The organism is Pseudomonas sp. Pseusp11, from assembly GCF_047304405.1.
GTDB lineage: Bacteria > Pseudomonadota > Gammaproteobacteria > Pseudomonadales > Pseudomonadaceae > Aquipseudomonas.
Map to the genome: position 1 here is coordinate 1 of NZ_JBGLZF010000019.1, position 55,783 is coordinate 55,783.

At 59.5% G+C, this 55,783-nt stretch carries 56 protein-coding genes (1 of these 56 cut by a window edge); 23 read left to right on the plus strand and 33 right to left on the minus strand.

All coding sequences use genetic code 11. The annotated features are described in order from the left end of the window. Positions 1-146 precede the first annotated feature (146 nt). The gene (locus tag ACCC96_RS16835; RefSeq protein WP_258670701.1) at positions 147-452 is read left to right on the plus strand and encodes a hypothetical protein; all 306 of its coding nucleotides are present in this window, start codon (positions 147-149) and stop codon (positions 450-452) included. Between the two features lie 68 nt (positions 453-520). Here the strand turns inward: ACCC96_RS16835 and ACCC96_RS16840 are convergent, their stop codons facing one another. Further along, positions 521-1,867 (minus strand): DEAD/DEAH box helicase, encoded by a 1,347-nt coding sequence (locus ACCC96_RS16840; protein ID WP_258670705.1) that lies wholly within the window; start codon positions 1,865-1,867, stop codon positions 521-523. A 193-nt stretch (positions 1,868-2,060) separates the two neighbouring features. On the opposite strand from ACCC96_RS16840, the gene ACCC96_RS16845 reads away from it, so the two are divergent. Next, positions 2,061-3,359: a mechanosensitive ion channel family protein gene (locus ACCC96_RS16845; protein ID WP_258670708.1), complete on the plus strand. Its 1,299-nt coding sequence runs from the start codon at positions 2,061-2,063 to the stop codon at positions 3,357-3,359. A gap of 125 nt (positions 3,360-3,484) precedes the next feature. Here ACCC96_RS16845 and ACCC96_RS16850 read toward each other — a convergent pair whose 3' ends face one another. Continuing rightward, positions 3,485-4,129: a hydrolase gene (locus tag ACCC96_RS16850; RefSeq protein ID WP_007934054.1), complete on the minus strand. Its 645-nt coding sequence runs from the start codon at positions 4,127-4,129 to the stop codon at positions 3,485-3,487. A 157-nt stretch (positions 4,130-4,286) separates the two neighbouring features. Between ACCC96_RS16850 and ACCC96_RS16855 the strand changes: the two genes are divergently transcribed. After that, on the plus strand, positions 4,287-5,174 hold the full coding sequence (locus tag ACCC96_RS16855; RefSeq protein WP_026331831.1) for a LysR family transcriptional regulator: 888 nt from the start codon (positions 4,287-4,289) through the stop codon (positions 5,172-5,174). A gap of 6 nt (positions 5,175-5,180) precedes the next feature. On the opposite strand, the gene ACCC96_RS16860 is transcribed toward ACCC96_RS16855, so the two are convergent. The 3 genes from ACCC96_RS16860 to ACCC96_RS16870 form a co-directional block, all read right to left on the minus strand. Then, entirely contained in the window at positions 5,181-6,047 is an 867-nt protein-coding gene (locus ACCC96_RS16860; RefSeq protein ID WP_258670711.1) for a carboxylate/amino acid/amine transporter, read from the minus strand. Between the two features lie 261 nt (positions 6,048-6,308). Then, a complete protein-coding gene (locus ACCC96_RS16865; protein WP_019580787.1) occupies positions 6,309-6,908 on the minus strand; it encodes an FMN-dependent NADH-azoreductase in 600 nt (199 codons plus the stop codon). Positions 6,909-7,058: 150 nt separating this feature from the next. Further along, complete coding sequence (locus tag ACCC96_RS16870; protein WP_258670715.1) at positions 7,059-7,388, minus strand: 3-phosphoglycerate kinase; 330 nt, start codon at positions 7,386-7,388, stop codon at positions 7,059-7,061. Between the two features lie 49 nt (positions 7,389-7,437). On the opposite strand from ACCC96_RS16870, the gene ACCC96_RS16875 reads away from it, so the two are divergent. The 5 genes from ACCC96_RS16875 to aqpZ all read left to right on the plus strand — a co-directional run bounded on the left by ACCC96_RS16875 (position 7,438) and on the right by aqpZ (position 12,638). Continuing rightward, complete coding sequence (locus ACCC96_RS16875) at positions 7,438-8,361, plus strand: LysR family transcriptional regulator (protein ID WP_007934048.1); 924 nt, start codon at positions 7,438-7,440, stop codon at positions 8,359-8,361. 14 nt (positions 8,362-8,375) lie between these two features. Beyond that, entirely contained in the window at positions 8,376-9,179 is an 804-nt protein-coding gene (locus ACCC96_RS16880; protein ID WP_258670717.1) for an alpha/beta fold hydrolase, read from the plus strand. 3 nt (positions 9,180-9,182) lie between these two features. Continuing rightward, positions 9,183-9,746: a peptidylprolyl isomerase gene (locus tag ACCC96_RS16885; RefSeq protein WP_258670719.1), complete on the plus strand. Its 564-nt coding sequence runs from the start codon at positions 9,183-9,185 to the stop codon at positions 9,744-9,746. Between the two features lie 88 nt (positions 9,747-9,834). Beyond that, complete coding sequence (locus ACCC96_RS16890) at positions 9,835-11,667, plus strand: ABC transporter ATP-binding protein (RefSeq protein ID WP_258670722.1); 1,833 nt, start codon at positions 9,835-9,837, stop codon at positions 11,665-11,667. A gap of 272 nt (positions 11,668-11,939) precedes the next feature. Then, on the plus strand, positions 11,940-12,638 hold the full coding sequence (gene aqpZ, locus ACCC96_RS16895; protein ID WP_018926734.1) for an aquaporin Z: 699 nt from the start codon (positions 11,940-11,942) through the stop codon (positions 12,636-12,638). Positions 12,639-12,672: 34 nt separating this feature from the next. Here aqpZ and ACCC96_RS16900 read toward each other — a convergent pair whose 3' ends face one another. Beyond that, positions 12,673-13,797 (minus strand): GNAT family N-acetyltransferase, encoded by a 1,125-nt coding sequence (locus tag ACCC96_RS16900; protein ID WP_258670725.1) that lies wholly within the window; start codon positions 13,795-13,797, stop codon positions 12,673-12,675. Between the two features lie 278 nt (positions 13,798-14,075). Here ACCC96_RS16900 and ACCC96_RS16905 point away from each other — a divergent pair, with 278 nt between their 5' ends. Beyond that, on the plus strand, positions 14,076-15,398 hold the full coding sequence (locus ACCC96_RS16905; protein ID WP_018926736.1) for a putative porin: 1,323 nt from the start codon (positions 14,076-14,078) through the stop codon (positions 15,396-15,398). 131 nt (positions 15,399-15,529) lie between these two features. On the opposite strand, the gene ACCC96_RS16910 is transcribed toward ACCC96_RS16905, so the two are convergent. The 5 genes from ACCC96_RS16910 to aceK form a co-directional block, all read right to left on the minus strand. Then, positions 15,530-15,766 (minus strand): anti-sigma factor family protein, encoded by a 237-nt coding sequence (locus ACCC96_RS16910; RefSeq protein ID WP_007934080.1) that lies wholly within the window; start codon positions 15,764-15,766, stop codon positions 15,530-15,532. Further along, positions 15,760-16,374, minus strand: coding sequence for an RNA polymerase sigma factor (locus ACCC96_RS16915; RefSeq protein ID WP_258670728.1), 615 nt, complete (start codon positions 16,372-16,374; stop codon positions 15,760-15,762). The genes ACCC96_RS16910 and ACCC96_RS16915 overlap by 7 nt, the downstream gene beginning before the upstream one ends. A gap of 146 nt (positions 16,375-16,520) precedes the next feature. Continuing rightward, on the minus strand, positions 16,521-17,642 hold the full coding sequence (locus ACCC96_RS16920) for a beta-ketoacyl-ACP synthase III (RefSeq protein WP_019648021.1): 1,122 nt from the start codon (positions 17,640-17,642) through the stop codon (positions 16,521-16,523). 251 nt (positions 17,643-17,893) lie between these two features. Continuing rightward, a complete protein-coding gene (gene hrpA / locus ACCC96_RS16925; protein ID WP_258670731.1) occupies positions 17,894-21,805 on the minus strand; it encodes an ATP-dependent RNA helicase HrpA in 3,912 nt (1,303 codons plus the stop codon). Positions 21,806-22,028: 223 nt separating this feature from the next. Next, on the minus strand, positions 22,029-23,750 hold the full coding sequence (gene aceK, locus ACCC96_RS16930; RefSeq protein WP_258670734.1) for a bifunctional isocitrate dehydrogenase kinase/phosphatase: 1,722 nt from the start codon (positions 23,748-23,750) through the stop codon (positions 22,029-22,031). Positions 23,751-23,928: 178 nt separating this feature from the next. Between aceK and ACCC96_RS16935 the strand changes: the two genes are divergently transcribed. After that, the gene (locus tag ACCC96_RS16935) at positions 23,929-24,837 is read left to right on the plus strand and encodes a DMT family transporter (RefSeq protein ID WP_413696380.1); all 909 of its coding nucleotides are present in this window, start codon (positions 23,929-23,931) and stop codon (positions 24,835-24,837) included. 67 nt (positions 24,838-24,904) lie between these two features. Here ACCC96_RS16935 and ACCC96_RS16940 read toward each other — a convergent pair whose 3' ends face one another. After that, the gene (locus ACCC96_RS16940) at positions 24,905-25,768 is read right to left on the minus strand and encodes a DMT family transporter (RefSeq protein WP_258670740.1); all 864 of its coding nucleotides are present in this window, start codon (positions 25,766-25,768) and stop codon (positions 24,905-24,907) included. 94 nt (positions 25,769-25,862) lie between these two features. Next, the gene (locus ACCC96_RS16945) at positions 25,863-26,027 is read right to left on the minus strand and encodes a hypothetical protein (protein ID WP_413696381.1); all 165 of its coding nucleotides are present in this window, start codon (positions 26,025-26,027) and stop codon (positions 25,863-25,865) included. 185 nt (positions 26,028-26,212) lie between these two features. On the opposite strand from ACCC96_RS16945, the gene ACCC96_RS16950 reads away from it, so the two are divergent. Further along, positions 26,213-26,752, plus strand: coding sequence for a hypothetical protein (locus ACCC96_RS16950; protein WP_258670743.1), 540 nt, complete (start codon positions 26,213-26,215; stop codon positions 26,750-26,752). A gap of 266 nt (positions 26,753-27,018) precedes the next feature. Here ACCC96_RS16950 and ACCC96_RS16955 read toward each other — a convergent pair whose 3' ends face one another. After that, positions 27,019-27,957 (minus strand): aspartyl/asparaginyl beta-hydroxylase domain-containing protein, encoded by a 939-nt coding sequence (locus tag ACCC96_RS16955; RefSeq protein ID WP_258670745.1) that lies wholly within the window; start codon positions 27,955-27,957, stop codon positions 27,019-27,021. A 211-nt stretch (positions 27,958-28,168) separates the two neighbouring features. After that, the gene (gene cysK / locus ACCC96_RS16960; RefSeq protein WP_007934098.1) at positions 28,169-29,143 is read right to left on the minus strand and encodes a cysteine synthase A; all 975 of its coding nucleotides are present in this window, start codon (positions 29,141-29,143) and stop codon (positions 28,169-28,171) included. 126 nt (positions 29,144-29,269) lie between these two features. Here cysK and ACCC96_RS16965 point away from each other — a divergent pair, with 126 nt between their 5' ends. Then, positions 29,270-30,346 (plus strand): DUF748 domain-containing protein, encoded by a 1,077-nt coding sequence (locus tag ACCC96_RS16965; RefSeq protein WP_258670748.1) that lies wholly within the window; start codon positions 29,270-29,272, stop codon positions 30,344-30,346. On the opposite strand, the gene ACCC96_RS16970 is transcribed toward ACCC96_RS16965, so the two are convergent. After that, complete coding sequence (locus ACCC96_RS16970; protein ID WP_258670750.1) at positions 30,343-30,846, minus strand: DUF2442 domain-containing protein; 504 nt, start codon at positions 30,844-30,846, stop codon at positions 30,343-30,345. The genes ACCC96_RS16965 and ACCC96_RS16970 overlap by 4 nt on opposite strands. Further along, positions 30,834-31,064, minus strand: a complete 231-nt coding sequence (locus ACCC96_RS16975) for a DUF4160 domain-containing protein (RefSeq protein WP_258670752.1) — start codon at positions 31,062-31,064, stop codon at positions 30,834-30,836. The genes ACCC96_RS16970 and ACCC96_RS16975 overlap by 13 nt, the downstream gene beginning before the upstream one ends. A 203-nt stretch (positions 31,065-31,267) precedes the next feature. On the opposite strand from ACCC96_RS16975, the gene ACCC96_RS16980 reads away from it, so the two are divergent. Continuing rightward, entirely contained in the window at positions 31,268-32,113 is an 846-nt protein-coding gene (locus ACCC96_RS16980; protein ID WP_019580803.1) for an AAA family ATPase, read from the plus strand. 21 nt (positions 32,114-32,134) lie between these two features. Continuing rightward, positions 32,135-33,313, plus strand: coding sequence for a vWA domain-containing protein (locus tag ACCC96_RS16985; RefSeq protein WP_030132618.1), 1,179 nt, complete (start codon positions 32,135-32,137; stop codon positions 33,311-33,313). A gap of 115 nt (positions 33,314-33,428) precedes the next feature. Here the strand turns inward: ACCC96_RS16985 and ACCC96_RS16990 are convergent, their stop codons facing one another. From ACCC96_RS16990 to ACCC96_RS17005, 4 genes are all read right to left on the minus strand, one after another. Further along, the gene (locus tag ACCC96_RS16990; RefSeq protein ID WP_258670756.1) at positions 33,429-34,349 is read right to left on the minus strand and encodes a biotin-dependent carboxyltransferase family protein; all 921 of its coding nucleotides are present in this window, start codon (positions 34,347-34,349) and stop codon (positions 33,429-33,431) included. Next, complete coding sequence (gene pxpB, locus ACCC96_RS16995) at positions 34,346-35,050, minus strand: 5-oxoprolinase subunit PxpB (protein WP_258670759.1); 705 nt, start codon at positions 35,048-35,050, stop codon at positions 34,346-34,348. Before pxpB ends, ACCC96_RS16990 begins: the two co-directional genes overlap by 4 nt. After that, positions 35,047-35,799 (minus strand): 5-oxoprolinase subunit PxpA, encoded by a 753-nt coding sequence (locus ACCC96_RS17000; protein WP_258670761.1) that lies wholly within the window; start codon positions 35,797-35,799, stop codon positions 35,047-35,049. The genes pxpB and ACCC96_RS17000 overlap by 4 nt, the downstream gene beginning before the upstream one ends. A 78-nt stretch (positions 35,800-35,877) precedes the next feature. After that, the gene (locus ACCC96_RS17005; RefSeq protein WP_258670764.1) at positions 35,878-37,164 is read right to left on the minus strand and encodes an MFS transporter; all 1,287 of its coding nucleotides are present in this window, start codon (positions 37,162-37,164) and stop codon (positions 35,878-35,880) included. Positions 37,165-37,324: 160 nt separating this feature from the next. Between ACCC96_RS17005 and ACCC96_RS17010 the strand changes: the two genes are divergently transcribed. Beyond that, complete coding sequence (locus ACCC96_RS17010) at positions 37,325-38,239, plus strand: LysR family transcriptional regulator (RefSeq protein ID WP_413696382.1); 915 nt, start codon at positions 37,325-37,327, stop codon at positions 38,237-38,239. Positions 38,240-38,330: 91 nt separating this feature from the next. On the opposite strand, the gene ACCC96_RS17015 is transcribed toward ACCC96_RS17010, so the two are convergent. From ACCC96_RS17015 to ACCC96_RS17025, 3 genes are read right to left on the minus strand one after another with little or no spacing between them, the layout of a single operon-like run. After that, positions 38,331-38,873, minus strand: coding sequence for a DUF2937 family protein (locus ACCC96_RS17015; RefSeq protein ID WP_018926754.1), 543 nt, complete (start codon positions 38,871-38,873; stop codon positions 38,331-38,333). A 13-nt stretch (positions 38,874-38,886) separates the two neighbouring features. Then, complete coding sequence (locus ACCC96_RS17020; protein ID WP_007934123.1) at positions 38,887-39,663, minus strand: class II glutamine amidotransferase; 777 nt, start codon at positions 39,661-39,663, stop codon at positions 38,887-38,889. A gap of 32 nt (positions 39,664-39,695) precedes the next feature. Then, positions 39,696-40,193 (minus strand): hypothetical protein, encoded by a 498-nt coding sequence (locus ACCC96_RS17025; protein ID WP_019580815.1) that lies wholly within the window; start codon positions 40,191-40,193, stop codon positions 39,696-39,698. A gap of 244 nt (positions 40,194-40,437) precedes the next feature. Between ACCC96_RS17025 and ACCC96_RS17030 the strand changes: the two genes are divergently transcribed. Together ACCC96_RS17030 and ACCC96_RS17035 are read left to right on the plus strand one after the other, a co-directional pair. Next, positions 40,438-42,492: a S9 family peptidase gene (locus tag ACCC96_RS17030; RefSeq protein WP_413696383.1), complete on the plus strand. Its 2,055-nt coding sequence runs from the start codon at positions 40,438-40,440 to the stop codon at positions 42,490-42,492. An 86-nt stretch (positions 42,493-42,578) separates the two neighbouring features. Continuing rightward, entirely contained in the window at positions 42,579-43,052 is a 474-nt protein-coding gene (locus ACCC96_RS17035; protein WP_019648005.1) for a cyclic nucleotide-binding domain-containing protein, read from the plus strand. Between the two features lie 3 nt (positions 43,053-43,055). Here the strand turns inward: ACCC96_RS17035 and ACCC96_RS17040 are convergent, their stop codons facing one another. After that, positions 43,056-43,340, minus strand: coding sequence for a hypothetical protein (locus tag ACCC96_RS17040; RefSeq protein WP_019580818.1), 285 nt, complete (start codon positions 43,338-43,340; stop codon positions 43,056-43,058). A gap of 95 nt (positions 43,341-43,435) precedes the next feature. Between ACCC96_RS17040 and ACCC96_RS17045 the strand changes: the two genes are divergently transcribed. The 4 genes from ACCC96_RS17045 (at position 43,436) to ACCC96_RS17060 (ending at position 45,662) form a co-directional block, all read left to right on the plus strand. Next, a complete protein-coding gene (locus tag ACCC96_RS17045) occupies positions 43,436-44,122 on the plus strand; it encodes a spermidine synthase (protein ID WP_019648003.1) in 687 nt (228 codons plus the stop codon). 49 nt (positions 44,123-44,171) lie between these two features. Then, entirely contained in the window at positions 44,172-44,543 is a 372-nt protein-coding gene (locus tag ACCC96_RS17050; protein WP_007898702.1) for a YajD family HNH nuclease, read from the plus strand. Between the two features lie 190 nt (positions 44,544-44,733). Then, positions 44,734-45,204, plus strand: coding sequence for an RNA methyltransferase (locus tag ACCC96_RS17055; protein WP_007942196.1), 471 nt, complete (start codon positions 44,734-44,736; stop codon positions 45,202-45,204). An 80-nt stretch (positions 45,205-45,284) separates the two neighbouring features. Continuing rightward, positions 45,285-45,662, plus strand: coding sequence for a DUF2892 domain-containing protein (locus ACCC96_RS17060; protein ID WP_019648002.1), 378 nt, complete (start codon positions 45,285-45,287; stop codon positions 45,660-45,662). Positions 45,663-45,758: 96 nt separating this feature from the next. Here the strand turns inward: ACCC96_RS17060 and ACCC96_RS17065 are convergent, their stop codons facing one another. Beyond that, positions 45,759-46,988: a hypothetical protein gene (locus ACCC96_RS17065; RefSeq protein WP_258670771.1), complete on the minus strand. Its 1,230-nt coding sequence runs from the start codon at positions 46,986-46,988 to the stop codon at positions 45,759-45,761. A gap of 95 nt (positions 46,989-47,083) precedes the next feature. Beyond that, positions 47,084-47,533 carry a YcgN family cysteine cluster protein gene (locus ACCC96_RS17070; protein ID WP_007942199.1) on the minus strand — a complete coding sequence of 150 codons (450 nt, stop codon included), beginning with the start codon at positions 47,531-47,533 and terminating at the stop codon, positions 47,084-47,086. Positions 47,534-47,809: 276 nt separating this feature from the next. Here ACCC96_RS17070 and ACCC96_RS17075 point away from each other — a divergent pair, with 276 nt between their 5' ends. Further along, complete coding sequence (locus tag ACCC96_RS17075; RefSeq protein ID WP_019648000.1) at positions 47,810-48,403, plus strand: nitroreductase family protein; 594 nt, start codon at positions 47,810-47,812, stop codon at positions 48,401-48,403. A gap of 90 nt (positions 48,404-48,493) precedes the next feature. On the opposite strand, the gene ACCC96_RS17080 is transcribed toward ACCC96_RS17075, so the two are convergent. From ACCC96_RS17080 to ACCC96_RS17105, 6 genes are all read right to left on the minus strand, one after another. Continuing rightward, positions 48,494-49,426 (minus strand): D-2-hydroxyacid dehydrogenase, encoded by a 933-nt coding sequence (locus tag ACCC96_RS17080; protein ID WP_018926763.1) that lies wholly within the window; start codon positions 49,424-49,426, stop codon positions 48,494-48,496. 119 nt (positions 49,427-49,545) lie between these two features. Further along, entirely contained in the window at positions 49,546-49,839 is a 294-nt protein-coding gene (locus ACCC96_RS17085) for a YcgL domain-containing protein (RefSeq protein WP_258670774.1), read from the minus strand. Then, the gene (gene rnd, locus ACCC96_RS17090; RefSeq protein WP_019647999.1) at positions 49,836-50,969 is read right to left on the minus strand and encodes a ribonuclease D; all 1,134 of its coding nucleotides are present in this window, start codon (positions 50,967-50,969) and stop codon (positions 49,836-49,838) included. Before rnd ends, ACCC96_RS17085 begins: the two co-directional genes overlap by 4 nt. A 123-nt stretch (positions 50,970-51,092) precedes the next feature. Next, positions 51,093-51,755 (minus strand): class I SAM-dependent methyltransferase, encoded by a 663-nt coding sequence (locus ACCC96_RS17095; RefSeq protein ID WP_019647998.1) that lies wholly within the window; start codon positions 51,753-51,755, stop codon positions 51,093-51,095. 73 nt (positions 51,756-51,828) lie between these two features. Further along, positions 51,829-53,478 carry a phosphoethanolamine transferase gene (locus ACCC96_RS17100; RefSeq protein ID WP_413696384.1) on the minus strand — a complete coding sequence of 550 codons (1,650 nt, stop codon included), beginning with the start codon at positions 53,476-53,478 and terminating at the stop codon, positions 51,829-51,831. Between the two features lie 166 nt (positions 53,479-53,644). Next, positions 53,645-55,027 (minus strand): glutamine synthetase family protein, encoded by a 1,383-nt coding sequence (locus ACCC96_RS17105; RefSeq protein WP_413696385.1) that lies wholly within the window; start codon positions 55,025-55,027, stop codon positions 53,645-53,647. A 415-nt stretch (positions 55,028-55,442) separates the two neighbouring features. On the opposite strand from ACCC96_RS17105, the gene ACCC96_RS17110 reads away from it, so the two are divergent. Continuing rightward, positions 55,443-55,783 carry the 5' portion of a cyanate transporter gene (locus ACCC96_RS17110; protein WP_413696386.1) on the plus strand. The gene runs 844 nt beyond the window's last position, so only the first 341 of its 1,185 coding nucleotides appear in the window; the start codon lies at positions 55,443-55,445; its stop codon lies off the right edge, out of view.

Here is a 55,783-nt window from a genome sequence, read left to right on the forward strand (position 1 = left end):
TACATGTTCGATCCCTCGAATGGAGACTGATAGCACAATAGTGGCGCGATATTAGATGGCCACTATTTTGACGTCAACAAATGGATCCATTCTGGTGGGGAGGTCGACGAACGGTAGGGTTGGCGATAAGCATTAGTAAATCTCCTATGCCAACCCCGCAAACATGCCTGTGGCTCTCGGAAGCTGAACTTTTCGCCACCCTCGCCGCCACCCTCACCTGCACCCTCCCCATCTGGGCGTGCCCTCCCGAGGAAGCCACCGCCAAGCGTGAACAACTGGCCAAGGAAGTCGCCAAGATCACTGAGCAGAACCCGGCCAAGGCCAAGGAGATCAATGACGAGTTGCAGAAGATGGACCTGGAGACGGCCAGCAAGGATTTGCCGGACAAGTGCCAGGTGATCGATCAGCGTTTGAAGGAGTTGGAATCGGCGAAGAACAAAGCCGGGGGTTAGATGGCAAGATCTTTTGACGTAAAAAAACCCGGACACTGTCCGGGTTTTTATTGAATCGCTACGGTGCTTTATTCAGCCGCCGGCGCTTCCGGCTTACGGCGTTTCAAAGGCGCCATGCCGTCCTTGCTGACCAGCGACAGGGCGTCGGTCTTCGGGCGGTTGGCGATCTTGCGCTTGGTCGGAGCCTTGGCGCCGGTTTTCTTCTTGTCACCCTTGGCGTCGACCTTTTTCTTCTTCACGCCAACGGCTTTGCCCGAGGCCTTGACCTTTTTCGGTCCGCCGTAGGTGCCTTTGACTTCCTTGATGGTACGGCGCTCGAAGCTCTGCTTGAGGTAGCGCTCGATGCTCGACATCAGGTTCCAGTCGCCGTGGCAGATCAGCGAGATGGCCAGGCCATCGTTGCCGGCGCGGCCGGTACGGCCGATGCGGTGAACATATTCGTCGCCGCTGCGCGGCATGTCGAAGTTGATCACCAGGTCCAGGCCTTCCACGTCCAGACCGCGGGCGGCGACGTCGGTGGCGACGAGGATTTTCACCCCGCCCTGCTTCAGGCGGTCGATGGCCAGTTTGCGGTCTTTCTGGTCTTTCTCGCCGTGCAGGACGAACGCTTTGTATTCCTGTGCCACCAGCCGGCCGTAGATACGGTCGGCCATGGCCCGGGTGTTGGTGAAGACGATGGCCTTCTGGTAGGTCTCGTTGGCCAGCAGCCAGTTGACGATCTGTTCTTTGTGCTGGTTGTGGTCAGCGGTAATGATTTGCTGACGAGTGGTGTCGTTCAGCTGGCTGACCGCGTTGAGCTGCAAGTGCTCAGGGTTGTTCAGGACCTTGGCGATCATCTCGCGCAGGCCCGAACCGCCGGTGGTGGCGGAGAACAGCATGGTCTGCTGACGGCTGGTGCACTCGTCCACCAGACGCTGCACGTCTTCGGCAAAACCCATGTCGAGCATGCGGTCGGCTTCGTCGAGCACCAGCACTTCGACTTCCTTGAGGTCGAGGTTGCCGGCGTTCAGTTGCTCGATCATCCGGCCTGGTGTACCGATCAGGATGTCCGGCACCTTGCGCAGCATGGCGGCCTGGACCTTGAAGTCTTCACCGCCGGTGATCAGGCCGGACTTGATGAAAGTGAACTGCGCGAAGCGCTCGACTTCCTTGATGGTTTGCTGGGCCAACTCGCGGGTCGGCAGCAGGATCAGGGTCTTGATGCTGACGCGGACTTTGGCCGGGCCGATCAAGCGGTTGAGGATCGGCAAAACGAAGGCTGCGGTTTTGCCGCTGCCGGTTTGCGCTGTCACCCGCAGGTCACGCCCTTGGAGCGCCAGCGGAATAGCCGCTGCTTGCACAGGCGTTGGCTCGACAAATTTAAGCTCGGCCACGGCTTTGAGCAGGCGTTCGTGCAGGGCGAATTGGGAAAACACGGGTGCTACCTCGAAGAAATACAAAAAAACAGCTGCATAGGGTAACGGTTTCGAGCGCGAAGGCCGAGTTTCTTTATACAAACGGCTGCAAACAGTGGCTTTTTTGTTGCCTGATTTGTCTCAAAACGTCATCCGCAACCTCTTAAATGCTCTAATCGCCCCGTCGCGCCCTACAGAAGAAGCGTTTTCACCCATGGATATCAAACAGCTCTGGCTCAACGCCCAAGACCTCTGGGGTGCCCTCGATCAGCACCCGCTCCTGCATTCCACACTCGCGCTGATGTTGCTGCTGGTGGTGGCGCTGGTGCTCGGACGAGTGGCGCGTTACCTCATTCTTCATGCGACCAAAATGCTCGGTCGCCAGCCGGCGTTGCACTGGGTCAACGACTTTCGCCACAACAAAGTGTTTCATCGCCTGGCGCAAATGACGCCATCGCTGGTGATCCAGTTCGGCCTGCACCTGGTGCCGGAGTTGGGCAAGACCAGCATGAACTTCCTCGGCAACGTGGCGCTGGCGTTCACCATCCTGTTCCTGGTGCTGTCCATCAGCGCGTTGCTCAATGCCCTGCTGGACATCTATGCCCGCACCGAACACGCCCGCACCCGCTCGATCAAAGGCTATGTGCAACTGGCGAAAATGGTGTTGTTCGTGTTTGGCGCGATCATCATCGTCGCCACGTTGATCGACCGTTCGCCGCTGTTGCTGCTGTCGGGTCTGGGCGCCATGTCGGCGGTGATTCTGTTGGTCTACAAGGACACCCTGTTGTCATTCGTCGCCAGCGTGCAACTGACCAGCAACGACATGCTGCGGGTCGGCGACTGGATCGAGATGCCGCAAGTCGGTGCCGACGGTGACGTGGTGGACATCACTTTGCACACGGTCAAGGTGCAGAATTTCGACAAGACAATTGTGTCGATCCCGACCTGGCGCCTGATGTCCGAGTCGTTCAAGAACTGGCGCGGCATGCAGCAGTCCGGCGGACGGCGGATCAAGCGCAGCCTGTTCATCGACGCCAGCGGCGTGCGGTTCATTCGCGATGATGAAGAGCAGAAACTGTCCCAGGTACATTTGCTGACCGACTACATGAGCCGCAAGACAGCCGAGCTCAAGGCCTGGAACGAAGCCCAGGGCAACGTCGCGGCGATGGCGGCCAACCGTCGGCGGATGACCAACATCGGCACCTTCCGCGCCTATGCGCTGGCGTATCTGAAAAGTCACCCGGAGGTTCAGCAGAACATGACCTGCATGGTTCGCCAGATGCAGACCACTGCACAGGGTATTCCGCTGGAAATCTACTGCTTCACCCGCACCACGGTGTGGGCCGATTACGAGCGGATTCAGGGGGATATTTTCGATTATCTGCTGGCGGTACTGCCGGAGTTCGGATTGAGTCTTTATCAGCAGCCGAGTGGCGGGGATTTAAGGGCCGGATTGCTTCCGGCCATGTTAGGCGCGAGCCACATTCCGGAGCCGGAAAAACACATCATGTAAACACCGCCCCTGTGCGAGCGGTGCGGCGATCCGACTTGCCCGCGAAGGCGGAGTATCAGTCAACATAGTTATCGACTGATACTCCGCCTTCGCGGGCAAGCCATGCTTCTACAAGGGTAACGGTGTTATTTGACCTGACGCTGCGGCGCCTTGTGCACCATGGTGTAGGCGTAATCCACGCCCATGCCATACGCGCCGCTGTGCTCCAGCACCAGTTCCATCACCGCCTCGTAAGTGTCTTTGTGTGCCCAGTCACGCTGGTATTCCAGCAGCACTTGTTGCCAGGTGACCGGCACCGCGCCGGCCTGAATCATCCGCTGCACCGACATGTCGTGAGCTTCTTTGGTGGTGCCGCCAGACGCGTCGGTCACGATGTACACCTCGTAGCCTTCAGCCAGGGCTTCCAGCGCCGGGAAGGTCAGGCAGACTTCAGTCCAGAGCGCGGCAATGATCAGCTTCTTGCGGCCGGTGGCTTTCACCGCGTCAACCAGCGCCTTGTCTTCCCAGGAGTTCATCGAGGTGCGCTCGATCGGCTTCTGCTCTGGGTGAACAGCCAGCAACTCCGGCCAGATGAAGCCGCTGAAGCTTTCGGTTTCAACTGAGGTGTAGATCGTCGGCACGTTGAAAATCTTCGCGGCCTTCGCCAGACCCACGGTGTTGTTCTTCAGGGTCTGACGGTCGATCGACTGCACGCCGAACGCCATTTGCGGCTGGTGGTCGATCAGGATCAGGGCGGAGTTGGTTGGGTTGAGCAATTCACGGTTAGACATGGCGCGTTCCTTTTGATGTCGATTTGTTTAATGAGTATTGGGTGAGTCACTTGCCTCAAGCTGTTTGCTTGCTGGCTTGGAAGTAACTTTACGGGCTAGATAAAAAAGGGACAATTCCCTAAAATCGAGAATAATTGATTCTAAAAAAGGGACAATCGTGGATCGGATCGAATGCATGCGCGCCTTTGTCGTGACGGTTGGCGAGAACGGCTTCGCAGCTGCCGCTCGCGCGATGGACGTGCCGCGATCAAAGGTGAGTAAACAGATTCAGGCGTTGGAGGAAGCAATCGGCGTGCAATTGCTGCAGCGCACCACGCGCAGCCTGCACTTGACCGAGGCTGGCGCCGAGTATTTCGAGGCGGCGCGGGAGGTGTTGTCCGCGCTGGACGAGGCCGAGCAGCGCGCTCGAGACGGCATCGGCGAGCTACGCGGGGTGTTGCGGGTGAATGCGCCGATGTCGTTCGGCCTGCATCGCCTTGGACGGTTGATTCCGCTGTTCCATGAGCAGCATCCGAACATCGAGCTTCAACTGGTGCTCAGCGATCAACAGGTCGATCCAGTGCGTGGCGGCTTCGATGTGACGATTCGCATCGCCAGCATGCCAGACTCGACCATGATCGCCCGGCAACTGGCACCGGCACCGCGGATCATGGTGGCCTCCCCCGCCTATCTGGCGCGTGCAGGCATACCGCGGACCCCGCAAGACTTGCGCGCGCATCAATGCCTGAATTACGGGTATCTGCAAAGCGGCGTGAGCCTGCAGTTGTGCAATGGCAAGGAGACGCAACGGGTCAACGTTTCCGGCCCGTTGCACGCCAACAACGGCGACTTGCTCGCTCAGGCCGCCGAAGCCGGGATGGGCATCGCCCTGCTGCCTGATTTCATTGTGGAAGACGCGTTGGCGGCAGGCCGGCTGGTGCCGGTGCTGTGCGAGTGGCAGGCACCAGCGATTACCATCAACGCGGTTTACCCTTCCTCGCGTCGCGTACCGCAAAAGACCCGGGCGTTTATTGAGTTTCTGGTGGCGCAGTTGGCGCCGAATTAACCCGGTTTAGTGTGCAATGACGGGTTGGCGTACACCCAACCGGCTGATCCACACCGCCGCCAGAATGACCGATCCACCCAACAACAACCGCCCCAACTCTTCATGCTGATTCCAGATCAGCAAATTGATCAGCAACCCCACCGGCACATGCAGGTTGTTCATCACCGCCAGCATCCCGCCATTCACCAGGCACGCGCCCTTGTTCCACCAGTACAAACCCAGCGCGGTCGAGACCAGGCCGAGGAACAGCAGCACGCCCCATTGCAGCGGCGCTTCGGGCAGGAAGTTCTGTTTGCCGAACAGCAGAAATGCCGGCAACGCCACCGCCAATGCGCCCAGATAGAAGTAGCCGAATCGCCGATAATGCGGCAGATCGCTCGGATGGCGGGCCACCAGATGTTTATAGAGCACCTGCCCGGCGGCGTAGGTGAAGTTGGCCAGTTGCAGCAACAAAAAGCCCATGAAGAAGTCCGGATTGATCCGGTCGTAGCGAATCACTGCCGCACCCGCCACGGCCACCAATGCCGCAATCAAGGCCCACGGATTGAAGCGCCGGTTCAGCGCGTCTTCGATCAGGGTCACGTGCAGCGGCGTGAGGATGGTGAACAGCAGCACTTCCGGCACCGTCAGCACGCGGAAGCTCAAATACAAACAGACATAGGTCACACCGAACTGCAGCGCGCCGATCAACAACATCCCGCGCATGAATGCCGGCTCGACCGAACGCCAGCGTGTCAGCGGAATGAACACCAGCCCCGCCAGCAGCACTCGCACAAGCACTGCGAAGTAGCTGTCGACATGACCGGCCAGGTATTCGCCGATCAAACTGAAGGAAAACGCCTGGATCAGCGTGACAAAAAGTAGATAGCCCATGCTCGCCTCGTTTTGAATGGCGGCGACGATAGCGTTTTTTGCCCGTTATCGCGAACGGTCAGCCAACACACAAGCCCGCGCCCACAGGTCCATCAGTGCCCATTAAATCCCAGGCAAAAAAAAGCCCGATCTCGCTAAAGCGTTCAATCGGGCTAGAGCACTCAGGAGCAATAAGTGCAAAGGGAGGTTCGATGCGCGTGCAGGCTTGAAGGGTTGCGCCAGGTCACTAGACCATCCAGTGATTATCTGGCGATTAACGGCTTAGGCGACCTGGGCCAGTTTGGCGTTGGCCTGGTTCAGGCCTTTCTCCTGGAAGTCACCGCCCAGGTTCATGCCTTCGGCGTGAATGAACGTGACGTCGTGGATGCCGATAAAGCCCATGACCTGACGCAGGTAAGGTTCCTGATGATCCGCGGTGCTGCCGGCGTAGATCCCGCCGCGAGCGGTCAGCACGTAGGCGCGCTTGCCGCTGAGCAAACCTTGCGGACCGGTCTCGGTGTATTTGAAAGTCACGCCGGCACGCAGCACATGGTCGAGCCAGGCTTTCAAGGTGCTCGGAATCGCGAAGTTGTACATGGGCGCTGCCATCACCAGCACGTCGGCGGCCAGCAGTTCGTCGGTCAATTGGTTGGAGCGTTCCAGCGAGGCCTGTTCGATCTCGTTGCGTTGTTCGACAGGTTTCATCCAGCCGCCCAGCAGGTTGATGTCCAGGTGCGGCACCGGGTTGACGGCCAGGTCACGGACGGTGATCTGGTCGGCTGGGTGTGCGGCTTTCCACTGGCTGATGAAGGTCTGGGTCAGCTGGCGGGAAACCGAGTCTTGCTGACGGGCGCTGCTTTCGATGATCAGAACGCGGGACATGGGATGTAGCCTCCATCTGAGAATGCTGTAGGTCGATGGAGTGAAGGTTAAACAGAGTCATATCGATGAAAAAGCGCAAATAACTGCTATAAAGCATCGATAAATTCGTTTATAAGCGAAGCATGCCCAGGCGACATGCTCCGCTTGAGGTCATTTCGGGGTGCAAGTCAGGTCGATACGCAGCTTGATGATGGTGCGGGTGAACTTGGCCGTGGCGTTTTTGTGTTTGCCGGCGGGTACGTCGATCTTGCGGGTGCGTGGCGCTTCCGGACCGTTATTGAAAACCACTTTGCAAGTGACGTCGGTGTCGCCGTAGTTGTTGACCTGAATGGAGCCGATGTCGGCGTCCGTGTCGTAGGCGTTGTAGTCGACCTTCAAACCGTTGAGCTGTTTATTGACATCGATCGGATAGGCAAACGCAGTCAGAGGCAACATCGCCAACAACGCACACCCTGCCATCACACAACAGATTTTTTTCATTCCGCAGTCTCCAATAAGAACTGCCAGCTTAGGACAAGAGGAGCTCAACATGAAAGCGCCCCGCGTGACCCTTGATCAATGGCGAACATTGCAGGCCGTGGTCGATCACGGCGGTTTCGCCCAGGCCGCCGAAGTGCTGCACCGTTCGCAATCGTCGGTCAGCTACACCGTCGCGCGCATGCAGGACCAGCTCGGCGTGCCGCTGTTGCGCATCGATGGCCGTAAAGCGGTGCTCACCGAGGCCGGCGGCGTGCTGCTGCGCCGCTCCCGGCAACTGGTGAAACAGGCCAGCCAACTGGAAGACCTGGCCCACCACATGGAACAAGGCTGGGAAGCGGAGGTGCGGTTGGTGGTCGACGCCGCGTACCCGAGCGCCCGCCTCGTCCGCGCCTTGACCGCGTTCATGCCGCAAAGTCGTGGCTGCCGGGTGCGGCTGCGCGAAGAAGTGTTATCGGGTGTCGAAGAGGTCCTGCTTGAAGGCGTGGCCGATCTGGCCATCACCGGTCTCAGTATTCCCGGTTACCTTGGCGCGGAATTGAGCGACGTCGAATTCGTCGCGGTCGCCCACCCCGAACACCCGCTGCATCGTCTGAACCGCGAACTGAACTTCCAGGACCTGGAGACTCAGATGCAAGTGGTGATCCGCGACTCAGGCCGTCAGCAACCGCGAGATGTCGGCTGGCTCGGTGCCGAACAGCGCTGGACCGTCGGCAGCCTGGCCACTGCTGCGACCTTCGTCAGCAGCGGTCTGGGCTTCGCCTGGCTACCCCGGCACATGATCGAGCGCGAACTTAAAGAAGGCACGCTCAAAGTGCTACCGTTGGATCAGGGCGGAAGCCGCAACCCGAGTTTCTATCTGTATTCGAACAAGGACAAACCCTTGGGCCCGGCCACGCAGATTCTCATCGAACTGCTGCGCACCTTTGACACCGCGCCGCTGGATGCGCCCTTCGCCGCGCCCGAACAAGCCTGACACGGAGTGTACCCATGGCCTATTTCGAACATGAAGGTTGCAACCTGCACTATGAGGAATATGGTCACGGCACGCCGTTGCTGCTGGTTCACGGGTTGGGCTCCAGCACCCTGGACTGGGAAATGCAGATCCCGGCGCTCGCCGCCCACCATCGGGTGATCGTGCCGGATGTGCGCGGCCACGGGCGCTCCGACAAGCCCCGCGAGCGTTACAGCATCGCCGGGTTCAGCGCCGACCTGATCGCGCTGATCGAACACTTGAACCTTGGCCCTGCTCATCTTGTGGGGCTTTCGATGGGCGGCATGATCGCTTTTCAACTGGCAGTGGACCAGCCGCAACTGCTCAAGAGTCTGTGCATCGTCAACAGCGCGCCCGAGGTCAAACGGCGCAGCCGCAACGACTATTGGCAGTGGTTCAAACGCTGGAGCCTGATGCGCGTGCTGAGCATGGGCACCATCGGCAAGGCCCTGGGCGCCAAACTGTTTCCCAAGCCGGAACAAGCTTCGTTACGACAAAAAATAGCGGCGCGCTGGGCAAGAAACGACAAACATGCTTATCTCGCCAGCTTCGATGCCATCGTTGGCTGGGGGGTTCAGGAACGACTTTCCAGGGTTTCGTGTCCAACCCTCGTCGTCAGCGCCGACCGTGACTACACCCCGGTCGCGCTGAAAGAAACCTATGTAAAACTGCTGCCCGATGCGCGGCTGGTGGTGATCGCCGATTCGCGCCACGCCACCCCGCTGGATCAACCCGAACGTTTCAACCAAACCCTGCTCGAGTTTCTCACCGCAGTCGACATCACCACTCAGGATCACTGACCCATGCTGAAAAAAATCGCCCTCGTCGCCGGCTCCGTTCTGTTTGCCGCCAACCTGATGGCCGCCACGCCGGCCAAGGCACCGCACGTGCTGCTGGAGACCACCAACGGCCAGATCGAAATCGAACTGGACCCGGTCAAGGCGCCGATCAGTACCAAGAATTTCCTTGAGTACGTCGACAGTGGCTTCTACAACAACACGATTTTTCACCGTGTGATTCCAGGTTTCATGGCTCAGGGCGGTGGTTTCACTGCACAGATGCAACAGAAGGAAACCAAGGCATCGATCAAAAACGAAGCCAGCAACGGCCTGCATAACGTGCGTGGCACACTGTCGATGGCGCGTACTTCGAACCCGGATTCGGCCACCAGCCAGTTCTTCATCAACGTGGCCGACAACGCCTTCCTCGATCCGGGTCGCGACGCCGGTTACGCCGTCTTCGCCAAAGTGGTCAAGGGCATGGACGTGGTGGACATCATCGTCAACTCTCAGACCACCACCAAACAAGGCATGCAGAACGTGCCTGTCGACCCGGTGCTGATCAAGTCGGCCAAGCGCATCGACTGAGTACACCGGCAGTCTTGAGCGGTGGCCGGTCGATATCCGGCGCCGCTCATATCGTTTAAAGGAGAGCCCGTACGCGGGCGGAGAACCGATGCTTTATCGCCGTTTCGAAAGACTGATCGACATTTTCCGCGATGCCCCGACGGCGGCTCCACCGAGCCGGGTTCTCTCCTTCTATACCTACTACCTGAAGCAGGTCTGGCCAATCTTCGCCGTTTTGTTGGTCGTCGGCCTGTTCGGCGCGCTGATCGAAGTGGCGCTGTTCAGCTACCTGAGTCGCATCATCGACCTGACCCAGAGCACATCCAACGTCGACTTCTTCAAGGTCCACGGCGTGGAATTGGCCTGGATGGCGGCGGTTGCGCTGATTCTGCGGCCGCTGTTCCTCGCCCTGCATGACATGCTGGTGCACCAGACTTTGAGCCCCGGCATGACCAGCCTGATCCGCTGGCAGAACCACAGTTACGTGCTCAAACAGAGCCTGAATTTCTTCCAGAACGACTTCGCCGGGCGCATCGCCCAACGCATCATGCAAACCGGCAACTCCCTGCGCGACTCTGCCGTGCAAGCGGTGGATGCGCTGTGGCACGTGCTGATCTACGCGATCAGCTCGCTGGTGCTGTTCGCCGAAGCCGACTGGCGCTTGATGATCCCGCTGCTGATCTGGATCGCTGCCTACATCGGCGCGCTCTACTACTTCGTGCCGCGGGTGAAAGAGCGTTCGGTGGTGTCCTCCGATGCACGCTCCAAACTCATGGGGCGGATCGTCGACGGCTACACCAACATCACTACCCTCAAGCTGTTCGCCCACACCAACTTCGAACAGCAGTACGCCCGCGAAGCCATCGCGGAACAGACCGAAAAAGCCCAACTGGCCGGCCGTGTGGTCACCAGCATGGACGTGGTCATCACCAGCATGAACGGCCTCTTGATCGTCGGCACCACCGGGCTGGCCCTGTGGCTGTGGACGCAGTCGCTGATCAGCGTGGGCGCGATTGCCTTGGCCACCGGGCTGGTGATCCGCATCGTCAACATGTCCGGCTGGATCATGTGGGTGGTCAACGGCATTTTCGAAAACATCGGCATGGTCCAGGACGGTTTGCAGACCATCGCCCAACCAGTCAGCGTCACCGACCGCGAACAGGCAAAACCCTTGGCGGTGGCCCGTGGCGAGGTGCGTTTCGAACACGTCGATTTCCACTACGGCAAGAAGAGCGGGATCATCGGCGGCCTCAACCTGACCATTAAGCCCGGCGAAAAAATCGGCCTGATCGGCCCCTCCGGCGCCGGCAAATCGACGTTGGTCAACCTGCTGCTGCGCCTGTATGACGTGCAGGGCGGGCGGATCCTCATCGACGGCCAGAACATCGCCGAAGTCGGGCAGGAAAGCCTGCGCGAACGCATCGGCATGATCACCCAGGACACCTCGCTGCTGCACCGTTCGATCCGCGACAATTTGCTGTACGGCAAACCCGACGCCACCGACGCCGAACTCTGGGAAGCGGTGCACAAGGCCCGTGCCGACGAGTTCATCCCGCTGCTGTCGGACTCCGAAGGCCGCACCGGTTTCGATGCTCATGTGGGTGAGCGCGGGGTGAAACTCTCCGGCGGCCAGCGTCAGCGGATTGCCATCGCCCGGGTGCTGCTCAAGGACGCGCCGATCCTGATCATGGACGAAGCCACCTCGGCGCTGGACTCGGAAGTCGAAGCAGCGATCCAGGAAAGCCTCGAAACCCTGATGCAGGGCAAAACCGTGATCGCCATCGCTCACCGTCTCTCGACCATTGCCCGGATGGACCGGTTGGTGGTGCTGGAAAACGGCAAGATCGCCGAAACCGGCAGCCACGCCGAACTGCTGGCCCATGGCGGTTTGTATGCGCGGTTGTGGCAGCACCAGACCGGCGGGTTTGTCGGGATCGATTGAGCCCGCGAAGATCAAAAGATCAAAAGATCAAAAGATCAAAAGATCAAAAGATCAAAAGATCAAAAGATCAAAAGATCAAAAGATCTTGGCGCCATCAACCACACAGCAGAACACCAGAAACCGCCAGAACCCGCCAACCACGGGCTCTGGCGGTTTTTTATGGTCACTGGAGTTCCGTAAAAATCCTGCTGTACTCAGCCAAGGTACTGGAGGTTCCGAAGTCCATCTGCTGGATGCACAACGACAGTGTTATCTCGATAGGGAAACTCGCTATGTCTTTGTTCAAACGTTCGGCTACAGAATTGGTAGGTACGTTCTGGCTGGTATTGGGGGGTTGCGGCAGTGCGGTTCTGGCGGCAGCGTTTCCAAACGTGGGGATCGGTTTACTGGGGGTGTCCCTGGCATTCGGTTTGACGGTACTGACGATGGCCTTCGCCATCGGCCACATCTCGGGTTGTCATCTAAACCCTGCGGTTTCGGTCGGACTGGTCGTCGGCGGACGCTTCCCTGCCAAAGAACTGCCCGCCTACATCATCGCCCAGGTGATTGGCGGGATCATCGCAGCGGCCTTGCTGTACTTCATTGCCAGTGGCAAACCCGGCTTCGAACTGGCCAGCGGCCTGGCGTCCAATGGCTACGGCGAACACTCGCCAGGTGGCTACTCGATGGCGGCGGGGTTTGTCAGTGAACTGGTGATGACCGCCATGTTCATCCTGATCATTCTCGGCGCCACCGATAAACGCGCCCCGGCCGGGCTGGCACCCATCGCCATCGGCCTGGCGCTGACCCTGATCCATCTGATCTCGATTCCGGTCACCAACACCTCGGTCAACCCGGCCCGCAGTACGGGTCCGGCGCTGATTGTCGGCGGATGGGCGATTCAACAACTGTGGCTGTTCTGGCTGGCGCCGATTCTGGGGGCGGTCATCGGTGGTGTGATGTATCGCTGGCTGGGCAAAGAAGACAGTTAATCTGCGCGACTGAGCCTGCAATCAACGGCGAAGCTCAGCCTTGTCGATAAGGCAAGGCGGTCTTCGCCTCTTCTGCATACCCCAGCACCCCGACGCGTTCGCGCTCGAGGAAGTCTTTCACCGCCGACTTCAAGCCCGGATGGCGTAGGTAATGCCAGGAATGGGTGATCACCGGTTCAAAGCCACGAATCAGTTTGTGTTCGCCCTGAGCGCCGGCGTCGAAACGCTGAAAGCCGTTGGCAATGGCGTAATCCATACCCTGATAGAAACAGGTCTCGAAGTGCAGGCGATCGAACTCCGCCAGGCAACCCCAGTAACGACCATAAAAGCTGTCGCCGCCGACCAGGCTGAAGGCCATGGCCACCGGCCGTGAACCTTGTTTGGCCAGCACCACGCGAATCGACTCCGGCATGCGCTCGGCCAACAGACTGAAAAATTCCCGCGTCAGGTAAGGCGTCTGCCGACGCACCGCGTAGGTATTGGCGTAGCAGGCGTACACGAAGTCCCACTGCGCCTGGGTCAGCTGCCGGCCTTCCAGCCATTCGAAGTCGATGCCCTGCCCTGCCACTTGCTCACGCTCCTTGCGCATTTGCTTGCGCTTACGCGAACTGAGGGCGTCGAGAAAGTCCTGAAAATCCCGGTAATCACGATTCTGCCAGTGGTACTGACAGCCAATGCGCTGCAACCAGCCTGGCTGTTCGGCCAATGCAGCGTCGGTGAACGGATCGGTGAAATTGATGTGGGCGCTGGAAAGTTTTTCTATCTCCAGATAACCCGGCAGGCTCTGCAAGAGTTCGAAACCGTCCTCGATCGTCGCCGCCAGCAATCGCGGCCCGCTGACCGGACTGAACGGCACCGCCGTCAACAGTTTGGGGTAGTAGTCGATGCCCGCACGCTCACAGGCATCGGCCCAGGCATGGTCGAACACGTATTCGCCGTAGGAATGCCATTTGCGGTAACTGGGCAGCGCGGCGATCAGGCGCTCGCCTTCGACATGCAGCAGATGCTCGGGCTGCCAGCCGGAATGCGGGCCCAGACTGCCGCTGTCTTCCAGTGAACCGAGGAACGCATGGCGCAGAAACGGCTGATTCTCCGGCACCAGGGCATCCCAGGTACAGGGTGCGATTTGCGACAGTGTATGCAGACATTGCAGCGGCATTTTCCTCTCCACATCTTGGCGTGACAGCTCCACGAGTATCGCCGATCGCAGGGCGATCCACACGCGTCAATCCGATACAAGGCTCTGAATCGGGCATTTCAGAAACGTTTGTATCGTCATCGACCTGCCATCACTTCGCCACTGACCTGTCATAAACCATCGCGATACTGGCGCCTGTTTTTAGAGCGTCGGGTTCTACCCGGCCACTGTTTTCCGACCTTCAACTGTCGGTTGTGTCCAGGATGGTTCAGCCATCCCTCTCATCTTCGGAGATTGCTATGCGTCTTGCTTCCACGAAAACTGCGGCGGCCTTGTGTGGCGGCCTGTTGCTGGCCATGAGTGTTCCGGCCAGTGCCGCAGTCGACGCCAAACTGCTCGACATGCTCAAGGCTAACGGTTCTATTTCCCAGGCGCAGTACGTTGAACTGCAAGCCGAACTTGCCAAGGATCAGAAGGCTCAGCAAATCGCGCAGCAGGCGCAGCAAGAGACCAACGAACAAATAGCGGTCGCCGCGAAGAAAGCCAACGAGTTGAGCGCCTTCGACCAGAAACTGGCCTGGGCCGCCAAGACCCAGTTCAAGGGCGACGTTCGCGTACGCCAGGAAACGGTCAAGATCGACGGCGAACCCAACAACGGTGGCCGTGACAAGGATCGTCAACGCATCCGCGCCCGTCTGGGTGCCTACAGCGAAATCAACCCGCAAGTGGACACCGGCATCCGCATTGCCACCGGCGGCGGTGACGATGCTCGCTCGACCAACCAGGACATGGACAACTACTTCGACAAGAAGCAGATCTGGCTGGATCTGGGCTACATCGACTACCACCCGGACGCCATCAAAAACCTGCATGTGATCGGCGGCAAGATGCTGCAACCATGGGTCAGCATGGGTGATGTGATCTGGGACAGCGACATCAACCCGGAAGGTCTGGCAGTGACCTACAAATACCCACTGGGCAGCAGTGCCGAACTGTTCGGTAGCCTGGGCAACTACAACCTCAAGGACAACGTCGACGGCGAAGGCGTGCAATTTCGTCACGACCTGCGTCTGACCGCCGGCCAGTTGGGCAGCCGTTTCGCCATCACCGACAACCTGAAACTGACCGTCGGCGGCAGCGTCTATGCCTACCAGAACGACGAAGACAGCCGTTGCACCGGCACGTCCACGCCGTGCGCCCTGGCCGTCAACGGCAACTCCGCCAACAACGAGTTCCGTCTGTACGAAGGTTTCAGCCAGATCGATATCGGCGGCCTGCCGATGCCACTGTCGTTCTACGGCCAGTATGTGAAGAACAACGATGCCGTGACCGATCAGGACACTGCCTGGCTGGTCGGTGCCAAGTCGAAAGTCTTCGGTTTCAACCTCGACTACAACTACCGCGACGTGCAGCGTAACGCCGTGGTCGGTGCCTTCACCGACTCGGACTTCGCCAACGGCACCACCGGTTCTCGCGGTCACAAGTTCAAAGTCGGTTACGACATCGACAAGAACTTCGCCCTCGGTGCCACTTACTTCCTGACCAAAGCCGACTTCTCCAGCCGTACCCAGCGTGATGCCAACACCAACACGCTGCAACTGGACGCAGAAGCGAAGTTCTAAGCTGCGAAGCAATACACTTCAAACGATGCGGTTTACATACGGTCGTGTCGTTTGAAGAGGTTCAACAGTCTGGCGCGGGGCAACGATCCCCATCATCCGTTCGTTTCACCCGCGCCGGCCTGTGCTTTCCTTCAGGAACGATCTTTACGCCGCTGCGCCGCCAGCCGCTCGGCCAGTGCCTCCACATCCTCGACCGGTTTCTGCGGCATCACCCGCAAGGTCGCCTGCATCAACCGCATCTGCCGAATGAATCGCCGACAATTGGGGCAAAACATCAAGTGATGCCGCATCATCAGACGCTCGCGAAAACTCAACTGGCCATCGAGATAATCACTGGAGCGCGCCACTTGTTCCTTACAGGTCAGCATTCGCCGGTTTCCTCAAAATGTTCTACGGTCGCAAAGACCTTCAACCGTGCCCGATGCAGCAGCACACGAACATTGGAGAGTGAGATTTCCAGAAGATTACAGATCTCTTCCAACTCCAGCCCCTGTCGCTCGCGCAACAGCAAGACACTGCTTTGCAGTTCCGACAGGCTGAGCAATGTGTGTTCCAGGCATTCGCGCAGTTCGTTTTCAGTCAACAGCGCCTCTGGCGTGTCCTGATGCCAGGCGAACGGCGCCACCAGCCAATGACCATCACTCGATGAAAAACGATCGTCATCGATCGTACCGTGAGGCGACGGCAGGTCATCGAGCAACACTTCCCGGCGGTTTTGCTTGTAGCGACTCTTGGCCGAGTTGGCGGTGATGGTCAGCAGCCAGGTCTTGAGACTCGAACGCCCCTCGAACCCGCCCAGATTACGCACTACTGACAGCCATGCGTCCTGCACCACTTCGTCGGCATGCCGGTTACCGACGATCGCATAAGCCACCGCACGCATGGCGCTCTGGTAAGTACTGACCAGTTCCTTGAAAGCCTTCTGCTCGCCCGTCAGCAGGCGTTCGAGCAATAGGGTGTCGTCAGCAGCAGCCATTGATGCCTCTTGTCCGAATCAGTGGGGACACAAAAAAAGATCGCAGCCTTCGGCAGCTCCTACAGTTCGATCGTATCCAACCACGATACCGGGTTGAAATCCAATGCTGTAGGAGCTGCCGCAGGCTGCGATCTTTTCAGGCTATATCAGCGCTTGCGCAGAATCACGCTGCCAATCGAGTAACCAGCGCCGAACGAGCTCAGTACGGCCAGCGAACCACTGACCAGATCGTCCTGATTCTTGTGGAACGAAATCACCGAACCGGCAGAGCTGGTGTTGGCGTAAGTATCGAGAATCACCGGGGCTTCTGCTTCGGTAGCTTCGCGGCCCAGCAGCTTCTTGACGATCAGGTGGTTCATGCTGAGATTGGCCTGGTGCAGCCAGAAACGCTTCACGTCACTGACGTTGAGCTGGTTTTCTTCCAGGTGCGTGGCGATCAGCTCGGCGACCATCGGGCAGACATCGCGGAACACCTTGCGGCCTTCCTGGACGAACAGCTTGTCGGGGGCACCGATGCCCTCTTCCGCGGCGCGGTTGAGGAAGCCGAAGTTGTTGCGGATGTTGTTGGAGAACTTGGTCAGCAGTTTGGTGCTGACCACGTCGAACTGGTACTTGGACGTCGCCAGGTCGGCGCGCTCGATGATCACCGCAGTGGCGGCGTCGCCGAAGATGAAGTGGCTGTCGCGGTCACGGAAATTCAGGTGACCGGTGCAGACTTCCGGGTTAACCATCAGGATCGCCCGGGCCTGGCCCAGTTGCACACTGTTGGCGGCGGCCTGGATGCCGAAGGTTGCCGAGGAGCACGCCACGTTCATGTCGTAACCGAAACCCTGGATACCCAGTGCTTCCTGAACTTCGATGGCGATGGCCGGGTAGGCGCGCTGCAGGTTGGAGCAGGCGACGATTACACCGTCGATGTCAGCGGCGGTCTTGCCGGCACGCTGCAAGGCTTGCTCGGCCGCGCCAATGGCCATCTGGCACAGCACCGACCACTCGTCGTTGGAGCGCTCGGGCAAGCGTGGCGCCATGCGTTGCGGGTCGAGGATGCCCTCTTTGTCCATGACAAAGCGGCTTTTGATGCCGGAGGCTTTTTCGATAAACGCTGCGCTGGATTCGGTCAATGCCTGGATTTCGCCGCGCTCAATGGCCTCGGCGTTGTCGGCGTTGAACTGCGCGACGTAAGCGTTGAAAGACTGCACCAGCTCTTCGTTGGAGATGCTGTTGGCCGGGGTGTATAGGCCGGTGCCGCTGATGACGACGTTATGCATGGTCGTTTCTCTAATCCGTTCAGGCAGAAAGCGCTGGCACCGACGTACCAACACACAAAGGGTCTATTCCAGGTTCCAGACGCAAACCTGGCATCGCTTTATTCCGATCCGCCCAGGCCCGGAAGGCTCAAAACCGCGGGGCCGGCGTTTATAGGCGCGAAGTTTGCCATAAACGCTGGCTTTTGGCCCCTTTTGCCAAGCGATGTAATGCAATACCTACAGTAGACCGCAGAGGCTCAAGGAGATCGGGTTTATGCCTCGACCTGGCTCCATTGCTTGCTCAAGCGCTTGTCGGAGATCGGCACCTTGGTTCCCAATTGCTGCGCGAACAGCGAAACCCGGTACTCCTCCAGCCACCAGCGATACAGCTCCAGCTGCGGATCGCGTTTGCCTTCCTGAGCGTGTTTGTTGGCACGGGTCTGGTATTGGGTCCAGAGCCCGGACAATTCTCCGCTCCAGACCCGGTCCTTCTGCACCTGTGCGCCGAGTTTCTCGAAACGCTGCTCGACGGCCTTGAGATAACGCGGCAGTTCCTTGAGCCACAGCATCGGCGTTTCCCGCACGAATCCCGGGTACACCAGATGGCTGAGCTGCTGCTTGATGTCGTTCAAGGCCACGGCTTGTGCCAGGTCGATCTTGCCCTTGAAGCGTTTTTGCAGGCCGTGCCAGTGCTTGAGAATCTCCAAAGTCAGCCTGGCCAGACGTTCGGCGTGCTCGGTCCAGGCGCCACGTTTGCGCTCGGCCAGGGATGCCAATCCAGCGCCATCGCGTGGCAACGGCTCTTCACCGTCGAGGATGCAACTGTCCAGACTGGCCAGCAGAATGTCTTCCACCAGGCTGTCGATGCGCCCCAGTTCGCGGTACATCAGGCCCAACTCGGTCAGCCCCGGCAACTTGCCGCGCAAGAACTTCGCCGGCTCCGCCAGTTGTTGCATCAGCAAGCGCTGCAAGGCCCGGCGATGCTGGAACTCGGCTTCGGCCGGGGTCGAGAAACGTCCTTCCTTGACTGTACCGCCCTCTTCCACCAGCGCCGGATACACCGTCATCGACAGCCCGGCAATCTTCTGTTGGGTTTTCTCGGCGACGGCGGCAAAGACCTTCGCCTCCACCGGTTGCTGACTTTTCGCGGTTTGCGGCACGGCCAAGGCGGCCTGACTGGCCTCGGCAAAGCGTGCGGTCAACTCCGCCAGATCACGCCCTTCGCCAAGGAACTTGCCCTGGCCGTCGACGATTTCCAGGTTCATTCGCAAATGGCTTTCGACCTGCTGCGACGCTTCGGCCCAGGCCTCATCGCTGACCCGCGCGCCGGTCATGCGCAATAACTCGCGGCCCAGCGCCAGAGGCAATGAGCCCTCGCCAAAAGTCATGCGCTGCATCGCGGCTTTGACGAAATCCGGCACCGGCACGAAATTCTTGCGCAGGGCCTTGGGCAGGTTGCGCACCAGCGCAATGCACTTGGCCTCGATCACGCCCGGCACCAGCCATTCCAGGCGTTCCGGCGGCAGCATCGGCAACAGCGGTGCGGGTACGCGCAAGGTCACGCCGTCACGCGGATGGTTGGGCTCGAAGTGATAACTCAGCGCCAGTTCCAGGTCGCCGATGTGCAGGGTGTCGGGGTAATGCGCGGCGGTGACTTCACTGGCTTCGCGGGCCAGCACGTCTTCTTCGCGCATGATCAGCAGCTGCGGGTCTTTCTGGCTGTTGATCCGATACCAACTGTCGAAGGTCGCGGTCTGATGGATCTCCGCCGGCAGGCGCGCATCGTAGAAGGCGAACAGGGTTTCTTCGTCGGCCAGAATGTCCCGGCGGCGCGCCTTGGCTTCCAGTTCGTCTAGCTGTTCCAGCAGTTGCTTGTTGGCTGTCAGGCACTTGGCTTTGGATTGAATCTCGCCGCGCACCAAGGCTTCGCGGATAAACAATTCGCGGGACACCACCGGGTCGACCGGGCCGTAATGCACCGGCCGGCGTCCGACCACGATCAGCCCGAACAGGGTGATTTGCTCGAAGGCCACCACCTGTCCACGCCTCTTCTCCCAATGGGGTTCGAAGTGATTTTTCTTGATCAGGTGCCCGGCTAGCGGCTCGATCCAGTCGGCGTCGATCTTGGCGACCATCCGCGCGTAAAGCTTGGTGGTTTCCACCAGCTCGGCGGTCATCAGCCATTGCGGGCGCTTCTTGCCCAGGCCTGAGGATGGGTGAATCCAGAAGCGTCGCTGACGGGCGCCGAGGTAATCGCCGTCTTCGGTTTTCTGGCCGATCTGGCTGAGCAAACCCGAAAGCACGGCTTTGTGCAGTTTCGGGTAATCCGCCGGCTCTTTGTTGAGGCTCAGCTGCATATCGCGGCAGATCAGGCTCAACTGGCGATGGGAGTCGCGCCACTCGCGCAGGCGCAGGTAATTGAGGAAATTCTTGCGGCACCAGTTGCGCAGCGGACTGGCCGTCAGGGCTTGGCGTTGTTCTTCAAAACCTCGCCACAGATTGACCAGCCCGGCGAAGTCCGAGTCCACGTCTTTCCACTGGGCGTGGGCCTGATCGGCGGCTTGCTGACGCTCCGGCGGGCGCTCGCGCGGGTCCTGGATCGACATGGCGCTGGCGACAATCAGCACTTCCTGCAAGCTGCCGAGTTTCGCCGCTTCCAGCAGCATGCGGCCCATGCGTGGGTCCACTGGCAGTCGCGCCAGTTGCCGACCGAGCGGGGTCAGCTGGCTGTTGCGATCCACCGCCGAGAGTTCTTGCAACAGGTTGAAACCGTCGCTGATGGCCTTGCCATCCGGCGGTTCGATAAACGGGAAATCAGTGATCTCGCCGAGACGCAGATGGAGCATCTGCAAAATCACCGCCGCGAGGTTGGTCCGCAGGATCTCCGGGTCGGTGAATTCCGGCCGACCGATGAAATCTTCTTCGCTGTACAAGCGCACGCAGATACCCGGCTCGACCCGCCCGCAGCGACCTTTACGCTGGTTGGCACTGGCCTGGGAAATCGCTTCGATCGGCAAACGCTGGACCTTGGCGCGGTAGCTGTAGCGACTGATGCGCGCGGTGCCGCTGTCGATCACGTAACGAATGCCCGGCACCGTCAGCGAGGTTTCCGCAACGTTGGTCGCCAGAACCACTCGACGCCCCGGATGCGACTGGAAAATCCGCTGCTGCTCGGCCGGCGACAGCCGTGCGTACAACGGCAGAATCTCGGTGTGCTTGAGCTGAGCCTTGCGCAGCATGTCCGCCGCGTCACGAATCTCGCGCTCGCCGGGCAGGAACACCAGCACGTCGCCGGGGCTCTTGCGCTCACTGCGTTCGAACGCGGCGATTTCGTCGAGGGTCGCGAGGATCGCCTGATCCACGGTCAGGTCATCCTCGACACGGTTGCCCTCCTCGTCCTGCTCCAGGGTCAGCGGGCGATACCAGGTTTCCACCGGGAAGGTGCGGCCGGAGACTTCGACAATCGGCGCATCGTCGAAGTGCTTGGAGAAGCGCTCCAGGTCGATGGTGGCCGAGGTGATGATGACCTTCAGGTCCGGACGACGGGGCAGCAGGGTTTTCAGGTAACCGAGCAGGAAGTCGATGTTCAGGCTGCGTTCGTGGGCTTCGTCGACGATGATCGTGTCGTAGCGTTCGAGGTAGCGGTCGTTCTGGGTTTCCGCCAGCAGGATGCCGTCGGTCATCAGTTTGATCAGGGTGTTGGCATCGCTCTGATCCTCGAACCGCACCTGATAGCCGACCAGCGCACCCAAAGGTGTCGCCAACTCTTCAGCGACCCGGCTCGCCACGCTGCGGGCGGCGATTCGACGCGGCTGGGTGTGGCCGATCAGGCCGTGCTGGCCGCGACCGATTTCCAGGCAAATCTTCGGCAACTGGGTGGTTTTACCCGAACCGGTTTCGCCGGCAATGATCAGCACCTGATGTTTGAGCAACGCCGCTTTGATTTCGTCGCGCTTGGCGGCGATCGGCAGGCTGTCGTCGTAACGAATCACCGGCAGGCTGGCGCGCCGCGCCAACACCTGATCACAGGACGCCTGCGTGCGCGTCACCCACTGGGCCAGCTTGGCCTCGTCAGGTTTCTTGCGCAGCTCAAGCAACTGCCGCCGCAGCCGGTGGCGGTCGGCGAGCATGGCGTGATCGAGGTTTTTCAGCAGTTTGTCGATGGAAGGCGATTCGTCAGTCATCAGGTACGCAAAAGTCGTCTAGTGGCGCAGGAGGCGGATTGTCGCAGATTTGCGCAGCTGAGTGACGCGCTTTTGTGGCGAGGGAGCTTGCTCCCGTTCGGCTGCGAAGCAGTCGTAAACCTGTCATCGCGGCTGTCTGAATCTGCGCGATGAATGGTTTTTGGGTCGCTTCGCAACCCAGCGGGAGCAAGCTCCCTCGCCACAGTGTGTTCGCTCAGACGAGCTACTCGTTATCCAGGCCCTTGCGCCGATACGGAAACACATCAATCACCTTCCCCGCCCGAATCGCTTCCTGCAGCCCCTTCCAGTAATCGGCGTTGTACAGCTCGCCGTGCAACTGATCGAACAACTTTCGCTGCCCGGAATCGGCAAACAGGAACGGTGGAAACTCCTCGGGGAACACATCCAGTGGCCCGATCGAGTACCACGGTTCGGAGGCCATTTCGTCTTCCGGTGTGCGCGGTTGCGGGATGTGGCGGAAGTTGGCTTCGGTCAGGAAGCAAATTTCGTCGTAGTCATAAAACACCACGCGACCATGACGGGTGACGCCAAAGTTTTTCAGCAGCATGTCGCCGGGGAAAATGTTCGCCGCCGCCAGTTGCTTGATCGCCAGGCCATAATCTTCCAGCGCCTCGCGCACCTGCGCTTCGTTGGCGTGTTCCAGATAAAGGTTCAACGGCGTCATCCGGCGTTCGGTCCAGCAGTGACGAATCAGCACCGTATCGCCTTCCACCGACACCGTGGACGGCGCCACTTCAAGCAGTTCTTCCAGGCATGCCGGCTCAAACTTGCTCAGGGGGAAACGGAAGTCGGCGAACTCCTGGGTGTCGGCCATGCGCCCGACCCGGTCGACGCTTTTCACCAGGCGATACTTTTCGATCACCGTGGCACGGTCAACGTTTTTCGACGGCGAGAAGCGGTCCTTGATGATTTTGAATACGGTGTTGAAGCCCGGCAGGGTAAACACGCTCATGACCATCCCGCGCACGCCGGGGGCCATGATGAACTGGTCGTCGGTGTTGGCCAGGTGATTGATCAGCGCCCGGTAGAACTCGGACTTGCCATGCTTGTAGAAGCCGATCGAGGTGTACAGCTCGGCGATGTGTTTGCCTGGCAGGATGCGTTTGAGAAAGCCGATGAACTCCGCCGGTACCGGCACATCGACCATGAAGTACGAACGGGTGAAGGAGAAGATGATCGACACCTCCGCCTCGTCGGTGATCAAGGCATCGATCTGGATGCCCCGGCCTTCGCGATGCAGCAGCGGAATCACCAGTGGCCATTGATCGTCCTGAGTATAAATGCGCCCCACCAGATAGGCGCCCTTGTTGCGGTAGAGCACCGAGGAAAACAGCTCGACACTCAGTTCCGGGTCCTTGCAGACCCAGTCCGGCAGGTTCTCGCGCAGTTGCGCTTCGAGGCGGCGCAGGTCGCCGGGCAAATCGGCGTAGTCCTCGCTGAAGCGGAAGTCGGTAAAGATGCTCGCGAGCATGCCCGACAACTGGCCATGGGGCTTGTAAGTGCGGGTTTGTGCCGCCCGGGCGCGGCGCAAACTCGGCCGCGTAGTGTGGATGAACATGCAGCCATCGCTGATCAGGTCGTGGCTGAACAGCCCGCAGAAAATCGAGTTGTACCAGGTCTCGGACAGTTCATCGTCGAAGCGCAGGTCGATCAGGCTGATATAGGCGCTTTTGACCAACGGCCAGCTGCTGACGTCCATCAGCACATCGGCGGCGAACGACTGATGCAGGCGCCCGACCGTTTCGCCGACTTTCTCTTCGTAGAGGTTGATCCGCGCCGCCGACGCGACTTGTGTCGCCTGCCACTGGGCTTGCTCGAAGCGGCCTCGGGCACCGTCGGTGATCTGACGGAAATGCTCGCGGTAATCGTCAAAGCCATCGAGGATCATTCGGGCGATGTCGGCGGCTGGCCATTGCTGCGGCATGATGGAACCTCTGCGGATATTCCGGAAGGCTGAGCTTATCCAGTGAACCGGGTGCAGGAAAAGCCTAATTTTCGAGCCAGACCCGCGCTGTCGCGACCGGCGAATTCAATGCTCGTTTTTCGGTTGCCATCGATAAGGCACTCGGCAACACTCTCGTCCCCATCAAGAGGAGTGCACCGTGAGCCCTGTCGATATTTTTCGTTTGCTGTCGTTGGCGGCTATCTGGGGTGCGAGCTTCTTGTTCATGCGCATTATCGCCCCAGTGATTGGCACAATCCCCACTGCCTTTTTCCGTGTATCGATCGCCGCTGTCGGGCTGCTGGTGATCGTCGGGCTGCTGCGTATCAGCTGGGATTTCAAAGGCAAACTCAAGACGGTGATGCTGCTCGGAGTAATCAACTCCGGGGTTCCGGCGACGCTCTATTCCATGGCCGCGCAAGTGCTGCCGGCCGGCTATTCGGCGATTTTCAACGCCACCACGCCGTTGATGGGCGTGTTGATCGGCGGGTTGTTCTTCAGTGAAAAACTCACCGGAGCGAAGGTCTGCGGGGTGTTTCTCGGCCTGTTCGGCGTCGGCATCCTCACCCGCGCAGGTCCGGTGGCGTTCGATATGCAACTGCTGATGGGCGCACTGGCGTGCCTGATGGCCACCACCTGCTATGGCTTTGCCGGCTTCCTCGCCCGCCGCTGGCTCGACCAGGCCGGCGGCCTCGACAGTCGCCTGTCGGCCCTGGGCAGCATGCTCGGCGCCACCTTGTTTTTGCTGCCGCTGTTCGGCTACAGCGTGATCAACCAGCCACCGGCGAGCTGGGGCGGCTGGAGTGTCTGGTTGTCGTTGCTGGGATTGGGCTTGGGCTGCACCGCGTTTGCCTACATCGTTTACTTCCGTTTGCTCAGCTCGATCGGCCCGGTGAAGTCGATGACCGTGACCTTCATGATTCCACCGTTCGGGGTGTTGTGGGGCGCGCTGTTGCTGGATGAGCCACTGTCGATGGCGCACCTCTATGGCGGAGTGTTGATTGCGGCGGCGTTGTGGCTGGTGTTGAAGCCGGCGGTAGTGAAGCCGGTTGAGGTGGTTGCCCGATAAAACCGCCTTCGCAGGCAAGTCGGATCACCTACAAGGCCCGGAGCTCATGCCCCGGGCCTTGTTTGTTTCAAGCAGTCTTACGGAACACAAACACCAGACCGACAATGATCAGCCCCATGCCCAGCAGGCTCAACGCCGCCAGCCGGTTGCCGAATATCAGGTAATCCATCACCGCAGTCACCGCCGGTACCAGATAAAACAGACTGGTGACATTCACCAAATTGCCCCGGGCAATCAGCCGATACAGCAGCAGCGTCGCCAGCACCGATACCACCAACCCCATCCACAACACCGGCACAATGAACCCTGTGCTGCGTTCGACGTGAAACGGCTGGAACGGCACAAACACCCCGCACAGCAACAGCCCGGCCAGGTACTGCACCGGCAGTGTGCCGAGAGGATTGTCGGTGATGCGTTTCTGCATGATCGAACCGAACGTCATGCTCGCCAGTGCTAACAGTCCGCAGAGCATCCCGGCCAACGACATGCCTGCCAACCCAATGCCCTGATAGACCACCATGATCAACCCGGCCAAGCCCAGCGCCAGGCCGAACATTCGGCTTATTGATCGGTGCCGCTCCATGATCACTACGGTGAGAATCGGTTGAACGCCCATGATGGTTGCCATCACCCCCGGCGTGACGTTCGAGTCGAGGGCCAGCAAGTAGAAAATCTGATAAGCCCCCAGCAACACCACGCCCGTTGCCATCGCATACAACATCGGCTTGCCGCCCTTGGGCTGCTTCAGCTTGAGCAACGGCACCAGCAGCACCAACCCGCATAAGGCGATGGCGAAGCGAACCAGCAGAAAGGCAAAGGGTGAGGCGTGGGCCAGCCCCCATTTGGAGAAAATCGCCCCGCTGCTCCACAGCAGAACGAACAGGCACGTGGACGCCGCCGCAAGCGCGGACTTTTTCGAAAGGACAAACATGAATACCACCTGTAGTCAGGCAAAAAGCCAACTCAGCCGAAGCTGAAATTCAGTCGTTTTCAGACGGGCACAGGGGGACAGCGGAAAAAGCTGATCAGCCCGAGAAGCCAACGCCTGGCGGTGATACGACGACGCACACCGGCGTGCTACTGACAGGTGGAGGGTAATGACTGATCTGCGCAGGCTGCTGATTCCCGCACGGCACGACGCCAGCGTTGACCGCTGAATCGACTACCGCGTTGATAAGGGAAGCTGGCATGGGCTGATCTTTTTTGATGGGTGGAACGGTGGCTCAGAAAACCACCGAGCGCCGACTATAACCAGCGCGTGACATGGATTGCAATGACTTGACCAAATGGCCAGTAACGACAGCCAGGGAAGTGCTGCTTACTCTGGGAGAAATGGAATCGCCCGCTATGGGGGTCATGGAATGCAAGAGATCAAATGCCAAGGGAACGGACTCATCTTCGGTATCAGTTGTATCGGTCAAGGGCTAGAAAGCTTGCCACCGCTACCATCGCTCGGCTGCACCATGAGTTGGGTCAGGCAGGACCAATCGACGTGGATTTATCCAGGGTTCGCTTCGAAGCGATTAGCGCGCAGGCACTGGATGCATACGATCACTGGAACGATCCACATTTTTCATGGAGTGAAGTCGTTGGATGGAAGACCAGAGAGCCGATGGGTTTCGACCTGGCGATCTGGTTTGACCTTGAGTTATGTGGGCTTTGCTTTGCGAATCCAAACCAGAGCCGGTTGAGGGTAAAAATCGTGCGACTGGAAGGTAAACCAGATAAAGATCATCCCCTGAAGAGCCGGATTGCAACGCTGACATTGACCGCAGTTACCCACTATGCGCGAATCATTGGCAGCAAACAGATCGAAATTCAGGAGCCCTTAGAAGGTGCTATCGCGATATACCAAAAACTTGGTTTCGAATTCAACGTAGAGGGTCGGCTTGTGATGCTCGTAGAGTGCGACTAGTATCGGACCAATTGTTCATTTAACGATCAACGCTGGAGGTTCAATGAAAGCTCTCGTTGAAAGCAATGCTTCAGACAGACAATCAATCAAGACAAGTCGGAAACGTCCTTCCATGGAGCTACCCGAAAGTCATTTGCGTCGTATCAAAGATGCGCTGGCTAACCCCATAGTTGAAGAGCCTGTCGGTGTTCTCGCCGGGGCATCTCTCAGCTTGTCCTCATAAAAAACCGCTCCCCAGGAGCGGTTTTTTCATTCCATGGTCAGCCTCAACCAAACAACCAGTACCCCAACAACGTCAACACCACCACCGCCAGCACCGGTCGCAGCACGCGATAGGCCTTGGGGTTGCGGCGCTTCCACTGCTTGACCACACCGCTGAATTTGTCGCTGAAGCTCTTGCTCCAGGCATAGGCCTGGTTGATCCCGCCAACGCGTTCATCGTCAAGGTTCTGTGGCGCTGTAGCGCGCCCCAGCCAGCCGCTGATCCAGCGGTTGATGCGGGTCATCAGGCGGTTGCTCAAGGGGCGTTCGATGTCGCAGAACAGGATGACGCGGGTTTGCTCGGTTTCGTTCTTGACCCAATGCACGTAGGTTTCATCGAACATCACGTCTTCGCCATCACGCCAGGCGTAGACCTGACCGTCGACGAAGATGCGGCAATCGTCGGAGTTCGGCGTCGACAACCCCAGGTGATAACGCAGGGAACCGGCGAACGGGTCACGATGCGGATTGAGGTGACTGCCACCGGGAAGCAGCGCGAACATGGCACCTTTGACATTCGGGATGCCGCTGACCAAGGCCACGGTTTTCGGGCACAAGGCTTCGGCCGACGGCAACGGTTTGTCGTACCACTTGAGGTAGAAACGCTTCCAGCCCTTCTTGAAGAACGAACCGAAACCGGCATCGTTGTTCTTCTCGGCGGCGCGAATGTAGCCCTCGTCGAACAGGTGCATGGCTTCGTCGCGGATAACTTCCCAGTTGTCCCTGAGCACGTCGAGTTCCGGAAACTTGCTGCGGTCCAGATAGGGCTTGGACGGCACACCGGAGAACAGGTACATCAAGGCGTTATAGGGCGCGAACAGGGCCGAGTGATTGACGAACTGACGCAAGACCGGCAAACGCGCCTTGCCACGCAAATGCACATAGAGCGTGCTGCCGAGGAACAGCAGCAACACCGACGCCTTCGCGACAAAGGAAAAGCTCATCTACGACTCCTTGAGAATAGGAAACTCCGCACAACGTCATTTACCCGACGTGGCAGTCGGCCATGATAAACACTACCGGCCTCGGGAAAAACCCGCATAACTCAACATTCAGTGTTAAGGATTGTGCAATAAAGCACTTCTTAACATAAGGTTCCTGAACGGGGGCTGACCTGAATCAACCCCCGTTCGGCTGCAAAGCAGTCATAAAACGTTATTGCTGATTTTCCTGCTCGGTAAACAAATCGCTGAACAGCATGCTCGACAGGTAGCGTTCGCCGGAGTCGGGCAGGATCACCACGATGGTCTTGCCCTGCATTTCCGGGGTTTCGGCCAGGCGTACGGCCACCGCCATGGCGGCGCCGCAAGAGATGCCGCTCAAAATCCCTTCTTCTTGCATCAGGCGCAGGGCCATCGCCTTGGATTCGTCGTCGCTGACCAATTCCACCCGATCGACCATCGACAGGTCCAGGTTCTTCGGCACAAAACCAGCGCCGATGCCCTGGATCTTGTGGGGGCTCGGTTTGATCTCTTCCCCGGCGATCGCCTGGGTGATAACCGGCGACACCACCGGCTCCACCGCCACCGAGAGAATCGGTTTGCCCTGGGTATTCTTGATATACCGCGAAACCCCGGTAATGGTTCCACCCGTCCCGACGCCCGCTACCAGCACGTCGACTGCACCGTCGGTATCGTTCCAGATTTCCGGCCCGGTGGTTTTTTCGTGAATGGCCGGGTTGGCCGGGTTTTCGAACTGCCCCGGCATGAAGTAGGTGGATGGGTCACTGGCGAGGATTTCGGCGGCCTTCTCGATCGCGCCTTTCATGCCTTTGGCCGGCTCCGTCAATACCAGTTCGGCGCCAAGGGCCTTGAGCACCTTGCGTCGCTCGATACTCATGGACGCGGGCATGGTCAACATCAGCCGATAACCACGGGCGGCGGCAACGAATGCCAGGCCGATACCGGTATTGCCCGAGGTCGGTTCGATGATAGTCATGCCGGGCTTGAGTTTACCGCTGCTTTCAGCGTCCCAGATCATGTTCGCGCCGATTCGGCACTTGACCGAATAACCGGGGTTGCGTCCTTCGATCTTGGCCAGAATGGTGACACCGCGCGGGGCGATACGGTTGATCTGCACCAGCGGCGTATTGCCGATGGAGTGGGCGTTGTCAGCATAGATACGGCTCATGGCTGGGTCCTTATACCGCGTTGAATTAGCCCACCAAGGTATGCCTGTTGCTCGTGGTCGTCCAGTCAGTCGAACGTCCGGCTGCCACAGCAGTCAACCGCTTTACACCGCCAGAGATTTGCCGCCATGAAGCGTCGATACAGTTGGCCCCTGGTGACCCTCGCGGGCCTCCTCATGCTGCTGGTTGCCGTGCACATCGCCCTGCCCTACATCGTGCGTGATTACCTGAACGACCGATTGGCGAATATGGGTGATTATCGCGGGCAGATTACCGACGTGGACCTGGCCCTGTGGCGCGGTGCCTACAAAATCAATGGGCTGAAAGTCGTCAAGGTCGAGGGCAAGGTCCCGGTGCCTTTCGTTAACGCGCCATTGATCGACCTCTCCGTCAGTTGGCATTCGCTCTGGTACGACCATGCCGTGGTGGGCGAGGCCGAGTTCGACAAACCCGAAGTGAACTTCGTCGATGGTGGCGCCAACAAGAAAAACTCCCAGACCGGTGAAGGCACCGATTGGCGAGCACAATTGGAGAAATTGCTGCCGATCACCCTGAACGAAGTGCGGATCAACGATGGCCGGATCACCTTTCGTAACTTCAATTCAAAACCGCCTGTCAATATGAATGCCACCCAGGTCAATGCCACCATTTACAACCTGACCAACGTGGTCGACAAAAAAGGCAAACGCGACGCACGTTTCGACGGCAAGGCCCTGTTGCTCGGGGATGCGCCGCTGGAAACCACGGCAACTTTTGATCCATTGAGCGACTTCCAAAACTTCCAATTCCGCCTGCGCGTCAAGGACCTCGAACTCAAACGCATGAACGACTTCGCCGCGGCCTACGGCAAGTTCGACTTCAATGCCGGCCATGGTGACCTGGTCATCGAAGCCGAGGCCAAAAAGGGTCAACTCACCGGCTACATCAAACCGCTGTTGCACGACGTCGATGTATTCAATTGGCAACAGGACGTGGAAAACAAAGACAAAGGGATTTTCCGTTCCATCTGGGAAGCGCTCGTCGGCGGCACCGAGAACGTGCTGAAGAACCAGCAGAAAAACCAGTTCGCCACTCGCGTCGAGCTCAAGGGCAACGTGCATCAGCGAGATATCAGCGCGTTCGAGGCTTTTTTGCAGATTTTACGTAATGGTTTCATTGAAGCATTCAATGCCCAGTACGAACGATCCAAGCCGGATTCTGGCTAAGATTTTCGTGTAACGGTGTAACGACCGGTTTCTTCCGCCGCCCGCGCCGGGTTCGATTGCTGCTGCAAAAAGTCCCAACCCAGACAAGCCAACGCCAGCGACCGAGGCACTGCTTCACGACCGCTGCTGTAGCGACTAATACTGCGGGCACTGACTCCCAGCGCCTCGGCCGCCTGATTCAGCGGCAACCCGGTGCGAGCACGCCAATCGATAAAAATACGAGTGTTTTCATCCGTTGCATTCTGCGCGAGCGCATCCAGGTACAGCGTGTCCGCGCCGATCTGGATATCCAGCTCGGGCCACTCCACGCTCCAGCCATCGTCACCCAGGGTTGCGCCTTCAAAAGCACCGCTCTCCAGCAATGGCTGCAACCCCGGGTATGAGCGCAGGTCGCGACTTAAATCGAGGCTCAGTTGCTGGCCATCGATAAAAGTCAGCGCCAGACGGTGATCCGGCAACGCCAGCACGGCCGACAGCCGTGGTCGTTTCATGGGTAACATCGTTTCCAATCCTCCAACAATTGCACCTGATGAGTTCTGACCCACTCCAGCGCTTCCTTGATAATCAGCGGCGGCGCCTTGCCCCTCATCACTTCGACAGTTTCGAGGCTAAGCATCACGTCCAACCCGCCACCGGTCAGGTGGACATGGGGTGGCGGATGATCCTTCTCGCGCAATTGAATGCGGTACGTATCGCGAAATCGATATTTAGTAGACATGCCCCGCAAGCTATCGCCAAAATGGCGATATCTCAATACTGGCCAGCAGCCGAGACTGAGTCAAGATGTGACGCCCCATTCAGAGACTGAATAAGCCGTCTGCGTTCACAGTCGACCGACCTGCGCGTTATAGTCGAGCCTGACAATTTATTGCGCCCCGCCCTGCCTCGTTCAGGTCGGCGTTACCGTTCGAGGATTAGCAGATGAAGTTCGAAGGCACCCAGGCCTACGTCGCCACCGATGACCTGAAGCTGGCGGTCAACGCCGCCATCACCCTGGAGCGGCCACTGCTGGTCAAGGGCGAGCCAGGCACCGGCAAGACCATGCTCGCCGAGCAACTGGCCGAGTCCTTCGGCGCCAAGTTGATCACCTGGCACATCAAGTCCACCACCAAAGCGCATCAAGGCCTGTACGAGTACGACGCGGTCAGCCGCCTGCGGGACTCGCAACTGGGCGTGGACAAGGTTCACGACGTCCGCAACTACCTGAAAAAGGGCAAGCTCTGGGAGGCTTTCGAGTCCGAAGAGCGGGTGATTCTGCTGATCGACGAAATCGACAAGGCCGACATCGAGTTCCCCAACGACTTGCTGCAAGAACTCGACAAGATGGAGTTCTACGTTTACGAGATCGACGAGACCATCAAGGCCAAGAAGCGTCCGATCATCATCATTACCTCCAACAACGAGAAAGAGCTGCCGGACGCTTTCCTGCGCCGCTGCTTCTTCCATTACATCGCGTTCCCCGATCGCGTGACGCTGCAAAAGATCGTCGACGTGCACTACCCGGACATCAAGAAAGACCTGGTCAGCGAAGCGCTGGATGTGTTCTTCGACGTGCGCAAAGTGCCGGGCCTGAAGAAAAAGCCCTCGACCTCCGAACTGGTGGACTGGCTGAAACTGTTGATGGCCGACAACATCGGCGAAGCGGTGCTGCGCGAACGCGATCCGACCAAGGCCATTCCGCCGCTGGCAGGCGCCCTGGTGAAGAACGAACAGGACGTGCAATTGCTTGAGCGTCTGGCGTTCATGAGCCGTCGCGGCACTCGCTAAGTACCAATAAGGGCGATCGCCATGCTGCTCAATCTGTTCAACGAAATGCGCGCAGCCAAGGTGCCGGTCTCGGTGCGTGAGCTGCTGGACCTGATCAACGCGCTGAAGCAGCGCGTGACCTTCGCCGACATGGACGAGTTTTATTACCTGTCCCGGGCGATTCTAGTGAAGGACGAAAAGCATTTCGACAAGTTCGACCGGGCGTTCGGTGCCTACTTCAACGGTCTGGAAAAGCTCGACGATCACCTTCAGGCGTTGATCCCCGAAGACTGGCTGCGCAAGGAATTCGAACGTTCCCTGACTGACGAAGAGCGGGCCGCGATCCAGTCCCTCGGCGGCCTGGACAAGCTGATCGAAGAGTTCAAGAAACGCCTGGAAGAACAGAAAGAACGCCATGCCGGCGGCAACAAATGGATCGGCACCGGCGGCACCAGCCCGTTCGGTTCCGGCGGTTTCAACCCGGAAGGCATTCGGGTCGGCGATGCCGGTAAGCGCCAGGGCAAAGCGGTGAAAGTCTGGGATCAGCGCGAGTACAAGAACCTCGACGATTCGGTGGAGCTGGGCACGCGCAACATCAAGGTCGCCCTGCGTCGCTTGCGTAAATTCGCCCGTCAGGGCGCGGCGGAAGAACTGGACATCGACGGCACCATCGACCACACCGCGCGCGATGCCGGGTTGTTGAACATCCAGATGCGTCCGGAGCGGCGCAACACCGTCAAGTTGCTGCTGCTGTTCGACATCGGCGGCTCGATGGATGCCCACGTGAAGATATGCGAAGAGTTGTTCTCGGCCTGCAAGACCGAGTTCAAGCATCTGGAGTACTTCTACTTCCACAACTTCATTTATGAATCGGTGTGGAAGAACAACATGCGCCGCACCTCCGAGCGCACCGCCACCCAGGACTTGCTGCACAAGTACGGCGCCGACTACAAAGTGATCTTCATCGGCGACGCCGCCATGGCGCCCTATGAAATCACCCAGGCCGGCGGCAGCGTCGAGCACTGGAACGAAGAAGCCGGTTACGTGTGGATGCAGCGCTTCAAGGAAAAATACAAGAAGCTCATCTGGATCAACCCGTACCCGAAAGACACCTGGGGCTACACCTCGTCGACCAACATCGTGCGGGACTTGATCGATGATCAGATGTATCCGCTGACGTTGCGGGGGTTGGAGGAAGGGATGCGGTTTCTTTCCAAATAACCGCCTAAAAAGATCGCAGCCTGCGGCAGCTCCTACAGGAGATTTGCGTACACCCGTGAAACATCGGGCGGACACAACTCTGTAGGAGCTGCCGCAGGCTGCGATCTTTTGATCCTCAAATAAACCGGCGCAAATACTCGACTTGTTCGCGATGCGCGACATCCTGCACCACCGGTTTCAACCGCACCTTCGCCCCCGGCAAACACTGCGCCAATCGCGCCAATGCCAACGGTGTCAATGCTCCCAACCGTGGATAACCGCCAATGGTCTGCCGGTCATTGAGCAGCACAATCGGCTGCCCATCCGGCGGCACCTGGACCGCCCCCAGCGGGATGCCTTCGGAAATCATCGGCTTGCCCTGATACTGCAAAGCCGTTCCCAACAGACGAATGCCCATGCGATCGGCGCGACTGTCGAGGGTCCAGACGCTGTTGAATGTGTCAAACAGACTCTGCCCGCTGAATTCACCGATTTGCGCACCAAGCACCAGGTCCAGCGGCGTATCGAGGTTGAAATCCGGAACGTGCTCGCGAGGCAGTTCCCGTACCAGCAGCGGCGCCTCGGTGGAGTACTTCAACGACGATCCCTTGGCCAACGCCCGGCCCATGCCGTCGAGGCCGCCGAGTTCCTCACGCACCACAGTCGCAGTGCTGCCCAGCACCTTCGGCGCATCAAACCCGCCTGGTGCCGCGAGGTACGCCCGAGCGCCAAGCAACGGTTGCGTGAATTGCAATCGTTGACCTTTGCCCAGTTTGAAACTGCGCCACGGCGCCAGGGGCTGGCCATCAATCTGCGCCCCAAGATCGGCACCCGCCAATGCCAGCAAGCAATCGTCCTCGGCCACCACACTGAACCCGCCGAGGGTGATTTCGATCACCGATGCATCCAGCCCATTGCCCAGCAACCAGTTGGCCCACGACATCGACCGCCAATCCAGCCCGCCGCCCTGGGTCACGCCCAGATGCCGCACACCAAATCGCCCGGCGTCCTGCAACAGGCAAAGCGGTGTACTTGCTTCAATCGTCAGTCGGCTCATGCCAAGGTCTCCAACGGCGTGTCGTCACCGCCCAGGTTGATGAACTCGGCATGACTGACCGCCTCGAAGCGCACCGTGTCGCCCGGTTGCATCAAGCTGTAGCCGTCGCGTTCACGGTCGAACAATTTGGCCGGGGTGCGACCGATCAGGTTCCAGCCGCCGGGGGACACTACCGGATAAGCCGCCGTCTGGCGTTCGGCGATGCCGACACTGCCGGCGGCGACTTTTTTGCGCGGGGTACTCAGACGCGGTGCGGCCAACACTTCTTCCACCAACCCCATGAACGCGAACCCCGGCGCAAAGCCCAACGCGAACACCTGATACTCGTGTTCGCTGTGACGGCGGATCACTTCATTCACCGCCAAGCCGCTACGCTGGGACAACAGGTTCAACTCCGGCCCAACGCTCAAGTCATACCAGACCGGCAGCACATGGCATTTCCCCTTGGCCCGAGCGTTGGGCGTCAGATCGATCAGGGCTTGAGCGATCAACTCCCGGGCCTGGGCCGGGGTCAATGCCATCAGATCGTAATGCACCATCAGCGTCGTGTAGGACGGCACCAGATCGATCAAATGGCTGGCGAATGCTTCTCGCAAACGCTCACTGGCAGCCAGCATCCACGGCATGTTGGCCTCGGCAATTTCATCGAACAGGCGCACCATCAGGCAATCGAGCGCCACCACTTCCACCCGTGGTTTCATGATGCGCTCTGCTGATTCAAGGCCTCGCGAATGCGTTGCACAGCGGCCACCGAACTGGCGTTGTCGCCGTGTACGCACAAGGTATTGGCCTGCAAGTGCAAGGCGCTGCCATCGCTGGCCGTGAGGTTGTCACCGCGGGCAATGATCAGCGCCTGCTCAATGATTTTCTCGGGATCGTGATGCACGGCCCCCGGTAGTTGCCGCGAGACCAGCATTCCGGCGCTGTCGTAAGCGCGATCGGCGAAGGCTTCAAACCACAGGGTCACGCCGTATTCGTCGCCCAACTGCTGGGCGGCGCTGTTGTCGCGAGTGGCCATCAGCATCAGCGGCAGTGTCCGGTCATAGGCCGCCACGGCCTGGATCACCGCACGCAATTGCGCCGGGTTGGCCATCATGTCGTTGTACATCGCGCCGTGGGGTTTGACGTAACTCACCCGCCCGCCCTGAGCCCGGCAAATGCCGTCGAGGGCACCGATCTGGTAGTGCAACAGGTCCTGCAGTTCCTGGGCGGTATACACCATGGAGCGGCGGCCGAAACCGACCAGATCCTGATAGGCCGGATGCGCGCCGATCTGCACGCCGTTGCTCAGGGCCAGGCTGACGGTCTTGCGCATGATGCTCGGGTCGCCGGCATGAAAGCCGCAGGCGATGTTGGCGCAGTCGATGAAGGGCATGACCTCGGCGTCCAGACCCATGGTCCAGTTGCCGAAACTCTCGCCGATGTCGCAGTTCAATAGCAGGCGGTTCACGGTGAACACTCCTGTAGGCTTTTATCTTTTTAGCTGAAGGGCATCTGCCCCTCAGATTATCAGTTACCGGACATTCGGTTATTCGGCGTCGAGTTGTTTACCACGGGTTTCCGGCAAGCTGAGCGCCGCCAGGATCACCACCCCGTAGGACACCGCCGCGAAAGCCCCGATTCCCACGCTCAACGGCACCTTCTGACTGAGCAAGCCGATCAGCAGCGGAAACAACGCCGCCAGTGCCCGACCGATGTTGTAGCAAAAACCCTGGCCCGAGCCGCGAATCCGCGTTGGAAACAACTCGGTCAGAAACGACCCCATGCCACTGAAAATCCCCGAAGCGAAGAAGCCCAAGGGGAAGCCCAGCCAGAGCATCACGCCGTTGCTGACCGGCAATTGGGTGTACAGCAAAACAATGGTGAACGAGCCGACGGCAAACAGAATGAAGTTCTTTTTACGACCAAGGATGTCAGTCAGATACGCGCTGATTACATAACCGACGTAAGACCCGATGATCACCATCGCCAGATAACCGCCCGTGCCGAGTACGCTCAAGCCCCGCTCGTTCTTCAGAAACGTCGGCAGCCAGGAGGTGATCGCGTAGTAACCGCCGAGTGCGCCGGTGGTCAGTATCGATGCGCGAATCGTGGTGAAGAGGATGCCAGGGGCGAAAATCTCGTAAAACTTCGCCGGGTTGCTTGGCTCTTGCCTGGCTTTGGCTTCGCGGTAAATCTCCGGATCCTTGACCAGGCGACGGACGAAGATCACGAAAATCGCCGGCACGATGCCAAGGATGAACAGCGCACGCCAGGCGTCTTCCGGCGGCAACACCGAGAACAGCAGCGCATACAGAATGGCTGTCAGCCCCCAACCCAATGCCCAACCCGACTGCACCATGCCGACGGCTTTGCCACGGTCCTTGGCGCGAATCACCTCACCGATCAGCACTGCGCCGGCCGTCCACTCACCGCCAAAACCAAAGCCCATCAAGGTGCGCGCAATCAGCAGTTGCTCGTAGTTCTGCGCGAAGCCGCAGAGGAAAGTGAAGAACGCAAACCACAGCACCGTCAGTTGCAGAGTGCGCACACGACCGATGCGGTCGGAGAGAATCCCCGCCACCCAACCACCGATGGCCGAGGCGATCAGGGTGCTGGTGTGGATCAGCCCGGCCTGGCCGGTGGTGATGCCCCACATGGCAATCAGGGTCGGTACCACGAAGCTGAGCATCTGGGTGTCCATGCCATCCAGGCCATAGCCGATCTTGCAGCTCCAGAACGTGCGACGCTCCTGTTTGTTGATGTTGCGGTACCAGTCAAAAGGTCCCGGGCGAGCCGTGGACTTGGGGATATCGAGGGTGTCGGGCGCACTCATGGCAAAATCTCCGTGCATATTTTATTGGTATTGTTCTGAGCCCCGACGACGCCTATCGTGGGAACCGGATGGCCTGATTTTTGGGCGGTTGGCCCCGCTGCGTCCAACTAATAAAACCCCGCCCTAGACATAAGAAAAACTTTATCCACGAGCTGCCCCCATGAACCTGAAGTTTCTCGAGACGTTTGTCTGGGTCGCCCGACTCAAGAGTTTTCGCCTGACGGCAGACAAGCTCTTCACCACCCAGGCGTCGATTTCCAGCCGCATCGCCGTGCTCGAGAGCGAGCTCGGGGTGAAGCTGTTTCTGCGCGACTCCCGCGGTGTGAGCCTGACCCCCGAAGGCTTGAAAGTGCTCGAATATGCCGAGCAGATGATGGACACGATGCATGCGCTCAAGCAGGCGATCGAGACGCGTTCGAGCAAGGCCGGACGGGTGCGGATCGGCGTCATGGACACGGTGATCCACACTTGGCTCAGCCCGTTGGTGGCACAGATGATGGATCACTACCCGCTGGTGGAAATCGAGCTGGTGGCCGATACCGCGCTCAACCTCTGCGATCAGCTGCAAAAAGGCTTTCTCGATCTGATCCTGCAAACCGACCTGTTGCGCCAGGAAAGCGTGCGCAGCCTGGAGCTGGCCAGTCATCCGATGGGCTGGATCGTGGCCAGCAATTCCATCTACAACCGTGAGTATTCAGGTGTCGCCGACCTGGCGCGGGAGCGGATCATTACCTATTCGAAAAACTCCCGCCCGCACCAGGACATCGTGAGCCTGATGCAGGCCAACGGGGTCATGGCGCCACGACTGAACTGCGTGAACTCAGTGTCGGCGATTACCCGTTTACTGCGGGACGGCTTCGGTATAGGCGCCCTGCCACCGGTGCTGGTGGCCGAGGAACTGGCCCGAGGAGAGTTGACCTTGCTGGCCATCGATCAACGGCCGCCGAATTTGCAGGTGGTGGTGTCATGGCGGGTTGGCGTGGAGTGGGTCGAGGAGATTGTTGCACTGTGCCAGCAGGTGCTGGAGCGGTATGCGCGGCAGATGGGTGAGGATTACATTGTTTTGAGTCGTTGATGATCAATATCAAAATCAAAAGATCGCAGCCTTCGGCAGCTCCTACGCGCCTGTGGGCGCTGCCGAAGGCTGCAATCTTTTGATCTTTTTCTTACAGCCCGCGCAAATCCCGCTCTTCGATCGGTCGGCTCTGGCGCAGGCGTTTGCCGCCCAGCACCACCCAGTCGATCAGTCGGAACAGGCATTCAATGCCGAACGACAGCAGCAACGCGCCGCTCATGCCCCAGATCATCGCTTCCGGCGTCAGCAGAATCTGGTAGCTGTAGCCATTCCAGGTTTCCTTGCGAATGTCCGGGTCGGCCGCCAGCACCACTTGCAGGAAGCGGATGTACCACGGGCCCTGCATGGCCTGGAATTGCTTGTCGAGGGCCAGTTGACGGGTGAGCAAAGCGCTCAGGCTGTCGGCATCACTGCGAAAGATCGGGTCTTCGCTGGCACGGTAATGGGCCACCAGCGCCTGCATATCGCCCTTGAAAAACTGATTGGCAGTGCCCTGAAAACCGCTCAAACCGCTTTGCGCCTCGATCAGATGCGCCTCGACCCGCTTGGCATAGTCACTGATGAACCCAGGCACCTGGACACCGATCAACAGGCCTGCCGCGAACAACACCAGCCGTAGATAACTGAGCAACATGGGGGGGAGATCCTTATTCGGTCTTGCCCTGGCTGACGCATTCACCGCGTCGCCACAGGCTCCATTGGCCCGGTTCGTAGCGGGTCCAGGTTTCGTTTTCGGTCAAGGGTTCGGTGGCGATCACCGTGACCACGTCGTTGGGCGTGGTTTCGGCCTGGAAGTCGACGATCACGTCGACGTCCTTCAGGCGTGCCGGACCGAACGGGGCACGGCGAGTAATTTGCGCCAGTTTGGTCGAGCAGTAGCAGAACAGCCAGTCGCCGTCGCTGAGCAAGCAGTTGAACACGCCTTTGCTGCGGTACTCGGCGCAAGCGGCCACCAGGTCCGGCAGCAGTTCTTCAATCTCTACCGGCTCAGGGAACGCAGCACGCACCCGGTTGAGCAAATCGCAGAATGCCGCTTCGCTGTCGGTATCGCCGACGGGGCGGTAGAAACTGGCGGTCGGGTTGAAGTCGGCCAACTGGCCATTGTGGGCGAAACACCAGTTGCGGCCCCACAACTCGCGCACAAACGGATGGGTGTTGGACAGGCAGACCTTGCCGACATTGGCCTGGCGGATGTGGCCGATCACCACTTCGCTCTTGATCGGATAGCGCTGCACCAGGTTCGCCACTTCCGACTCGCTGCTCGCCGCCGGGTCTTGAAACAACCGCAGGCCACGGCCTTCATAGAAAGCGATGCCCCAACCGTCACGGTGCGGTCCGGTGCGGCCGCCGCGCTGCATCAGCCCGGTGAAGCTGAACACGATATCGGTCGGGACATTGGCGCTCATGCCCAATAACTCACACATGCTCGGACTCTCGATGAAAGGCAGGGGCACTGTTACAGACGCGGTTCAACCCGCAAACGCTGCGGGTTGCTCGGTACCGGTGGCCGGCCGTAACGATCATCACCGGCACCGCCAAACGGTTGATCGCCTTCAGGCTCGTCGGCCCGCGCCGCAGCCTTGGCGGCCTCCGCCCGCTCCTTGCGAGCCTTGGATGCGCGCTCGATCGGGAAACGGATCGCCACGAGCACCAGGTAAAGGCCGAAGGCAATCATGCCGTACATGAACAGATCGGAAATCGCCCGCCAGGCGTTGTTGCCGACCTTGAACAGCAGATCCAGCGCAGTAATGGCAATGGCAGGGGCGACCTTTTCCTTCACCGGGTCGATGATGGTCGGGCTGAACAGCAACACCGCCATCAGCAGCCGCAGCGGCTCACGCAGCCAGCGCCACATCCAGCGGGTGATGCGCATCCACACCAACAGGCAGCCTAAAGCGGCAAAGGCGTAGAGGCCCCAAGCGATCAGATAGTCGTTCTCGGTCATGGTGTCCATGGCAAGGCAGGCAAAGAGGCGCTTATAGTAACGACTTTTCGCACTTCAGGCTTGTCCCAATGTGGGAGCGGCAGATGTGGCGAGGGGGCTTGTCTGTGGCGAGGGAGCTTGCTCCCGTTGAACTGCGCAGCAGTTCCTTTTTGGGGGCCGCTTCGCAGCCCAACGGGAGCAAGCTCCCTCGCCACACAAGCCCGCTTCCAAAGGTTGCGAAGCCCCTATTCCGTACTTTGTTCGAGAGCCATTCATGCCCTTATCCGCCAACGTTTCCGACGCGCCCATTGCCCACAAGGCCGACGGCGATGACCCGTATGCCTGGCTGCAGGAGCGCGACACCGACGCAGTGCTCGATTACTTGAAAGCTGAAAACCGCTATCAGGAGGCGCAAACCGCCGATCAGGCCGGGCTGCGCGAAACCCTGTTCGAGGAGATCAAGGGGCGGATTCTCGAAACCGATCTGTCGCTGCCCTCGCCCTGGGGCCCGTACCTGTATTACACCCGCACCACCGCCGGCGACGAATATGCCCGTCATTACCGCTGCCCGCGTCCGACCGATGGCAGCCTGCGCATCGACGAAAGCCAGGAACTCCTGCTGCTCGATCCGAACGTGCTGGCCAAGGGCGGTTTCTTTTCCCTGGGCGCGTTCAGCGTCAGCCCGGACCACCAGCGCCTGGCCTACAGCATCGATTCCTCGGGCGAGGAGGTTTACACGCTGTTCGTGAAGGAATTGTCCAACGGCCGCGTCAGCGAACTGGAATTCCAGGACTGCGACGGCAGCATGACCTGGGCCAATGACAGCCTGACGCTGTTCTTCGGTGAACTCGACGACACCCATCGCCCGCACAAACTGTTCCGCTATCGACTGGACGGCACCGCCGCCGAAGAAGTGTTCCATGAGCCGGACGGCCGATTCTTCCTGCATTGCTACCGCTCAAGTTCCGAACGGCAATTGCTGCTGTCACTGGGCAGCAAGACCACCAGTGAAGTTTGGGCGCTCGACGCCTCGCTGCCGCACCAGGCCTTTACCTGCCTGGCGCCGCGGGTCGAAGACCATGAATACGACGTCGATCACGGCAAACTCGATGGCGAGTGGACGTGGTTGATCCGCACCAACCGTGACGGCATCAACTTCGCCCTGTACCAGGCCGCCGACACCGGCGTCGCGCCGACCGAAGCCGACTGGCAGAACCTGATTCCCCATAGCGACACGGTGATGATCGATGGCATGAGCCTGAACGCCGAGGCCATGACCCTGAGCCTGCGTGAAGGAGGCCTGCCGATCATCGAAGTCTACCCACGGGACTTGGTGCCGTATCGCGTGCAATTACCGGATGCGGCTTACAGCCTGCATGTGCAGAACAGCCTGGAATTTATCAGCGACAGAATCCGTCTGCGCTACGAGGCCTTGAACCGTCCGGCGCAAATCCGCCAACTCATCCTGGCCACCGGCGAGCAGAAAGTGCTCAAGGAAACCCCGGTACTCGGCCCGTTCGACGCCGACGCGTACGTCAGCCAGCGGCTTTGGGCCACGGCCCCGGACGGTACGCAAGTGCCGATCAGCCTGGTGGTCAAACGCGAATTCCTCGGCAAGCCGACGCCGCTTTATCTGTACGGCTACGGCGCTTACGGCGAAAGCCTCGACCCGTGGTTCTCCCACGCCCGCCTGAGCCTGCTGGATCGCGGCATGGCGTTTGCCATCGCGCATGTGCGCGGTGGCGGTGAATTGGGCGAAGCCTGGTATCGCGCCGGCAAGCAGGAACACAAGCACAACACCTTCAGCGACTTCATCGCCTGCGCCGAACACCTGATCGCCAACGGCTTCACCACCTCATCGCAGCTGGCAATCAGTGGCGGCAGCGCCGGTGGCCTGCTGATCGGCGCGGTGCTCAATCAGCGGCCGGAGCTGTTCGGCGTGGCGATTGCCGAAGTGCCGTTCGTCGACGTGCTCAACACCATGCTCGACCCGGAGTTGCCGCTGACCGTCACCGAATACGACGAATGGGGCAACCCGCAAGAACCAGACGTCTATGATCGGATCAAGGCCTACGCCCCGTATGAAAATGTCACCGCACAGGCCTATCCGGCAACGCTGGTGATCGCCGGCTACAACGACAGTCGCGTGCAGTACTGGGAAGCGGCCAAGTGGGTGGCGAAATTGCGCGCGACCAAAACCGACACCAATCCCCTGCTGCTCAAGACAGAATTGGGCGCCGGGCATGGCGGGATGAGCGGTCGCTACCAGGGATTACGTGACGTAGCCCTCGAATATGCATTTGTTTTGAAGGTTTTGGGCATTGCCTGAGGAACTTGGCCCGGCGTCCCGGTCTTAACACCAGACGCCGGGCGCGCCTGGAACAGCAACAGACACAAGAAAAAGACCGTGACGATATGTCAGAACCGACCTTACTGAACAAAGAAATTCGCGACTGGCTGATGGACTGTGGCCTGTTCGATCAACTGCTGCCGGCGGACTTCGTGGCGGCTTCGGGTTACTTCAGCATCAGCACCATCGCCGAAGGCGAAGAGATCTTCCATGAGGGCGATGCCGGCAGTTTCATGTGCATCATCCACACCGGCCAGGTCGCGGTGCAAAAGACCAACAGCGAAGGGCAACGGGTGACCATGGCGACCTTGCGCAGCGGTCGGGCGTTCGGCGAAATGGCCGTGCTCGACGGCGAACGGCGCTCAGCCAGTTGTGTGGCCGCGAGCAACTGCCAGTTGCTCAACCTGGGCAAGGACTCCCTGGAAAAGATGCTCAACGAGGCACCGAAAATCGCCGCCAAGATCATCCGCGCCCTCGCCGTCTCCCTCTCCAAACGCTTGCGCATGGCCGACGGGCAACTGCTCTCGCAGCAGATCTAGACACTATCCGCCCGGCGTTTTGATTTTCGTCGTGCTCGGCTCAAGGCCCGGCAAGGTCTGGTCCTTGGGCGGGTTGGGCATTTCGATCGGCGGCAACAATGGTGGCCCACCGTTGCCGGTCTTGGGCACAGTGGTCGGGGTAATCTGCGGGTACGGCGTCGGCGTGGCAGTGCCGGGCGAACCGGGTATCGGCGTGGGGCCGGTGGGGATGGTTTGCTGCTCCTGGGCCTGCACTGCAGTTATCGAGAGCGCGGCCAGGGCAATGGCCGTTAGAATGGTGCGCTTCATCAATGGCTCCGTTGGCCTTGTGGTCTTTTGCAGGCTACTCCCAACCGCGTTCGTTTGCCTTCTTCCGTCTGTCCATTTCTCCCCAAGAGAGCCCCATGAAACGTTTCGTTCTGCTCGACACCACCCCCATTCCTGAAAACGGCGGTGCCCTGTGCCTGTTCGAATACGGCGAGGACTTCGTCATCAAGATCCAGGGCGGCGATGGCGGGCAGTTGATGAACACCCGCATGCACGGCTCCGAAGATGCCCTGGCGGAAATCCCCTGCCGCAAGGTCGCCGGCCGGCCGAATTCGCGGGTATTGATCGGCGGCCTGGGCATGGGCTTCACCCTCGCCTCGGCGCTCAAGCATTTGGGCAAGACCGCTGAAGTGGTGGTCGCCGAACTGGTGCCCGGCGTGGTGGAGTGGAACCGTGGGCCGTTGGGCGAAAAAGCCGGCAACCCGCTGCTCGACTCGCGTACGGTGATCCGCATGGAAGACGTGGCCAAGGTGCTGCAAGCCGAGCCGCAGGGTTTCGACGCAATCATGCTCGACGTCGACAACGGCCCCGAAGGCCTGACCCAGAAGGCCAACAGCTGGCTCTACTCCGCCGGTGGCCTGAGCGCCTGCGCCAAGGCCCTGCGACCCAAGGGCGTGCTGGCGGTGTGGTCGGCCAGCGCTGACCGGCAGTTTTCCGACAAGCTGAAAAAGGCCGGCTTCAAGGCCGAAGAAGTGCAGGTCTTCGCCCACGGCAACAAAGGCACCCGCCACACCATCTGGATTGCCGAGAAGCTCAAGGGCTAGGCTAAACTTCAACACATAACCGTCATTAGTCTTTTACAAAGGTGAACCCATGAGTTCGTCCACCCCAACCAACACGTCGAAGCTGGACCGCATCCTTGCCGATAACCAGCGCGACAAGGAAATGGGTTACCGCGACAAGGCCTTGAAGATGTACCCGCACGTGTGCGGCCGCTGCGCCCGTGAGTTCTCCGGTAAACGCCTGAGCGAGCTGACCGTGCACCACCGCGACCACAACCACGACAACAACCCGCAGGACGGTTCGAACTGGGAGCTGTTGTGCCTGTATTGCCATGACAACGAGCATTCGCGTTACACCGATCAGCAGTATTTCGACGAAGGCTCGCTGAGTACGCCGAAGATCGCCAAGGCAACGCATAACCCGTTTGCGGCGTTGGCCGGACTGATGAAGAAAGAAGACTGAAGATCTGCTGATCGTTCCCACGCTCTGCGTGGGAATGCATCCCGTGACGCTCTGCGTCACATTCGAAAGCGGAACGCGGAGCGTCCCTGGCGGCATTCCCACGCAGAGCGTGGGTACGATCATCTCCAAACTGAACACCCCTCCCCCAATCCCCGTATAATCGCGCTTTTTTCCCGAAGGCACCCCGCTCGTGGCAGACAAACGGTACAGCTGCATTGGTTTGTATAACCCCAAATCACCGGAGAACGTCGGTTCGGTGATGCGCGCCGCCGGTTGCTATGGCGTGGCGTCGGTGTTTTACACCGGCAAGCGCTATGAACGCGCCGCTGATTTCGTCACCGACACCAAGAAAGTCCACTACGACATTCCCCTGATCGGCATTGACGACCTGAAGAAAATCCTGCCGCTGGGTTGTGTACCGGTTGCCGTGGAACTGGTCGACGGCGCCCGCTCGCTGCCGGAATACACGCACCCGGATCGCGCCCTCTACATCTTTGGCCCCGAAGACGGTTCGCTGGATAAAGAGATCCGCGACTGGTGCGAAGACGTGGTCTATATCCCGACCACCGGCTGCATGAACCTGGCGGCCACGGTCAACGTGGTGCTGTACGACCGCATGGCCAAGGGCAACAACACCCGCTCAGGCCCGAAATTCCGCTGAATCACCGCACATCCGATGGAACGAGCCGACCGCCTCGGCAGTCAGCTTAATTATCCATTCTTGAAGCCTGGAGACAGATCATGAGCGACCTCAAACGCGTAGAGCGCATCGAATCCACCCCGTTCCAGACTCAGCCCGCGCAGAACGTCCAGGGTTGGGAGCGCATCGGTTCCCTGGCCGGCGGCGTGGTAATGGTCGGCAAAGGCCTGCGGCGCGGTGGTGTGTTCGGGTTGCTTCAAGTGGCCATTGGCGGCGTAGCGATGGCGCGGGGTATTACCGGGCACAGTTCGGCGAAAAGCTTTCTGGAAAAGAGCCGTCAGGACATGGTTAACGCTCGGGCCAGGATTGAGCGTGCCGGGGAAGAGTTGAGTCGGTTGAAGGCCAATGCCGAGGCGGCGACCAAAACTGCGACCGTGACGGGCAATGATTCTTTGAAGTCGCCGAAAGCCGGGGTTTAACCTTTTAAGGTCAAAAGATCGTCCGAACACGGCCCTAGCCTTCGGCAGCTCCTACGCGCCTGTGGGCGCTGCCGAAGGCTGCGATCTTTTGATTTTCTATTGCAACAACCCGGTATCGAGCACCTTGGAAGACTCGCCAATAACGCTCTCACTGAGCTGAACGAATTCCTTGGTATCGACACTCTCCAAACGCATCGCCCCACGCAATACATCATCCAGCGAACGCTTGTTGCGGGTCTTCAGGCGAATCTCGCGATCCAGTTCCTGCAGCAACACCACCGCTTTGGCCACCTGCGCCGGATTGATCTGCTCCCCGCGCAAGGTGGTGACCTTCTGGCTGTCCTTGGTCAATTTGCTCTGCAGGCTCTCATACCGCTCATCACTCATGCCGCCCGCTCGGCGCACCAGTTCGATGGCGTAATACTCGGCAAACCCTTCGCTGATCCAGTCGCTGCGCTGGCTATCGTTGATCCGCCCGAACACCTGAGCCAATTCACGCATCAAGGCACTGGTGCCGCTTTCGCTGACCAGCGGCAGGCGGCTATTGAGATAGATCGATTCCCGCGCGGCGAGGCTGCCACGCCACATCGGGTCATTGGCGCCGACGATCAGCAGTTTGCTGGGGTGACGCGGAAAAACCTCCTGCACTTGCGGCCAGACGAACGTCAGCAGCGTCAGCACATCCATGCGGCGCATCCCCTGGCCTTGGGGCGAGGCCACGGTGACTTCGGTTTCCCCCAGTCGCGTGCGACGGCTGCCGAGGTTACCGGCGAGCATCCAACCGGTAGGACGGTCGAACAGGCGCGAGACGTTATCGATGCGGAACTTGTTTTTGCCGATCCGCGGCCAGCCGGTTTCGACGCTTTTCCAACCCGTGGGCAATTCGAATTCCAGGCGTGACACCAGCTCGATACCGTCCTGCTGATCGAGTTTGGCCGCGGGCACCAGGTCATCACCACGCATCAGCGCCCACGTTGGTGTCATGCGCGTGTCGAAACTGCCGTTCTTGCGCCCATGGCTGATGCGCACGCGGTAGGTCAGGCTGGCCTTGTCGGCGGCCGGGCGCCAGACACCACGGGCCTGCGTGCCCGGTTTGAGCTGCCATTGGCCGTCGGCCTTGAAATCGCTGTAGTGACTGCCATCGCCCAAATCGAAATCCAGACTGCGCACCGCCGAGCCTTGGGCCAGGGTCAGGCGTACTTCGGCCTGATCGCTTTGCGGCAACAGGCGCACGTGATAATCCAGATCGACTTTCTTCGCCGCCCACACGGGCGAACTCAGGGCCAGCAGCCCTACAGCCAACACCCGCAGCACTCCCACCGCCATACACACTCCTATTGTGGCGAGCGAGCTTGCTCGCGCTGGGCTGCGTAGCGGCCCCAATTTCTTGTAATTACCGCCGATTTTGTGTGCGCTGTGCACTAACCCGCGCGAAAAATCAGATGATCTTCCCAATCGTCTTCGGCCACGCTGCCTTCGGCGAGCATGCGCCCGGACTGGGAGATACGTTCGTGATGTACCGCATCACGATCACCGCACACCAGGTGATGCCAGAGCGGCAGGTCCTTGCCTTCGCTGACCAGTCGATAACCGCAGGTCGGCGGCAACCATTTGAACTCATCGGCCTTGCCCGGCGTGAGCTGGATGCAATCGGGGACAAAGTCGCGACGGTTGGGGTAATCGGTACACTGACAGGTTTTGAGGTCCAGCAGTTTGCAGGCGATACGCGTGTAGTAGACGGCGTTGTCGTCTTCGTCCTCGAGCTTTTGCAGGCAGCACAGGCCACAGCCGTCGCACAGCGATTCCCATTCCTCTTGATCGAGTTGATCGAGGGTTTTGCGTATCCAGAACGGTTCGACTTTGGCGGCCATGGCTCAAGCATCAACATCAGGTGGTGAAAAGGCCGCCAGTCTAGTGCCAAGGCACCGGCGGGCCAAGCATTGGCGACTGCCGGTACGACGGCACTTGTCAGTTTCTGCGCCACCCAGTAGCTTTGCCAGTCGCAAGGAACCCTGCCCAAGTGCCATTAACGCTCAACCGCGTTGCATTCAGGTGAACTGCCGGCTCAAAAAAACCTGGCGCTCAACTCAACTGTATCTGCCGGTTTTTACGACAACCCTCACTTTCAAACGTAAAGGAATCTCTTGATGAGTGCTAATCCACGCGTTGCCGACTACGCCATTCACCCTCAGTTCACCGATCGCTGGTCGCCCCGCGCCTTCACCGGCGAAACCATCCCCGAAGAGACCCTGCTGAGCTTCTTCGAAGCCGCCCGCTGGGCGCCATCGGCGTACAACTCGCAGCCTTGGCGGTTTCTCTATGCGCGTCGCGACACGCCGAACTGGGAGCGTTACCTGGGCCTGCTGAACGAGTTCAACCGCAGCTGGGCACAGCACGCCTCGGCGCTGGTGATCGTGATCTCGAAAACTACCTTCGTGGCACCTGGCGCCAGCGAAGAAACCCCGGCGCTGTGGCACACCTTCGACACCGGTTCCGCCTGGGGCCACCTGGCGTTGCAAGCGAGCATCAGCGGCTGGCACACCCACGGCATGGCCGGTTTCGATCAGGAGCTGACCCGCAAGGAGCTGAACATTCCTGAGGGTTATGCGCTGCACGCCGCCGTGGCGATCGGCAAGCTGGGCGACAAGGCGACACTGGCCGAGTACCTGCAAGCACGTGAAGAGCCAAGCCCGCGTCGTCCGCTGAGCGAGTTGGCGGCCGAGGGTGATTTCACCCTGTAAAAGCAAAAGATCGCAGCCTCCGGCAACTCCCACAGGTGTTCACAAAACCCTGTAGGAGCTGCCGAAGGCTGCGATCTTTTCAGCTGCGCCTCAATACCCGCGCGCGAAATCCACTTCCCCACGCAACGCTTCACCCGCCTGATACGCCCGCAGGTTCTCGACAAACAGCTTCACCATCGCCGGTGGCGAGGTCGGTGCCGAGCTGTGGCCGGTCAGCAGCAGGCCCCACGCGGTCCAGAACGGATGACGTTGCGGCAGTGGTTCCTGACGGCAGACGTCGATCACAGCCCCGGCCAGATGCCCTTCCTTCAAGGCTTCCACCAGATCCGCATCGACCACCGCAACGCCGCGCCCGACGTTGATGAACAACCCGGTCGCCTTGAACTGCTTGAACAGGGCAGCGTCATACAGGTCGTGCGTATTGGGGGTATTCGGCAGCAGATTGATCACGTAATCCACCTCACCGACCAGGCGCGGCAAATCGCTCAGCGCGCCGACTTCGACAAAGGGCGCCTGCTCCCGGGCGGTGCTGGCGATGCCGTATAACTCGACGCCAAACGGCAGCAGAAACTGCGCCACTGTCTGACCGATGTCACCGGTGCCGACAATCAGCACCTTGCGTCCAGCCAGGCTTTGACCCTGGCGATTGTCCCATTTGCGCTCGACCTGGCTGACCAGCCGCGCCAACACTTCGCGCTCGTGGCCGAGCATGTAAGTCAGCACATATTCAGCCATGACCTGACCGAAAATCCCTACCGCGCGAGTCAGCCGATAGTGCCGTGGCAAGCCATCGGCCAGCAGCGGCGTGATACCGGCCCAGGTCGACTGCAGCCATGCAGGCGTGTGGCCCTGACGCAACAGCGTCGCCAGCAGGTCCGGCTGACCGAGCCAGACCTGGCAGTCGGCGGCCTGACGGGCCAGTTCGGCGGAGTCGCCGCTGGTCAATACTTCCAGATCAGGCGCTGCCTGACGCAACAGTTGGGCATACACAGGGTGGTCGTGTTCAGCAATCAGAACGCGCATGTTTCAAACCTTTCAAAAACAGTGCAGACGACCGCCGACGGAGGATCACTCCATCGTCACGGCCATCGCCAAAATCATTCCAGTGTTTCATAAGGCTCTGAACAGAGCCTGTCTGCCGATTACATCGGGTCGTTGCGGCGCAGCAATTCTTCCGGCAAGTGTTCGATGTATTCATCCTCGGCCGGTGGCATTTGCAGGTGGTAGCCCTGCTTGTCGAGGTTCTCCAGTACTACAGCAATGTCTTCGCGCGACAGCTTGCGCTCGGGGGTCAACACCAGGTCGAAAGCGTGGATGGCTTTGCCGAAAGCCGCCATCAGGGGTTCAGGCACGCGCTCCAGTGCATCGCTTTTGAGCACATAGAGGTACATCCCGTTTTTCTTCGAGCTTCGATAAATCGAGCAAATACGTTTCAAGGCTGTTCTCCGGCGGTGGCCAGGCTGTCGAGCAGCGCCTGGCCCATCAATTCGCGGCGCCAGCCACGCAGCGAATCAGGCAATTGGTAAGGACCATTGGGGAAGCCGCTCTTGAGCAGCGCTTCCAGGGTTTTCTTGCGCAGCATCAGCTCCGGCGCGATGTTCAGGCGCTCGGCTTCGGCCTGGCCGATGGCACGCAGCTGTTTGACCAGCGCGGCGGCTTCCACCGGCAATGGCTCCGGCACCGCTGGCGGCCACTGATCAGGCGACACACTGCCAGAGCGCTTTATCAGATCAAGCAGAAATTCGCCGTCCTGACGCACGGTGCGTGGGTGCATGTCTTCGATTTTCGCCAGTGCGCCGAGGTTGTCCGGTTGGGTGCGTGCCAACGGCCACAGTGAATGTTCACGGATAATGCGGTTGCGCGGCAGATCACGGGCGCGGGCTTCACGCTCGCGCCAGGCGCAGAGCTCACGCAACACGGCGAGTTGGGCGCGGGACAGCTTCCAGGCCAGTTTGGCATCGCGATAGACCTCGTACGGGTCGACCTCGCGCCGCAGATTGGCGACCAGCTCGGCTCCGTCTTCCAGGACCCACGCGTATTTTTCATCAGAAAGCTTCGGACGCAGCTGTACGAAAACCTCTGCCAGATGCACAGCATCTTCGGCGGCGTAGCTGATCTGAGTCTCGGACAGTGGACGTTGCAGCCAGTCGGAACGGGTCTCGCCCTTCGGCAGGTCGATGCCGAGCACCTCCTGCACCAGCCGCGAATAACCCATGGAGAAACCCAGGTTCAGGTAAGCGGCGGCCAGTTGGGTGTCGAACAGCGGCGCCGGCAGGCTGCCGGTCAGGCGCAGCAGGACTTCGAGGTCTTCGCTGCACGCATGCACGACCTTGACCACGGCCTGGTTTTCCAGCAACGCGGCCAGGGGCTGCCAGTTGTCGATGGTCAGTGGGTCAATCAGGTAAGCGCGTACGCCATCGCCGATCTGCAGCAGGCCTGCGATCGGGTAAAAGGTGTCGACCCGCATGAATTCGGTGTCGAGGGCAACGAATGGCAGCTGCTGCCACTCGGTGCAAAACTGACCGAGGCTATCGTTGTCGCGAATCCAGTGAATATCGATGGCCACACGGCTCTCCCTTGAAGAATGGCGCGCAGTATATATCGCCCCCGGCGATTTCCGCGCATCCACTGAACAAGAGCTTTAGCGAAAATACCTGCCGAACAGCAAGAATTGTCTGACAGTTGGAGACTAGCTGTCCTTACGCAACACGTAGACACGCATCCGCGTGCAACCCGGCACCAAGTCCTGATGACTGAGCAAGCAGAAACCCGCTTGCCTGAACTCGGCCTCAAGCTCGGCCTTGCTGGCCTGTGGCTGGGCCTGTGCGTCCTCCACGTCCGAACGCTCGAGCTTGAAACGCCCATCAACCCGCACCGCCACAATCACCGTATCGCGACTGACCCGGTGGAACTCGCGCAACATGGCCAATCGATGCTCGGGACAGGCGATGCGTTGAAACAGTTGCAGGCAAAAAATGCAGTCAACCGCATTCGCCGACAAGCCGATGGTGAAGGCTGAACTCTGAAAGGTCTTGATCCGTTTCAGCAGGTCTTGCGGATGGTGGGTACGGGCGTGATCGAGCATGTCCTGAGACGGGTCGGCCGCGAGGATCACCCGGTTCGCATGCTCGGCCAGAACTGGCCAGAAACGCCCGGCACCGCAGGCCACATCAAGAATCAATCCCGGCTCGCCAGCGACCTGCAGCGCGTTACGCACCAATTGCTCTTCGCGCCAGAACGTCAAACGCCCCGCCAGGCCGCGCGGTCGCGGCTGTTTACAGACGCGGGCGTGTTCCTGATCGTAGCGCCGGGCGAACTCAAGCTCGAAGGCGGATGGGGGCTGCGCGGACATGTTTAATGGCTCTTGTTGGATGTTCCAGGCGCCGCAGATTAGCGGTCGTTACGTGAAAAAAAGGTCGAGTCGCTCATTTTTTGGCCAGCACACCGTCGCCCATTGCGCCGCGGCATTCGGCGAACATATCCAGCCCCGGGTTGTAGACCGTGCTGTTGACCTCCAGCAGACCGAGCATCGAATGGAACAGGTTGTCCTGGCTCAAGGGCTTTTCACGATTCTGCTGCAGGCAATGGGTGTCCACCGAGAACGACTTTTGATAGCTGTCGGAGAACCACGCCATCATCGCTACATGTTTCTGTTGTTCCGGTGCGAGCATGTAAGGCGTGCCATGCAGGAACAGGTTGTATTCGCCCAGCGACTCGCCGTGGTCCGACAGATACAGCATCGCGGTATCGACTTTGCCCTGGTTGCTGCGCAACAGATCGATCAGGGTCGACAGCACGTGGTCGGTATACACCAGCGTATTGTCGTAGCCATTGACGATGCTTTCGCGGCTGCAATTGTTCAGCGCATTGCTTTCACACACGGGCGTGAAGTGTTCGTACTCTTTCGGGTAGCGCTTGAAGTATTCCGGACCGTGACTGCCCATTTGGTGCAGGACCAGCACGGTGTCTTTATTCAGCGTGTCGATGAAGTGCTGCATGCCTTGCAGGAGAATTTCATCGCGGCACTCGCTGTTGGCGCACAGCACCGGGTCTTTCAGGTCACTCACGTCGTCGACAGTGACCCGATCGCAGGTGCCTTTGCAGCCCGACTGGTTATCGCGCCAGATCACCTCGAGACCGGCACGCTTGAGCACGTCCAGCAGGCCTTCCTGGTTCTTCGCCTTGCTGGCGTCGTAATCCTTGCGGCCCATGTTGGAGAACATGCAGGGCACCGACACCGCCGTTTCCGTGCCGCACGAATGCACATCGGTGAAGGCAATCAGGCCGGATTCCTTACTCAGTTTCGGCGTGGTGTCGCGGTCATAACCCAGGATGCCGAAGTTCTCGGCCCGGGCACTTTCGCCCACTACCAGTACCGTCAGGGATTTACGGTCGTGGGTCTGCCAGGCCGGTTTTTTCTGGGCATCTTCACCCAGTTTGGCGAAAGGTTGCCGTGCAGACACCACTTGCTCACGCAGATAACCGAACGAGGCACCGATGTAGTTGCTCGGTACCACCATCAGGCGCAATTCATGGTGATTGCGAAACAACGACGACAGGCCTTGATAGTTGACCAATGCAACACCGCCGATCACCGCAACCGACGCGACACTCACCAGCACTTTACTTAATAACTCACGGTGCCAGCGACGATAATTAACCGGGATTTTCCACAACAACCACGACGGCAAGACGCCGAGCAGCAGGATATAAACAAGCAGTTTCAGCGAGAGTAAGTCGCGCACTTCCGTGGCATTGGTTTCGGCGAAGTTACGCAACATACCGGCGTCGATCAGCACGCCATATTGGCTCATGAAGTACGCCACACCGGCACTGATCAGAAAGATCAGCGTCAACACGGGTTTCATCACGGGTCGGAATGCCAGCAAGGTCAGCACAATGTTGAAGGCCGCCAGGATCATCAGCCCGAACGCGACACGCATGACGATGCCTTGACCGTCTGCAGCGGTGATATCGAAGAGGTGTTGCCAGAGAACTAAATTGAACCCTGCCAATAGAAAGGCACTGGAAACCAACGTCACCCATTCGGGGCGCACGGCTTTGAACTTCAACATGTGATCGGCTGTTCCTGAAAAGAAGTGCCCGCGGCAAATGTGAAAATTTCATTGACCGAGACGCCACAAATCTTAATCAGTCAACCATCAATATTTCGTGAAAAAGAAGCCAACGAATAGTTGGCTTCTGGCATTAGGCCAAAACTTTCAATACTGGCGACCCGTTTCAAGCCTGATGCAGATACCAGCGCCAATCCTGCTCACCGACTTCGCCCATGAATTGCCGGTATTCGGCTCGTTTCACTGCCAGATAGACGCCAAGAAACTCACTGCCGAATGCTTCCCTGGCCCAATTCGAGCCTTCCAGCGCTCGTAACGTGGTCAACCAGTCGGTCGGCAACAATTGCGCAGCCTGGGCGTAACCGTTGCCCTCCACCGGCGCCCCGGGGTCAAGTTGCTCGCTGATGCCGCGATGAATACCGGCCAGGATCGCCGCCGCCGCCAGATACGGATTGGCGTCGGCACCACAAATACGGTGCTCGATATGCCGGGAGAATGCCGGCCCGCCGGGCACTCGCAAACTCACGGTGCGGTTGTCCACGCCCCAAGTGGCCGCCAGGGGTGCGTAGCTGTTGGTCTGGAAACGACGGTACGAGTTGGCATTCGGACAGAACAACAGCAACGCATCGAGCAATGTGGCGAGCATCCCGCCGACCGCGTGCTTGAGCAGCGGCGTGCCGTCCGAGGCCTCGCTGGCGAACAGGTTATTGCCGTCCTTGTCCGCCAGGCTGACATGCATGTGCATGCCGGTGCCGGCCAGGTCATCGAACGGCTTGGCCATGAAACAAGCCGTCATCCCGTGCTTGTGCGCCACGCCCTTGACCAGCCGCTTGTAGCGCACGGCTTCGTCCATCGCCTGCAAAGCGTCGGTGCGGTGTTCGAGAGTGATTTCCACCTGCCCCGGCGCGTATTCGGAAATCGCCGTGCGCGCCGGAATGCCCTGGAGCTTGCAGGCACTGTAGAGGTCGGCCAGAAACGGCTCGATCTGTTCCAGTTCACGCAAGCCGTAGACTTGAGTCCCGCGTGGCCGCCCGCCATCGGCATCCCGCGCCGGTTGCGGCCGACCGTTGCCGTCGCGCTGCTGATCCAGCAGATAGAACTCCAGCTCCGCCGCCATCACCGGGTAATAACCTTCGGCCTGCAAGCCTTCGACGACCTTGGCCAGCAGGTGCCGTGGGTCGGCGATGGTTGCGGGCATGCCCTCTTGCGGATGCATGCTGACCTGCACCGCCGCCGTGGGAATCAATCGCCACGGCATGCGCTGCAAACTGCCGCTGACGGGATAAGCGCGGCAATCGATATCACCGACGTCCCAGACCAGACCGGAGTTTTCCACGTCATCGCCATTGATGGTCAGTCCCAGGATGGTACTCGGCAGTGGCCGACCGCTTTCATACACCGCCAGCAACTCATCGCGATGCAACAATTTGCCGCGTGGCACACCGTTATTGTCGAGGATGAACAGCTCGAACATTTCGATATCCGGGTTCTGTTCAAGAAACGTCAGGGCTTGTTCTTTCGTAGCGAAGGATGTCGTGGCACAGCTCATGGGAATTCTCGTCTATCCGCGTCAGGCAAACGCACAGGCGCCGCCGGGTTGATCCCGGCGCACAGCGCGGGACCTGTCAGAACAATCAGCGGGAGATGCAGGAATCCGGCGGGCGCGCGTGACGGCAGTGCCACAGGGCCCAGAAGGCGAGTTCGGAAGGGAGTGCGACTGGACAACCGTCCATAGAGAAGACCGCAGCAAACAGATGAGCAGCAGCGTCACACGGGCGGTTAAGCCGTTAAATCGGGATTTGAAGAACCTTGGGTGTGGATTGGCTAAACAATTGACTATTCGCGACCGGGGGATTAGGCGGGCGGTACAGTTATTTAATTTCTAAATACTGCTCCGGACTTTCTGATTTGCCGCCTCCAGGGCTAGCGCGCCTAATCGACTCCTTGTTCCTGAAGGTCCGATTATGGAAAACGTTCGCGCAACCTCCCGCCCTGCTCTCTGGCTGATGTTCAGCATCATTCTTGTCGCCCTGAATCTGCGTCCGTCCATGGCCGCTGTCGGCCCGTTGCTGTCAGCCATTCGCGGTGACATCCCGCTGAATTTCAGCCTGGCCTCGCTGTTGACCATGCTGCCAGTCATGGCCATGGGACTGGCGATGTTCTTTGGTATCGGCGTCAGTCAGCGCTTGGGCGAGCAGCGCACCGTAGTGCTGTCGCTGCTGATCATCGGCCTGGCCACAGTGTCGCGGTTGTTCCTTGATTCGGCCGCGGAACTGATCCTGAGCGCCGTACTGGCCGGCGTCGG

Bases quoted from the DNA above. Each gene is read 5' to 3' on its own strand.
- ACCC96_RS16900 (WP_258670725.1), bottom strand. From the start codon at position 13,797: ATGCCGCTGCAATGTCTGCATACACTGTCGCAAATCGCACCCTGTACC.
- ACCC96_RS17040 (WP_019580818.1), bottom strand. From the start codon at position 43,340: ATGAAGCGCACCATTCTAACGGCCATTGCCCTGGCCGCGCTCTCGATA.
- ACCC96_RS16940 (WP_258670740.1), bottom strand. From the start codon at position 25,768: ATGTTTGTCCTTTCGAAAAAGTCCGCGCTTGCGGCGGCGTCCACGTGC.
- ACCC96_RS17010 (WP_413696382.1), top strand. From the start codon at position 37,325: ATGAACCTGAAGTTTCTCGAGACGTTTGTCTGGGTCGCCCGACTCAAG.
- ACCC96_RS16920 (WP_019648021.1), bottom strand. From the start codon at position 17,642: ATGCATAACGTCGTCATCAGCGGCACCGGCCTATACACCCCGGCCAAC.
- ACCC96_RS16870 (WP_258670715.1), bottom strand. From the start codon at position 7,388: ATGAAAAAAATCTGTTGTGTGATGGCAGGGTGTGCGTTGTTGGCGATG.
- ACCC96_RS16965 (WP_258670748.1), top strand. From the start codon at position 29,270: ATGAAGCGTCGATACAGTTGGCCCCTGGTGACCCTCGCGGGCCTCCTC.
- ACCC96_RS16860 (WP_258670711.1), bottom strand. From the start codon at position 6,047: ATGGGCTATCTACTTTTTGTCACGCTGATCCAGGCGTTTTCCTTCAGT.
- ACCC96_RS17025 (WP_019580815.1), bottom strand. From the start codon at position 40,193: ATGGACACCATGACCGAGAACGACTATCTGATCGCTTGGGGCCTCTAC.
- ACCC96_RS16970 (WP_258670750.1), bottom strand. From the start codon at position 30,846: ATGTTACCCATGAAACGACCACGGCTGTCGGCCGTGCTGGCGTTGCCG.
- aceK (WP_258670734.1), bottom strand. From the start codon at position 23,750: ATGCCGCAGCAATGGCCAGCCGCCGACATCGCCCGAATGATCCTCGAT.
- ACCC96_RS17100 (WP_413696384.1), bottom strand. From the start codon at position 53,478: ATGTTGAAGTTCAAAGCCGTGCGCCCCGAATGGGTGACGTTGGTTTCC.
- ACCC96_RS17065 (WP_258670771.1), bottom strand. From the start codon at position 46,988: ATGGCGGTGGGAGTGCTGCGGGTGTTGGCTGTAGGGCTGCTGGCCCTG.
- ACCC96_RS17075 (WP_019648000.1), top strand. From the start codon at position 47,810: ATGAGTGCTAATCCACGCGTTGCCGACTACGCCATTCACCCTCAGTTC.
- ACCC96_RS16845 (WP_258670708.1), top strand. From the start codon at position 2,061: ATGGATATCAAACAGCTCTGGCTCAACGCCCAAGACCTCTGGGGTGCC.
- ACCC96_RS17035 (WP_019648005.1), top strand. From the start codon at position 42,579: ATGTCAGAACCGACCTTACTGAACAAAGAAATTCGCGACTGGCTGATG.
- ACCC96_RS17105 (WP_413696385.1), bottom strand. From the start codon at position 55,027: ATGAGCTGTGCCACGACATCCTTCGCTACGAAAGAACAAGCCCTGACG.
- ACCC96_RS16905 (WP_018926736.1), top strand. From the start codon at position 14,076: ATGCGTCTTGCTTCCACGAAAACTGCGGCGGCCTTGTGTGGCGGCCTG.
- ACCC96_RS17080 (WP_018926763.1), bottom strand. From the start codon at position 49,426: ATGCGCGTTCTGATTGCTGAACACGACCACCCTGTGTATGCCCAACTG.
- ACCC96_RS16850 (WP_007934054.1), bottom strand. From the start codon at position 4,129: ATGTCTAACCGTGAATTGCTCAACCCAACCAACTCCGCCCTGATCCTG.
- ACCC96_RS17050 (WP_007898702.1), top strand. From the start codon at position 44,172: ATGAGTTCGTCCACCCCAACCAACACGTCGAAGCTGGACCGCATCCTT.
- cysK (WP_007934098.1), bottom strand. From the start codon at position 29,143: ATGAGCCGTATCTATGCTGACAACGCCCACTCCATCGGCAATACGCCG.
- ACCC96_RS16915 (WP_258670728.1), bottom strand. From the start codon at position 16,374: ATGGCTGCTGCTGACGACACCCTATTGCTCGAACGCCTGCTGACGGGC.
- aqpZ (WP_018926734.1), top strand. From the start codon at position 11,940: ATGTCTTTGTTCAAACGTTCGGCTACAGAATTGGTAGGTACGTTCTGG.
- ACCC96_RS16990 (WP_258670756.1), bottom strand. From the start codon at position 34,349: ATGAGCCGACTGACGATTGAAGCAAGTACACCGCTTTGCCTGTTGCAG.
- ACCC96_RS17030 (WP_413696383.1), top strand. From the start codon at position 40,438: ATGCCCTTATCCGCCAACGTTTCCGACGCGCCCATTGCCCACAAGGCC.
- ACCC96_RS16890 (WP_258670722.1), top strand. From the start codon at position 9,835: ATGCTTTATCGCCGTTTCGAAAGACTGATCGACATTTTCCGCGATGCC.
- ACCC96_RS17015 (WP_018926754.1), bottom strand. From the start codon at position 38,873: ATGTTGCTCAGTTATCTACGGCTGGTGTTGTTCGCGGCAGGCCTGTTG.
- ACCC96_RS16955 (WP_258670745.1), bottom strand. From the start codon at position 27,957: ATGAGCTTTTCCTTTGTCGCGAAGGCGTCGGTGTTGCTGCTGTTCCTC.
- pxpB (WP_258670759.1), bottom strand. From the start codon at position 35,050: ATGAAACCACGGGTGGAAGTGGTGGCGCTCGATTGCCTGATGGTGCGC.
- ACCC96_RS16835 (WP_258670701.1), top strand. From the start codon at position 147: ATGCCAACCCCGCAAACATGCCTGTGGCTCTCGGAAGCTGAACTTTTC.
- ACCC96_RS17095 (WP_019647998.1), bottom strand. From the start codon at position 51,755: ATGTCCGCGCAGCCCCCATCCGCCTTCGAGCTTGAGTTCGCCCGGCGC.
- ACCC96_RS16880 (WP_258670717.1), top strand. From the start codon at position 8,376: ATGGCCTATTTCGAACATGAAGGTTGCAACCTGCACTATGAGGAATAT.
- ACCC96_RS16865 (WP_019580787.1), bottom strand. From the start codon at position 6,908: ATGTCCCGCGTTCTGATCATCGAAAGCAGCGCCCGTCAGCAAGACTCG.
- ACCC96_RS17045 (WP_019648003.1), top strand. From the start codon at position 43,436: ATGAAACGTTTCGTTCTGCTCGACACCACCCCCATTCCTGAAAACGGC.
- ACCC96_RS16875 (WP_007934048.1), top strand. From the start codon at position 7,438: ATGAAAGCGCCCCGCGTGACCCTTGATCAATGGCGAACATTGCAGGCC.
- ACCC96_RS16885 (WP_258670719.1), top strand. From the start codon at position 9,183: ATGCTGAAAAAAATCGCCCTCGTCGCCGGCTCCGTTCTGTTTGCCGCC.
- ACCC96_RS16950 (WP_258670743.1), top strand. From the start codon at position 26,213: ATGCCAAGGGAACGGACTCATCTTCGGTATCAGTTGTATCGGTCAAGG.
- ACCC96_RS17060 (WP_019648002.1), top strand. From the start codon at position 45,285: ATGAGCGACCTCAAACGCGTAGAGCGCATCGAATCCACCCCGTTCCAG.
- ACCC96_RS17005 (WP_258670764.1), bottom strand. From the start codon at position 37,164: ATGAGTGCGCCCGACACCCTCGATATCCCCAAGTCCACGGCTCGCCCG.
- ACCC96_RS16980 (WP_019580803.1), top strand. From the start codon at position 31,268: ATGAAGTTCGAAGGCACCCAGGCCTACGTCGCCACCGATGACCTGAAG.
- ACCC96_RS17070 (WP_007942199.1), bottom strand. From the start codon at position 47,533: ATGGCCGCCAAAGTCGAACCGTTCTGGATACGCAAAACCCTCGATCAA.
- ACCC96_RS17020 (WP_007934123.1), bottom strand. From the start codon at position 39,663: ATGTGTGAGTTATTGGGCATGAGCGCCAATGTCCCGACCGATATCGTG.
- ACCC96_RS16910 (WP_007934080.1), bottom strand. From the start codon at position 15,766: ATGCTGACCTGTAAGGAACAAGTGGCGCGCTCCAGTGATTATCTCGAT.
- ACCC96_RS16975 (WP_258670752.1), bottom strand. From the start codon at position 31,064: ATGTCTACTAAATATCGATTTCGCGATACGTACCGCATTCAATTGCGC.
- hrpA (WP_258670731.1), bottom strand. From the start codon at position 21,805: ATGACTGACGAATCGCCTTCCATCGACAAACTGCTGAAAAACCTCGAT.
- ACCC96_RS16945 (WP_413696381.1), bottom strand. From the start codon at position 26,027: ATGCCAGCTTCCCTTATCAACGCGGTAGTCGATTCAGCGGTCAACGCT.
- ACCC96_RS16985 (WP_030132618.1), top strand. From the start codon at position 32,135: ATGCTGCTCAATCTGTTCAACGAAATGCGCGCAGCCAAGGTGCCGGTC.